This window comes from Pseudarthrobacter equi (assembly GCF_900105535.1).
Lineage (GTDB): Bacteria > Actinomycetota > Actinomycetes > Actinomycetales > Micrococcaceae > Arthrobacter > Arthrobacter equi.
On sequence record NZ_LT629779.1, the window covers coordinates 3,478,600 to 3,534,559 of the forward strand.

The 55,960-nt window shown below is 66.5% G+C and carries 51 protein-coding genes, 3 tRNA genes and 1 pseudogene (2 of these 55 running past the window's edge); 17 read left to right on the forward strand and 38 right to left on the reverse strand.

Features of this window, described 5'->3' with window-relative positions:
* From BLT71_RS15805 to BLT71_RS15830, 6 genes are all read right to left on the reverse strand, one after another.
* Positions 1-249, reverse strand: the 5' end (the start) of a protein-coding gene (locus BLT71_RS15805; RefSeq protein WP_091722104.1) for a carboxymuconolactone decarboxylase family protein. The gene continues 345 nt to the left of window position 1, outside the view; only the first 249 of its 594 coding nucleotides appear in the window; the start codon lies at positions 247-249; its stop codon lies off the left edge, out of view.
* Positions 250-323: 74 nt separating this feature from the next.
* Positions 324-1,112 (reverse strand): membrane protein insertase YidC, encoded by a 789-nt coding sequence (gene yidC / locus BLT71_RS15810; protein WP_172829990.1) that lies wholly within the window; start codon positions 1,110-1,112, stop codon positions 324-326.
* A gap of 94 nt (positions 1,113-1,206) precedes the next feature.
* Positions 1,207-1,280 (reverse strand) — tRNA-Met (locus BLT71_RS15815).
* A 61-nt stretch (positions 1,281-1,341) separates the two neighbouring features.
* Positions 1,342-1,413: transfer RNA gene (locus BLT71_RS15820), tRNA-Thr, on the reverse strand.
* A 367-nt stretch (positions 1,414-1,780) separates the two neighbouring features.
* Positions 1,781-3,868 (reverse strand): DEAD/DEAH box helicase, encoded by a 2,088-nt coding sequence (locus tag BLT71_RS15825; RefSeq protein WP_091722110.1) that lies wholly within the window; start codon positions 3,866-3,868, stop codon positions 1,781-1,783.
* Positions 3,869-4,270: 402 nt separating this feature from the next.
* Positions 4,271-4,927 (reverse strand): MOSC domain-containing protein, encoded by a 657-nt coding sequence (locus tag BLT71_RS15830; RefSeq protein ID WP_091722112.1) that lies wholly within the window; start codon positions 4,925-4,927, stop codon positions 4,271-4,273.
* Between the two features lie 140 nt (positions 4,928-5,067).
* Between BLT71_RS15830 and BLT71_RS20420 the strand changes: the two genes are divergently transcribed.
* From BLT71_RS20420 to BLT71_RS15850, 4 genes are read left to right on the forward strand one after another with little or no spacing between them, the layout of a single operon-like run.
* Entirely contained in the window at positions 5,068-5,718 is a 651-nt protein-coding gene (locus BLT71_RS20420) for a Tat pathway signal protein (RefSeq protein ID WP_172829991.1), read from the forward strand.
* Between the two features lie 2 nt (positions 5,719-5,720).
* On the forward strand, positions 5,721-6,932 hold the full coding sequence (locus tag BLT71_RS15840) for a glutathionylspermidine synthase family protein (RefSeq protein ID WP_091722115.1): 1,212 nt from the start codon (positions 5,721-5,723) through the stop codon (positions 6,930-6,932).
* Positions 6,929-8,422, forward strand: a complete 1,494-nt coding sequence (locus BLT71_RS15845) for an APC family permease (RefSeq protein WP_091722117.1) — start codon at positions 6,929-6,931, stop codon at positions 8,420-8,422. The genes BLT71_RS15840 and BLT71_RS15845 overlap by 4 nt, the downstream gene beginning before the upstream one ends.
* Positions 8,423-8,433: 11 nt before the next feature.
* Positions 8,434-9,609, forward strand: a complete 1,176-nt coding sequence (locus BLT71_RS15850) for an acyl-CoA dehydrogenase family protein (protein ID WP_231994312.1) — start codon at positions 8,434-8,436, stop codon at positions 9,607-9,609.
* A gap of 106 nt (positions 9,610-9,715) precedes the next feature.
* Here the strand turns inward: BLT71_RS15850 and BLT71_RS15855 are convergent, their stop codons facing one another.
* The 5 genes from BLT71_RS15855 to BLT71_RS15875 form a co-directional block, all read right to left on the reverse strand.
* Positions 9,716-10,486, reverse strand: a complete 771-nt coding sequence (locus BLT71_RS15855; RefSeq protein WP_091722123.1) for an SDR family oxidoreductase — start codon at positions 10,484-10,486, stop codon at positions 9,716-9,718.
* A 36-nt stretch (positions 10,487-10,522) separates the two neighbouring features.
* Positions 10,523-11,938 carry an MFS transporter gene (locus tag BLT71_RS15860; protein ID WP_091722126.1) on the reverse strand — a complete coding sequence of 472 codons (1,416 nt, stop codon included), beginning with the start codon at positions 11,936-11,938 and terminating at the stop codon, positions 10,523-10,525.
* Positions 11,935-12,441 carry a winged helix-turn-helix transcriptional regulator gene (locus BLT71_RS15865; RefSeq protein WP_091722129.1) on the reverse strand — a complete coding sequence of 169 codons (507 nt, stop codon included), beginning with the start codon at positions 12,439-12,441 and terminating at the stop codon, positions 11,935-11,937. Before BLT71_RS15865 ends, BLT71_RS15860 begins: the two co-directional genes overlap by 4 nt.
* Before the next feature lie 51 nt (positions 12,442-12,492).
* A complete protein-coding gene (locus BLT71_RS15870) occupies positions 12,493-13,656 on the reverse strand; it encodes a cystathionine gamma-synthase (protein ID WP_091722132.1) in 1,164 nt (387 codons plus the stop codon).
* Positions 13,657-13,723: 67 nt separating this feature from the next.
* Entirely contained in the window at positions 13,724-15,109 is a 1,386-nt protein-coding gene (locus BLT71_RS15875) for a cystathionine beta-synthase (protein WP_091722135.1), read from the reverse strand.
* A 59-nt stretch (positions 15,110-15,168) separates the two neighbouring features.
* On the opposite strand from BLT71_RS15875, the gene BLT71_RS15880 reads away from it, so the two are divergent.
* Positions 15,169-16,356 (forward strand): SLC13 family permease, encoded by a 1,188-nt coding sequence (locus BLT71_RS15880; RefSeq protein WP_091722138.1) that lies wholly within the window; start codon positions 15,169-15,171, stop codon positions 16,354-16,356.
* A 3-nt stretch (positions 16,357-16,359) separates the two neighbouring features.
* Here BLT71_RS15880 and BLT71_RS15885 read toward each other — a convergent pair whose 3' ends face one another.
* On the reverse strand, positions 16,360-16,788 hold the full coding sequence (locus BLT71_RS15885; RefSeq protein ID WP_091722140.1) for a VOC family protein: 429 nt from the start codon (positions 16,786-16,788) through the stop codon (positions 16,360-16,362).
* A gap of 120 nt (positions 16,789-16,908) precedes the next feature.
* Between BLT71_RS15885 and BLT71_RS15890 the strand changes: the two genes are divergently transcribed.
* On the forward strand, positions 16,909-17,919 hold the full coding sequence (locus BLT71_RS15890) for a DNA-3-methyladenine glycosylase family protein (RefSeq protein ID WP_091722143.1): 1,011 nt from the start codon (positions 16,909-16,911) through the stop codon (positions 17,917-17,919).
* Between the two features lie 49 nt (positions 17,920-17,968).
* The gene (locus BLT71_RS15895; RefSeq protein ID WP_091722146.1) at positions 17,969-18,523 is read left to right on the forward strand and encodes a hypothetical protein; all 555 of its coding nucleotides are present in this window, start codon (positions 17,969-17,971) and stop codon (positions 18,521-18,523) included.
* A gap of 47 nt (positions 18,524-18,570) precedes the next feature.
* Here the strand turns inward: BLT71_RS15895 and BLT71_RS15900 are convergent, their stop codons facing one another.
* Positions 18,571-20,265 (reverse strand): AMP-binding protein, encoded by a 1,695-nt coding sequence (locus tag BLT71_RS15900; protein WP_091722149.1) that lies wholly within the window; start codon positions 20,263-20,265, stop codon positions 18,571-18,573.
* Between the two features lie 102 nt (positions 20,266-20,367).
* Between BLT71_RS15900 and BLT71_RS15905 the strand changes: the two genes are divergently transcribed.
* On the forward strand, positions 20,368-20,646 hold the full coding sequence (locus BLT71_RS15905) for a putative quinol monooxygenase (protein WP_091722150.1): 279 nt from the start codon (positions 20,368-20,370) through the stop codon (positions 20,644-20,646).
* Between the two features lie 67 nt (positions 20,647-20,713).
* On the opposite strand, the gene BLT71_RS15910 is transcribed toward BLT71_RS15905, so the two are convergent.
* Positions 20,714-21,136, reverse strand: coding sequence for a thioredoxin family protein (locus tag BLT71_RS15910; RefSeq protein WP_091722154.1), 423 nt, complete (start codon positions 21,134-21,136; stop codon positions 20,714-20,716).
* Between the two features lie 147 nt (positions 21,137-21,283).
* Here BLT71_RS15910 and BLT71_RS15915 point away from each other — a divergent pair, with 147 nt between their 5' ends.
* On the forward strand, positions 21,284-22,207 hold the full coding sequence (locus BLT71_RS15915) for an ABC transporter ATP-binding protein (protein ID WP_091722157.1): 924 nt from the start codon (positions 21,284-21,286) through the stop codon (positions 22,205-22,207).
* Positions 22,207-23,016 carry an ABC transporter permease subunit gene (locus tag BLT71_RS15920; protein WP_091722159.1) on the forward strand — a complete coding sequence of 270 codons (810 nt, stop codon included), beginning with the start codon at positions 22,207-22,209 and terminating at the stop codon, positions 23,014-23,016. Before BLT71_RS15915 ends, BLT71_RS15920 begins: the two co-directional genes overlap by 1 nt.
* A gap of 77 nt (positions 23,017-23,093) precedes the next feature.
* Here BLT71_RS15920 and BLT71_RS15925 read toward each other — a convergent pair whose 3' ends face one another.
* Positions 23,094-23,639 carry an acyl-CoA thioesterase gene (locus BLT71_RS15925; protein ID WP_091722162.1) on the reverse strand — a complete coding sequence of 182 codons (546 nt, stop codon included), beginning with the start codon at positions 23,637-23,639 and terminating at the stop codon, positions 23,094-23,096.
* A gap of 85 nt (positions 23,640-23,724) precedes the next feature.
* On the opposite strand from BLT71_RS15925, the gene BLT71_RS15930 reads away from it, so the two are divergent.
* Both BLT71_RS15930 and BLT71_RS15935 read left to right on the forward strand, forming a co-directional pair.
* Positions 23,725-24,459 (forward strand): potassium channel family protein, encoded by a 735-nt coding sequence (locus BLT71_RS15930; RefSeq protein ID WP_091722164.1) that lies wholly within the window; start codon positions 23,725-23,727, stop codon positions 24,457-24,459.
* Positions 24,460-24,806: 347 nt separating this feature from the next.
* Positions 24,807-25,820 (forward strand): LysM peptidoglycan-binding domain-containing protein, encoded by a 1,014-nt coding sequence (locus tag BLT71_RS15935; protein WP_091722167.1) that lies wholly within the window; start codon positions 24,807-24,809, stop codon positions 25,818-25,820.
* Positions 25,821-25,921: 101 nt separating this feature from the next.
* Here the strand turns inward: BLT71_RS15935 and BLT71_RS15940 are convergent, their stop codons facing one another.
* The 3 genes from BLT71_RS15940 to BLT71_RS15950 all read right to left on the reverse strand — a co-directional run bounded on the left by BLT71_RS15940 (position 25,922) and on the right by BLT71_RS15950 (position 27,061).
* Positions 25,922-26,347, reverse strand: a complete 426-nt coding sequence (locus BLT71_RS15940) for a CBS domain-containing protein (protein ID WP_091722170.1) — start codon at positions 26,345-26,347, stop codon at positions 25,922-25,924.
* Positions 26,348-26,545: 198 nt separating this feature from the next.
* Positions 26,546-26,627, reverse strand: a tRNA-Tyr gene (locus BLT71_RS15945).
* Positions 26,628-26,806: 179 nt separating this feature from the next.
* Positions 26,807-27,061: a hypothetical protein gene (locus tag BLT71_RS15950; RefSeq protein WP_056075580.1), complete on the reverse strand. Its 255-nt coding sequence runs from the start codon at positions 27,059-27,061 to the stop codon at positions 26,807-26,809.
* Positions 27,062-27,246: 185 nt separating this feature from the next.
* On the opposite strand from BLT71_RS15950, the gene BLT71_RS15955 reads away from it, so the two are divergent.
* Positions 27,247-27,738 carry a YajQ family cyclic di-GMP-binding protein gene (locus BLT71_RS15955; RefSeq protein WP_056075583.1) on the forward strand — a complete coding sequence of 164 codons (492 nt, stop codon included), beginning with the start codon at positions 27,247-27,249 and terminating at the stop codon, positions 27,736-27,738.
* A 184-nt stretch (positions 27,739-27,922) separates the two neighbouring features.
* Here BLT71_RS15955 and htpX read toward each other — a convergent pair whose 3' ends face one another.
* The 5 genes and pseudogenes from htpX to BLT71_RS15980 all read right to left on the reverse strand — a co-directional run bounded on the left by htpX (position 27,923) and on the right by BLT71_RS15980 (position 32,940).
* On the reverse strand, positions 27,923-28,792 hold the full coding sequence (gene htpX, locus BLT71_RS15960; protein ID WP_045729513.1) for a zinc metalloprotease HtpX: 870 nt from the start codon (positions 28,790-28,792) through the stop codon (positions 27,923-27,925).
* A 31-nt stretch (positions 28,793-28,823) separates the two neighbouring features.
* Positions 28,824-29,009, reverse strand: a pseudogene (locus tag BLT71_RS20815) (MFS transporter); the annotation flags it as partial.
* An 86-nt stretch (positions 29,010-29,095) separates the two neighbouring features.
* Positions 29,096-30,409: a dicarboxylate/amino acid:cation symporter gene (locus BLT71_RS15970; RefSeq protein WP_091722173.1), complete on the reverse strand. Its 1,314-nt coding sequence runs from the start codon at positions 30,407-30,409 to the stop codon at positions 29,096-29,098.
* A 200-nt stretch (positions 30,410-30,609) separates the two neighbouring features.
* Positions 30,610-32,031 (reverse strand): aspartate ammonia-lyase, encoded by a 1,422-nt coding sequence (locus BLT71_RS15975; RefSeq protein WP_091722175.1) that lies wholly within the window; start codon positions 32,029-32,031, stop codon positions 30,610-30,612.
* A gap of 207 nt (positions 32,032-32,238) precedes the next feature.
* Positions 32,239-32,940: a FadR/GntR family transcriptional regulator gene (locus tag BLT71_RS15980; RefSeq protein WP_091722179.1), complete on the reverse strand. Its 702-nt coding sequence runs from the start codon at positions 32,938-32,940 to the stop codon at positions 32,239-32,241.
* Between the two features lie 160 nt (positions 32,941-33,100).
* Here BLT71_RS15980 and BLT71_RS15985 point away from each other — a divergent pair, with 160 nt between their 5' ends.
* The 3 genes from BLT71_RS15985 (at position 33,101) to BLT71_RS15995 (ending at position 35,883) form a co-directional block, all read left to right on the forward strand.
* Positions 33,101-33,586 carry a Fur family transcriptional regulator gene (locus BLT71_RS15985; protein ID WP_091724077.1) on the forward strand — a complete coding sequence of 162 codons (486 nt, stop codon included), beginning with the start codon at positions 33,101-33,103 and terminating at the stop codon, positions 33,584-33,586.
* 7 nt (positions 33,587-33,593) lie between these two features.
* Positions 33,594-35,075, forward strand: coding sequence for a catalase (locus tag BLT71_RS15990; RefSeq protein ID WP_091722181.1), 1,482 nt, complete (start codon positions 33,594-33,596; stop codon positions 35,073-35,075).
* Between the two features lie 172 nt (positions 35,076-35,247).
* A complete protein-coding gene (locus BLT71_RS15995) occupies positions 35,248-35,883 on the forward strand; it encodes a DUF2461 domain-containing protein (protein WP_091722184.1) in 636 nt (211 codons plus the stop codon).
* 3 nt (positions 35,884-35,886) lie between these two features.
* Here BLT71_RS15995 and BLT71_RS16000 read toward each other — a convergent pair whose 3' ends face one another.
* From BLT71_RS16000 to BLT71_RS16035, 8 genes are all read right to left on the reverse strand, one after another.
* Positions 35,887-36,486, reverse strand: a complete 600-nt coding sequence (locus tag BLT71_RS16000) for a TetR/AcrR family transcriptional regulator (protein WP_091722187.1) — start codon at positions 36,484-36,486, stop codon at positions 35,887-35,889.
* A gap of 89 nt (positions 36,487-36,575) precedes the next feature.
* Positions 36,576-38,123 carry an amino acid permease gene (locus tag BLT71_RS16005; RefSeq protein ID WP_091722189.1) on the reverse strand — a complete coding sequence of 516 codons (1,548 nt, stop codon included), beginning with the start codon at positions 38,121-38,123 and terminating at the stop codon, positions 36,576-36,578.
* A 192-nt stretch (positions 38,124-38,315) separates the two neighbouring features.
* A complete protein-coding gene (locus BLT71_RS16010) occupies positions 38,316-38,723 on the reverse strand; it encodes a DUF779 domain-containing protein (protein ID WP_091722192.1) in 408 nt (135 codons plus the stop codon).
* Positions 38,723-39,745: an alcohol dehydrogenase AdhP gene (gene adhP / locus BLT71_RS16015; RefSeq protein WP_172829992.1), complete on the reverse strand. Its 1,023-nt coding sequence runs from the start codon at positions 39,743-39,745 to the stop codon at positions 38,723-38,725. Before adhP ends, BLT71_RS16010 begins: the two co-directional genes overlap by 1 nt.
* Before the next feature lie 37 nt (positions 39,746-39,782).
* The gene (gene exaC / locus BLT71_RS16020) at positions 39,783-41,306 is read right to left on the reverse strand and encodes an acetaldehyde dehydrogenase ExaC (protein ID WP_091722197.1); all 1,524 of its coding nucleotides are present in this window, start codon (positions 41,304-41,306) and stop codon (positions 39,783-39,785) included.
* A 148-nt stretch (positions 41,307-41,454) separates the two neighbouring features.
* A complete protein-coding gene (locus tag BLT71_RS16025; protein WP_091722200.1) occupies positions 41,455-42,801 on the reverse strand; it encodes a GAF domain-containing protein in 1,347 nt (448 codons plus the stop codon).
* A gap of 111 nt (positions 42,802-42,912) precedes the next feature.
* On the reverse strand, positions 42,913-44,385 hold the full coding sequence (locus tag BLT71_RS16030; RefSeq protein ID WP_407681220.1) for an FAD-dependent oxidoreductase: 1,473 nt from the start codon (positions 44,383-44,385) through the stop codon (positions 42,913-42,915).
* Between the two features lie 52 nt (positions 44,386-44,437).
* Positions 44,438-45,436 carry a DNA topoisomerase IB gene (locus BLT71_RS16035; RefSeq protein WP_091722205.1) on the reverse strand — a complete coding sequence of 333 codons (999 nt, stop codon included), beginning with the start codon at positions 45,434-45,436 and terminating at the stop codon, positions 44,438-44,440.
* A gap of 104 nt (positions 45,437-45,540) precedes the next feature.
* Here BLT71_RS16035 and rarD point away from each other — a divergent pair, with 104 nt between their 5' ends.
* Positions 45,541-46,563, forward strand: a complete 1,023-nt coding sequence (gene rarD / locus BLT71_RS16040) for an EamA family transporter RarD (protein WP_091722207.1) — start codon at positions 45,541-45,543, stop codon at positions 46,561-46,563.
* Positions 46,564-46,573: 10 nt separating this feature from the next.
* Here rarD and BLT71_RS16045 read toward each other — a convergent pair whose 3' ends face one another.
* The 7 genes from BLT71_RS16045 to BLT71_RS16075 all read right to left on the reverse strand — a co-directional run.
* On the reverse strand, positions 46,574-48,259 hold the full coding sequence (locus BLT71_RS16045) for an endo-1,4-beta-xylanase (protein ID WP_091722210.1): 1,686 nt from the start codon (positions 48,257-48,259) through the stop codon (positions 46,574-46,576).
* A gap of 42 nt (positions 48,260-48,301) precedes the next feature.
* Positions 48,302-50,095, reverse strand: coding sequence for a polysaccharide deacetylase family protein (locus BLT71_RS16050; protein WP_157693484.1), 1,794 nt, complete (start codon positions 50,093-50,095; stop codon positions 48,302-48,304).
* 56 nt (positions 50,096-50,151) lie between these two features.
* A complete protein-coding gene (locus BLT71_RS16055) occupies positions 50,152-51,954 on the reverse strand; it encodes a polysaccharide deacetylase family protein (protein WP_091722215.1) in 1,803 nt (600 codons plus the stop codon).
* A complete protein-coding gene (locus BLT71_RS16060) occupies positions 51,944-53,281 on the reverse strand; it encodes a glycosyltransferase family 2 protein (protein ID WP_091722218.1) in 1,338 nt (445 codons plus the stop codon). Before BLT71_RS16060 ends, BLT71_RS16055 begins: the two co-directional genes overlap by 11 nt.
* 2 nt (positions 53,282-53,283) lie before the next feature.
* A complete protein-coding gene (locus BLT71_RS16065) occupies positions 53,284-53,709 on the reverse strand; it encodes a hypothetical protein (protein WP_091722221.1) in 426 nt (141 codons plus the stop codon).
* A gap of 539 nt (positions 53,710-54,248) precedes the next feature.
* Entirely contained in the window at positions 54,249-55,619 is a 1,371-nt protein-coding gene (gene gabT, locus BLT71_RS16070; protein WP_091722223.1) for a 4-aminobutyrate--2-oxoglutarate transaminase, read from the reverse strand.
* A 14-nt stretch (positions 55,620-55,633) separates the two neighbouring features.
* Positions 55,634-55,960 carry the end of an aminobutyraldehyde dehydrogenase gene (locus BLT71_RS16075; protein WP_091724078.1) on the reverse strand. The gene runs 1,104 nt beyond the window's last position, so only the last 327 of its 1,431 coding nucleotides appear in the window; the start codon falls outside the window, past its right edge; the stop codon is at positions 55,634-55,636.

Consider the following 55,960-nt stretch of genomic DNA (forward strand, 5'->3'; position numbering starts at 1 on the left):
GTGCGCCAGACGGCAGTGGGAGGACCCCAGGGCCTGGGCTGCGGCGAGCGTGACCAGTTCGTAGCGGCGCAGCCCCAGGGACGAGCTGATGGCCCGTGTGAGCGCCTCCCAGGCCAGGTAAGCCTCAGGGTTCAGGCTCATGGCCTTCGTGTGGCTGGGGACGTGCCCCAGCGTGCGGATGTCGTCGCTGTAAATCCCTGCCTGCAGACCGTCCGCTTCGGCTTCGGGGATCATGCGGAGGATGGTCATGGCTGGTCCTCGGGGGCAGGGCGATGGCTGACGCGCCCATTGTTGTCCGGGTGCGGGTTTTTGTAAACAGTCCGTCAGGCCTTGCGGTTCACTAAGTACTGCTGGCCGAGCGTCCAGAGGTTCGACACCGTCCAGTAGACCAGGACCCCGATGGGGAAGAACGCCCCGCCGAGGGCGAAAACGATGGGCAGGGCGTAGAGGAGGATCCGCTGCTGGCGGACCAGCGGGTTGTCGGCGTCCCCCGTGGTCATGGTGCGGGCGGACACGAGTTTCTGGGTCAGGAACTGGCATGCGGTCATCACCAGGATCATGGCGACGGCGAGCACGGCGACTGCCGCCGCGTCACCGCCGCCATGGAGGAGGGAGGCCGACAGCGGCGCACCGAAAATGGTGGACACGTTGAATTGCTCCGCCTGGGCGGCCTCCATGGCGCCAATGCCTGTCCCCCGCCCCACTGCGTCGGGGATGCCGGCGAGCACCTGGAAGAGGCCCAGGAAGAACGGCGCCTGGATCAGCAGCGGCAGGCAGGCGGAGAACGGGTTGGTGCCGTGCTTCTTATACAGGGCCATCTGTTCCTGGGCCATAGCCTGCCGCGACGGCTGGTCCGTCCTGCCTGCATATTTCTCCTGCAGCGCCTTGAGGTCAGGCTGCAGCTGGCGCATGCGCCGCTGGGCCCGCACCTGCGCCAGGAACACGGGGACCAGCGTGGCGCGGACCACCAGCACCAATCCGATGATGGCCAGCGTCCAGGTCCCTCCGCCGTCCGCGGGCAGGCCCAGGGCGGTCAATCCGTCGTGGAAGGCCACCAGGACTGCGGACATCAGCCACCTAAATGGCTCCATGACCTGTGCAAGAACATCCACCGATTCCCCCGTTCGACAGTTGCTGCAAAACTACTGCCCTTCGGAGAAACAGGAAAGCCCCCGGAATCTCGGGGGATTCCGGGGGCTTAGCCTGTAGCGGTGGGGAGGCTCGATCTCCCGACCTCACGATTATGAGTCGTGCGCTCTAACCAACTGAGCTACACCGCCACGAATGAGAAAAACCTGCGTCAAGCCGGTCAAAACCGCCCTGACGCAGGCCCTCATTCAGAGCCCCCCACCGGAATCGATCCGGTGACCTCGTTCTTACCAAGAACGCGCTCTACCACTGAGCTAGGGGGGCAACGAGTAAATACTCTACCGGAAGATTTACTCACCAACAAATCGGCCTGAACGGCCGTCCGGGCGGCCCGCAACAGTTGCGATTCCGGGCTGAAGCTCCTCAGATTTCCGCGTGTTTCCGGGGATCCTGAGCATGCCAGAGGCCGGATGTACGACGGCGGAAGGCGCCTTTGGGAGCCTCCCCGCCGCCGTTTGAGGTACCGAATGTGTCCAGCCCCACATGCGGGCGGAGATTTCGGACAGATAACGGGACTTGAGTTGGCCTGACGTCACGGTATCTGCCCAAGAACTCATGCGGGTTAAACGGCGATGGGCCGGCTCGAAAGCCGGCCCATCGCCGTCGTGCATGGATCTAACCTGCGGAAGGTTTACCACTTGCCCTTGCGGTTGAAGTCGCGGTGACCGCTGTCGCCGCCGCTGCGGGGCTTGCGGGAGCCGTCGCCGTGGCCGCCGAAGCGGGAGTCGCTGGACTGGCCGCGGTCACCGAAGCTGCGGTCGGAGCGCTCGCTGTAAGAGCGGCCGCCGCGGTCAGCCGAGGAACGCTCGCCGTCGTTCTTCCGGAATTCCTTCTTGAACCCGCCGTTGCCCTTGAAGTTGCCGCCGCGGTCGCCGCCACGGTTGCCCTGGTAGGCGCCACGGTCACCGGAAGGCTTGCGGCCGTTGTCCAGTTCGAGGTGGATCAGCTCGCCGCCGATCCGGGTGCGGGACAGTGCACGCAGCTGCTCGGGGCTCAGGTCCGCGGGCAGCTCCACGAGGGAGTGGTCCGAGCGGATGTCGATGCCGCCGATCTGTGCGGAGGAGATGCCACCCTCGTTGGCGATGGCGCCCACGATCGAACCGGGCATGACACGCTGGCGGCGGCCCACCGCAATGCGGTAGGTGGCGTTGCCTTCGGTCAGCTGGCGGGTGGGGCCACGGGAGCCGAAGCCGTCCTTGGAGCGCTCGCGCTTCTGGAAGTCCGGAGCTGCAGCCAGTTCCTTGACGAGCAGCGGCTGTCCGCCCTGGGCCATGACAGCCAGTGCAGCAGCAATCTCCGCAGCGGGAACGTTGTGCTCTTCTTCGTAGGAAGCGATGAGGTCGCGGAACGCAGAGATATCTTCCGAGGCAAGGGTCTCGGTGATCTTTTCGGCAAACTTGCCCAGGCGCAGCGTGTTGACCGTCTCGGCAGTCGGCAGGTGCATCTGTTCCACCGGCTGGCGGGTGGCCTTCTCGATGGAACGCAGCAGGTACTTCTCGCGGGGCGTCATGAACAGGATGGCTTCGCCGGAACGCCCGGCGCGGCCGGTGCGGCCGATCCGGTGCACGTAGGACTCGGTGTCGTGCGGGATATCGTAGTTGACCACGTGGCTGATGCGCTCCACGTCAAGGCCACGGGCCGCGACGTCGGTGGCCACGAGGATGTCGATCCGGCCTTCCTTCAGCGCGTCCACGGTGCGCTCGCGCTGCTGCTGCGGGATGTCGCCGTTGATGGCGGCAGCCTGGAAGCCGCGGGCGCGCAGCTTGTCAGCCAGGTCCTCGGTGGCCATCTTGGTGCGCACGAAGGCGATGACGCCGTCGAACTCTTCAACCTCGAGGATGCGGGTCATGGCGTCCAGCTTCTGCGGGCCCATGATCTGCAGGTAGCGCTGGCGGGTGTTGGCACCGGTGGTGGTCTTCGACTTGACCTGTACCTCGGCGGGGTCGTTCAGGTACTGCTTGGACATCCGGCGGATCTGGCCCGGCATGGTGGCCGAGAACAGGGCCACCTGGCGGTCCGAGGGGGTCTGCTGGAAGATCTGCTCCACGTCTTCGGCGAAGCCCATGCGGAGCATTTCGTCGGCCTCGTCCAGCACCAGGTACTGCAGCTCGGACAGGTCAAGGGAACCCTTGGAGATGTGGTCGATCACGCGGCCTGGGGTACCCACAACAACCTGGGCGCCGCGGCGCAGGCCGGCCAGCTGGGGGCCGTACGCGGAGCCGCCGTACACGGGCAGGACGGTGAAGTCGTCGATGTGCTTGGCGTAGGAGGTGAAGGCCTCGGCAACCTGGAGTGCCAGCTCACGGGTGGGGGCGAGGACGAGGGCCTGGGTCTTGCGGGACGGGCCGTTGAGGTCGTGGAGTTCCGCCAGGCGGGACAGTGCCGGCACTGCGAATGCTGCAGTCTTGCCGGTACCGGTCTGCGCCAGGCCAACAACGTCGCGGCCTTCGAGCAGCAGCGGGATGGTGGCGGCCTGGATGGGCGAGGGCTTCTCGTATCCAACATCCTGCAGGGCGGCCAGGACGCGGCCGTCGATGCCGAGATCGGCGAACTTCACGGTGTCGTCCTCGTCGGCGTCAGCCTTGGCGTCGTTTTCAACCTTAGCGTCGCCGTTCGTCTCGGCATCAGCTGCGGGGGCGGCAGCCGGGGCTGCTTCCTCAATCGCGGGGGTTGCTGCCTCGTCGATGGCTTCGGTGGTTTCGTTCTGGTTTTCGGGCATAGGGAAATATTCCTCATCCATAGGGGGCCAGGCGGCACTACCCGGGGGTGAGCGGAGCCGCAGTACGCGTGCCGTGGGTGCCGGGCAAACGCTGACCGGCCGGTCACAGAAGTCCGGCGCTTTCGCAATCCCGTGGCAGGACTTCGCGCTGCATCTCTTGGCTGCTATCCCAGCAGTCTGTACAGCGTTTACTTCAGCCGGCTCTCCCTATGAAAATGCCCGTTAGATGCGGGCCCCAACACTTGCCAGTCCTGCCTCAACAATTGGGCAGGAAAAAGGGATTTCCGGAGTGGGGGATGTTTCAAGTGTAAGGTATGCGCGCCCCGCGTTGGTAATTGAACCGGCGGCGACGGCGGTGAGGTTGCGCACATGGGCGCCGTGCCACGGTACTGCAGCCCGGCGTTACTGCCCAAGCCTGCGCAGCAAAGCCTCGAACTTCTTACCGAACTCGGGCTGCTGGAGCCTGATCTCGCCGTCGGCCTCGGCATCCCGGAGCGCTTCCATGGACTCCAGGTCAGGATCGCTGAACCATTTGCCCACGGTGACACCGTGCCGCGGAACGTACGTGCGGTGGATGTGGTCCCCCGCCTGGATACTGCCGGTCCTGATGACCCGCAGGTAGGCTCCCACCCGCCCTTCGTCGGTGAATCGCTTGACCCACTGGCGCTCCCCCAGCCGCCGCTGGAACGTGGCGCACGGCGTCCGGGGCGAGGTGACTTCCAGCTCCACGTCCAGCCCGATCCTCCACCGCTCACCAATCACCGCGGAGGTGGCATCGATGCCGGCCACGCGGAGGTTCTCGCCAAACTCCCCCGGCGGGACTTCCCGCTGCAGCATGTCGCCCCAATAGTCGGCGTCGGCCTGGGAGTACGCGTAAATGGCCTGGTCCGGGCCGCCGTGGTGGACCCGGTTGGCCTGGATGTCCCCCGTCAGTCCCAGCCGGTGCACCTTGACCGGACCCTCCGCCGGGCGCTTGTCAATGGCGGTCACGCCCACGTTTGAGGCATCCGGCAGGAGCTGGTGGACGCGGCAGACGGCAAGCAGTGAAGCGGTTTCCATGGCTCCAGTCTAGGGTCCGGCCCCTTGGCCCATAGTGTGGGCAGTTCTCCCCTGTTTCAGGCTCGCAGCGGGCACTGGCAGGGGCTACGCTGATGTGCAGATCACAACTTGGGGTGCAGCGCTGTGCCCAATTCACGTGGATGACTGAGGGGGACGCCGTGGATCCAGACGATAAAGGTCCAAAGAACGAGCCGGACAACCAACCGGGCAGCAACGCCGGCAACGGCCTGCCCGGCGGCGATGCACCGTCCCCAGGCGGGGGCAATATTCCCAAACCTCCCCCGTGGCAAGTGCCCAAGCCGGAGCTGCGCCCGGACCTCCTCAACGAACCCGTCACGCCGGTGGACCCGTTCGCCCGTGACCGGGAGAAGCAGCAGAACGAGGCAGTGGCCCGCAAGAAGCGCTCCCAGCGGCGCACCGTCGTCGTCGGCCTGGGCGTGACCGCCCTGCTCGCCGGCACCATCACCGCCGTCGTGGCCAGCAACCAGGACGATCCCGAATACGCCCAGGTGTGCTTCAACGACGAAACCGGCGAACGCGTAGAGGACGCCAGCTGCAACAGCTCGGCGGGGCGCAGCGGCGGCATCTACGCCTGGTACTTCTACTCGCGTGGCGCCTCCGTCCCGGCCGTGGGCCAGAACAGGTCCACGGCACCGAACTACACCCGGACCATGCCCAGCGGCGCCAAGGCCTCCACCGGCTACAGCAGCAAGGGCGGCACCGTCAGCCGCGGCGGATTCGGCACCAGCGCCAAGAGCGGCACCAGCGGCGGCAAGAGTTCGGGGGGCTGAGCGTGAAGCGGTTGCTGTCAAACCCACGCCCGGGCTGGAAACAGAAAATTGAAGAACAGGGCCTGGTCTTCTCCACCACCACCATGGATGACGGCCGGAAGATCGAATACTGGAACGAGTCCGCCTACTACGAGTTCACCGAAGATGAGGTGGAACGGCTCGAGGAAACGGCCGAGGAAATGCACCGCATGTGCCTCGAGGCCGCCAAGTTCCTGGCCACCGGCGCCATGGGCCCTATCGGTATTGGCCCGCAGGCCCTGGAGCTTGCCGCCGAGTCGCTCCAGGCCGGCGACGTTGATGTCTACGGCCGGTTCGACTTCATCTACGACGGGCAGGGCGGCCCGGCCAAGATGCTTGAATACAACGCGGACACCCCCACCGGCCTGATCGAGGCTGCGGTGGCCCAGTGGTTCTGGCTCCAGGACGTGTTCCCGGAAAAGGACCAGTGGAACGGCATCCATGAAGCGCTGATCCGGCAGTGGAAGAAGTTCCAGTACCGTACCGGCATGTCCACCCTGCATGTGGCCCACTCCGAGGTGGAGGAATCCGGCGAAGACTGGATGACCGCCGCCTACATGCGGGACGCCGCCAGCCAGGCCGGCTGGACCACCATCGGCATCAACATGTCCGACATCGGCTGGGACCCCAACCTGAACAGGTTCGTGGACATGGACAACTTTATGATCAGCACCATCTTCAAGCTCTACCCGTGGGAGCTGATGATGAAGGAACCGTTCGGACCCCGTCTGCTGGAGCGTGCCCACAACCCGCGCTGGGTGGAACCGGCGTGGAAGATGCTGCTCTCCAACAAGGCGCTCCTTGCCGCGCTCTGGCACCTCTACCCCAACCACCCCAACCTGCTGCCGGCCTACCTGGACAATCCCGGTCCGCTGAAGGAGTGGGTGGCCAAGCCGCTGCATGGCCGCGAGGGCGACAACATCAAGATCCATGCACCGGGAATCAGCCTGGAACAGCCCGGCGGGTACGGCCGGGAAGGCTGGTGCTACCAGCAGTACCGGCAGCTGCCCGACTTTGACGGCAACCATCCGGTGCTGGGCCTGTGGGTGGTGGACGGCGAATCCGTGGGCTGCGGCATCAGGGAATCGGACGGGCCCATCACGGACTACTTCTGCCGCTTCGTACCGAACACCATCGACGCGCCCGCACCGCTGGGCGCCGGAACTTCCTCCAGCAAGGCAGGTATCACCCTATGAGCACAGACATGACGACGGCGGGAGGCCCGGGCGGCCCGTCCGGCACCACCGTCCAGGCCAAGGGCCTGCGCGCCGGCATCCTGGACCTCGGCGACTCCGTCATGCTCGGCCTCGCCTCCACGGCACCGGTGTACTCCCTCGCCGCGACGCTGGGCCTGATCGTGGCGGTCAACGGCAACTACACCCCGTTCGTGCTGCTGCTCGGGTTCATCCCGGTCCTGTTCATCGCCTACGCCTTCCGGGAACTGAACAGTGCCATGCCGGACTGCGGCACCACCTTCACCTGGTCGCGGCGGGCCTTCGGTCCCTGGGCGGGCTGGATGGGTGGCTGGGGTGTTGCGCTCGCAGGGATTGTGGTGTTGGCGAACCTGGCCCAGGTGGCGGGGCAGTACCTGTGGCTGCTCATCGGTGACGGATCCCTGGCCCAGAACAAGCTGGTGGTCACGGGCACGGGTGTGCTCTTCATTGTGCTGATGACGCTCGTGAACTACCGGGGCATCCGGCTGGGCGAGCACGTCCAGCGGGTGCTGACCTACGTGCAGTACATCGCCCTGGGCATTTTTGCTTTGGCGATTGTGATCAGGATTGTGGGCGGCCCGCCAGAGGGGCAGGCCTTCGACTTTGAGTGGTTCAACCCGGTGGGCGCGTTCGCAGACCCCGGTGCCGTGGTGCATGGATCCCTGCTGGCGCTGTTCATCTACTGGGGCTGGGACACCTGCCTGGCCCTGAACGAGGAAACCGAAAACCCGTCCAAGACCCCCGGCCGCGGCGCCGTCATCTCGGCGTTCGTGCTGGTGGCCATCTACGTCTCCGTGGCGCTGCTGGTGATGATGTACGCCACCGTTGGCAGCGATGGCATTGGCCTGGGCAACGAGGCCAACCAGGCCGATGTCTTCCTGGCCATGAAGGACGTGGTGCTGGGCCCGTGGGGCTGGCTGATCGTCGTCGCGGTCCTTGCCTCGGTGCTGTCCTCCACGCAGACCACCATCCTGCCCACGGCCCGCGGCACCCTCTCGATGGGGACGCACGGCGCGCTGCCGCCCAAGTTCGGCGAGGTACACCCGCGGAACCAGACGCCCGGGTTCTCCACCAAGGTGATGGGCATTGCGGCCGGGGCCTACTACGTGGTGATGAGTTTCCTCAGCGAGAATCTGCTGGCCGATTCCATCAGCGCCATCAGCCTGTTCATCGCCTTCTACTACGCGCTGACCGGGTTCGCCTGCTTCTGGTACTTCAGGGGCACCCTCCGTGAATCGGCACGCAACCTGTGGTTCCGCGGCATCCTCCCGCTGCTGGGCGCACTGCTCCTCACCGCAGCGTTCTTCATCTCTGCCGTGCAGATGTGGGACCCGGCCTACGGCGATACGCAGATCTTCGGCGTCGGCGGCGCGTTCGTCAGCGGCGTGGTGCTGCTGGCCCTGGGCGTGGTGCTCGCCGCCGTCTGCCGGTTCCTGCCCTCCACCCGCGGCTACTTCCTGGCCAAGAAATGACCGGTGACGCCATGGCTGCCGGCCCCTCAGACGTCCTGGACCTCGACGCCCTGCTTAGCGGCGAAGAGCTGTCCCTGCGGCAGAAGGTACGCGACTTCACCGCCCAGCGGATCAGGCCGGACATCGCCCGCTGGTACGAGGACGGCGTCTTCCCCGTGGAACTGGCGCCGGAGCTCGGTGAGCTCGGCGTGCTGGGCATGCACCTGGAGGGTTATGGCTGCCCGGGCCGGACCGCCGTCGACTACGGGCTGGCGGCTATGGAACTGGAGGCCGGCGACTCCGGGATCCGCACCTTCGTGTCGGTCCAGGGCTCGCTGGCGATGACCGCCATCCACACCTGGGGCTCCGAAGAGCAGAAACAAGAATGGTTGCCGCGGATGGCCGCCGGCGAGGTAATCGGCTGTTTTGCGCTGACCGAGCCCAGTGCCGGTTCCGATCCGTCCTCCATGGCCACCACGGCCACGCGTGACGGCAGCGGAGACAACGCCGGGTGGATACTTAGCGGCGCCAAACGCTGGATCGGGCTCGCGTCCGTGGCCGGCGTGATGGTGGTGTGGGCCATGACAGTTGACGGTGTCCGCGGATTCCTGGTCCCCGCAGGCACCCCCGGCGTCACCGCCACGCCCATCGGACAGAAGCTGTCCATGCGCGCATCGATCCAGTGCGACATAACGTTCGACGGCGTCCGGCTGGGTCCCGAGGCGCTGCTCCCCGGAGCGTTCGGCCTGCGCGGCCCGTTCACCTGCCTGAACGAAGCCCGGTACGGCATCGCCTGGGGCGCCATGGGTGCAGCCCGTGACTCCTACGAAGCGGCGTTGGCCTACTCGCAGGACCGCCTGCAGTTCGGCAGGCCGCTGGCGGGCTACCAGCTCACCCAGGAGAAGCTGGTGAACATGCTGGTGGAAATCCAGAAGGGAACCATGCTGGCGCTGCACCTGGGCCGACTCAAGGACGCCGGCACCATCCGGCCCGAGCAGATCTCGCTGGGGAAGCTGAACAACGTCCGCGAGGCCATCAAGATCGCCCGCGAAGCCCGCACCATCCTGGGCGGGAACGGCATCACCCTGGACTACCCGCCGCTGCGGCACGCCGCCAACCTCGAGTCGGTGCGCACCTACGAGGGCACCGACGAGGTCCACACCCTGATCCTGGGCCAGCACATCACGGGCCTCCCCGCCTTCCGCTAACCCCTCCGCCAACTGACCCGCAGTTGTTGTCGTTTTCGCGGCTCAGAACGACAACAACTGCCAGTTAGTTGGGAAGGGGCGGGCAAAAGGGGACACCCCCGGGAACCTACGCCGAGAAGCCGCCGTCTGCCTTGATCAGCTGCCCCGACACCCAGCGGCCCGCCGGCGACAACAGGAACGCCACCGTCCCGGCGACATCGGCGGGGGTTCCCAACCGCCCCGTGGGCTGGCGCGCAACCACTGATTCCCGCACCTCGTCGGACATCCAGCCGGTATCCACCGGGCCGGGATTGAGGACATTAGCTGAAATGCCCCGGGGTCCCAGCTCGCGTGCAGCGGCGATCACGATCCGGTCCAGCGCCCCCTTGGACGCACCGTAGGGAAGGTTGAAGGCTGTGTGGTCGCTGGTCAGCGCAACGACCGCGCCGCCGTCGTCCGTTGCCTGCCGTGCGAACGCGGCGATCAGCTGCCAGCTGGCCCGGGTGTTGACGGCGAAATGCCGTTCGAAGGCTTCGAGGCTGGTATCGAGGATGCCGGAGTCCACGGACTCGGCGTGGCTGAGCACGAGGCCCTGCAGGGGCCCGGCGAGCTCGACGGCCTCCGCGACCAGGCGCTCCGGCACCGCCGGGTCCTGCAGGTCCGCCGACAGGACGTGGACCTGGGCGCCAATGGCTTCGAGCTCGGCGGTCAGCCGGACTTCATCCTCGGGATCACTCCCCCACGGCATCCGGCCGTCGTAGTCCTCCCAGCCTGCCAGCACCAGGTCCCAGCCGTCGGCCGCGAGCTGGCGCGCGATCCCGGCCCCGATTCCGGCCAGCCGGCCGGCACCCGTAACCAGGGCAACGTTGCGGGCAGGGACCGGAGCCGTGGATTCCATGCGTCCCAGCCTAGCCGCGCCGGGCAGGGACCCCGTTCACGCCGCTGCGTGCTCCGCCCCGGCCTGAGCTTCCCCGGCGCCGCGGTACTTCCGGATGGTGGCGCTGATGACGGCGGCGATGGTGCACATGGCGGCCGCACCCAGCCACGCGTAGGTGTAGTGCCCCGTGGCGTCCCGGAGCGCACCTGCGGCCAGCGCTGCGGCGGCGGCCCCCAGCTGGTGCGCCGCGAACACCCAGCCGAACACCACGCTGCCGTCCGCACCGAAGGTTTCGCGGCAGATGGCGGCCGTTGGGGGCACGGTGGCCACCCAGTCCAGGCCATAGATCACCACGAACACGATCATGCTGGGCTGGACCTCGGCGCTGAGCAGCAGCGGGAGCACCAGCAGGCCGATGCCGCGGAACTGGTAGTAGACGGCCAGCAGGACGCGCGGGTTGAACCTGTCCGTGAGCCACCCGGAGGCGATGGTTCCGAGGATGTCGAAGATCCCGACGACGGCCAGCAGCCCCGCGGCGGTGGTTTCCGGCATGCCGTGGTCGTGCGCAGAGGGGATGAAGTGGGTGCCGATCAGGCCATTGGTGGTGGCGCCGCAGATCGCGAAGCCGGCGGCCAGTGCCCAGAACGTACGCACCTTGCTGGCCCGGCGGAGCACCTGCAGGGCGCGGACGGCAGCGTTGGCGCGCGGACCGGCGTCGGTGGCAGGCTGCGCCGGTGCCGCTCCCCGTGACTGAATTGCAGCCGCTGACCGCGTTTCTTCCGGGTCAGCGCCGTAGGGCAGGACGCCGGCTTCAGCAGGCGAGTTCTTGAGGAACTTCAGCACCAGCGGGACCACGGCCAGGGCACCGGCAGCGATCAGCAGCGAAGCTTGCCGCCAGCCCGGGTCCTGCGCGAGCATGGCGATGAGGGGCAGGAAGACCAGCTGGCCCGCGGCGCTGCCGGCCGTCAGGATGCCGATCACCAGTCCGCGGCTCCTGGTGAACCAGGTGTTGGCGATGGTGGCGGCGAAGACCAGTGCCATGGAGCCGGTGCCCAGGCCGATCAGCAGGCCCCAGGTCAGCAGGATCTGCCAGGACTGGTTCACCAGGACGGTGAGGGCGCTTCCCATGCCGATCAGCACCAGTGCCGTGGCCGTCACGGCCCTGACACCGAAGCGCTCCATCAGGGCCGCGGCGAACGGTGCCGTCAGGCCGAACAGGACCAGGTTGATGCTGACCGCCGCGGACAGGACGGTGGTACTCCAGCCGAATTCCTGCTGCAGCGGGACCATGAGCACTCCCGGCGCTGCCCGGAAACCGGCTGCGCCCACCAGGGCGAGGAAGGCCACGGCCGCCACGATCCAGGCGGGGTGCAGCCGGCGGGGAGGACGTGCCTGCTCCGCGCCGTTGGGGCGTTCCGGGGCATCGGCCGCCTGCTCGTCGGGGACGGCCGTTTCGTCGGGCAGGGTGCTCATGCCGCGGTTCCGTTGTGGGTGGCGGTGGCAAGGGCCACGGGCGTTTCGGACCGCGTCTGGCTGTGCCAGCTGGTGTTGGCGGCGGTGAGCTGCTGGCCGCAGGACGTGCAGGTATCGGCGGACGTGGTGCGCTGCCCGCAGTCCGAATGGATCACGAACATGTGGGCCTTCTCCGAGGGCGCCGGTAGGTGCTTCTCCGACCAGATCGTCACAGCGTTCAGGACCGGGAGCACGTCCTCGCCTTTGACGGTGAGGACGTACTCCTGGCGGGTGCGGCCGCCGTCGTCGTAGGCCTGCTTCGCCAGCAGCCCGGCGTCGACCAGGCCTGCAAGGCGCTTGGTGAGCACCGAGTCCGCCGCCTCCAGCCGGGCCTTCATGGCGTCGAAGCGGCCGTTGCCGAAGAAGACCTCGCGGAGGACCAGGATGGTCCAGGGGTCACCCAGGACGTCCAGGCCGCGGGCCATGCTGCAGTTTCGGCGGGACCAGTCTGATCGAAGTGGCATACCGGAAACGCTAGCTGACTTCTTTCAAGAAAGCCAGCATCCGACCCACCGTTACGGGATCGCAGAGAACGCCTGTTCCAGGTCGGCCACCAGGTCCTCTTTGTCCTCAATGCCGCAGGAGAGGCGCAGCAGGTTCACCGGCACGGCAAGCTCGGTGCCCTTGACCGAAGCGTGGGTCATTTCGGACGGGTAGTTCATCAGCGATTCGATGCCGCCCAGGGATTCGGCCAGCGTGAACACCGAGGTGGATTCGGCCACCTTCCGGGCAGCCGCCTCGCCGCCCTTGAACTGCACGGACACCATGCCGCCGAAGCTCCGCATCTGCTTGCTGGCCAGCTCGTGCCCGGGGTGGGACGGCAGGCCCGGGTACAGGACGGCTTCCACCTCGGGGCGTTCCAGCAGCCATTCGGCCACGGCCTGGCCGTTCTCGCTGTGGCGGTCCATCCGCACGCCCAGGGTCTTCAGGCCGCGGGTGGTGAGGAAAGCGTCCATCGGCCCGGACACCGCACCCACGGCGAACTGCACGAAGCCGATCTTTTCCGCCAGCTCAGCATCCTTGACCACCACGGCGCCGCCCACTACGTCCGAGTGGCCGCCGATGTACTTCGTGGTGGAGTGGACCACGACGTCGGCGCCCAGGGCGAGCGGGTTCTGCAGGTAGGGAGACGCGAAGGTGTTGTCGACCACCAGGAGGGCACCGGCGTCGTGCGCTATGTCCGCGAGCGCGGCGATGTCCGTGATCTTCATCAAGGGGTTGGACGGGGTCTCCACCCACACGAAGCGGGTCTTGTTGGCGGCGACGGCGCTGCGGACGGTGTCCAGGTTGGCCATGTCCACCGGGGTATTGCCGATGCCCCAGTCGCCCAGCACGCGGCTGATCAGCCGGTACGTGCCGCCGTAGGCATCGTTGCCGAGCACGATGTGGTCACCGGGCCGGGTGAGGGCCCGGATCAGGGCGTCCTCAGCCGCCAGGCCCGAGCTGAAGCTGTAGGCGTGGGTTCCCAATTCCAGTGCGGCCAGCTGTTCCTGCAGGGCGTCCCGGGTGGGATTTCCGCCGCGGCCGTACTCGTAGCCGCCACGGAGATTGCCGATGCCGTCTTGCGCGTACGTCGAGCTGAAGTGCAGCGGGGGCACCACCGCGCCCGTGCGGGGCTCGAAGGCCTGGCCGGCGTGGACGGCGCGGGTGTTGAAACCTTGGTTTTCCTGCAGGGACATGGTGCTCCTTCGTGTGTCTGGTTTCGACGGGCCCAGCCACCGCCGGCGGCCGGGCCAACTGCCGGGATTAGTTGCTGAGGTACGCCAGAAGGTCGTGCCGGGTGAGGATGCCGATGGGGGCGCCCACGAACGTGACCATCACGGTGTCCACGTCGGAGAGCAGCTCGCGGGCCGCCGAGATGCTTTCCAGCGATCCGATGACGGGCAGCTTGGGGCCCATGTGTTCGGCGATCTTGTCCGTCAGCTTGGCTTCGCCGCGGAAGAGCTTGGCCGTCAGGGTGCGTTCGTCCACGGCGCCGAGGACCTCGCCCATCACCACCGGGGGTTCCTGCGAGAGCACCGGGATGTGGCTGACGCCGAACTCGTTCATGATGTTGATGACGTCGCGGACCGACTCGTTGGGGTGGATGTGCACCAGGTCCGGCAGTTCACCGTTCTTGGACTTGATGACCTCGCCCACGGACGTTTCCTCGCCGCCGGCCAGGAAGCCGTAGGAGCGCATCCACTGGTCGTTGAAGATCTTGGCGAGGTAACCGCGCCCGGAGTCAGGCAGGATCACGACGACGACGGCTGATTCGGGGAGGTCCTTCGCCGCCTGCAGGGCGGCCACCACGGCCATCCCCGACGAGCCGCCCACCAGGAGCCCTTCTTCGCGGGCAAGCCGGCGGGTCATGGCGAAGGAGTCTGCGTCGGTGACGGCGATGACCTGGTCCGGGACGGACTTGTCGTAGTTCGCCGGCCACATGTCCTCGCCCACGCCCTCGACGAAGTACGGCCGGCCGGTACCGCCCGAGTAGACCGAACCCGACGGATCCGCTCCGATGATCCGGACCACGCCGCCGTCGGACTCGGGACGGTCCGCCGAAACCTCCTTGAGGTAGCGGCCGGTGCCGGTGATGGTGCCCCCGGTGCCTGCCCCGATGACCACATGGGTGACCTTGCCGTCGGTGTCCTGCCATATCTCCGGACCGGTAGTTTTGTAGTGGCTGCCCGGCGCTGCCGGGTTGGAGAACTGGTCCGGCTTGTAGGCGCCCGGCGTTTCGCGGACCAGCCGGTCCGAGACGCCGTAGTAGCTCTGTGGGCTGTCCGGCGGCACGGCGGTGGGTGTGACCACAACCTCGGCGCCGTACGCCTGCAGGACCGCCCGTTTGTCCTCGCCCACCTTGTCCGGGACGACGAAGATGCACTTGTAGCCCTTTTGCTGTGCCACGAGTGCCAGGCCCACTCCGGTGTTGCCGGAGGTGGGTTCGATGATGGTGCCGCCGGGCTGCAGTTTGCCTTCCCGTTCGGCGTCCTCAACCATCTGCGCCGCGATGCGGTCTTTGATGGACCCGCCAGGGTTCAGGTACTCAACTTTCACAAGAACGGTGGCCCTGATGCCCTCGGTCACGTGGTTGAGTTTGATGAGCGGGGTGTTGCCGATGAGGTCCAGGATGGACTGGGCGTACTTCATAGGTATAAAGCTACCGCTTCCTGCACGCGCCACCCGGCCCGGGGTGCGACGATAAGGCGGTGAAGCAGTTCGCATGGGCCAAGGCTGCCCGCAGTTACCTGCTGCCCGGTGCCGCGCTGGCGGCAGGCCTGGCAGCACTGGCCACAGGCATACTCCCCCTGCCGGCGTTCAGTGAGCTGGCCGGACGGACGGTGCCCATCCTGGGCTTTGTCCTGGCCATGTCCATGGTCACCGAACTGGTGGACGAGGCCGGGCTCTTCCGCGCGGTGACGGGAAGGCTCGCAGCCCTGGGCCGGGGCAGGGTGTTCACGCTGTGGCTGCTGGTGATCGCACTGGCCACCGTGTCCACGGTCTTCCTATCCCTGGACACCACCGCTGTACTGGTGACGCCGGTGGTGGTCCTCCTGGCCATGCACGCCGGAATTCCGCCGCTGCCGTTCGCCCTGACCAGCATCTGGCTGGCCAACACGGCCTCGCTGCTGCTGCCCGTCTCCAACCTGACCAACCTGCTGGCCCAGGAGCGGCTGGGGCTGAGCCCGGTGCAGTTCGCCGGGCTGGTGTGGGCGCCTGCAGCGGTGGGCTTGTTGGTCCCCCTTGTCCTGCTGTGGCTGGCGTTCCGGCGCGACCTCCGCGGGCAGTACCGGCCACGGCCCGTCCGCCCGGCCCGGGACCGGCCCCTTCTGGCGATAGCCGCGGCCACGCTGCTGGTCCTGCTGCCGGCGCTGGTGTCCGGCCTGCCGGTCCAGTACCCCGCACTTGCCGCGGCCGCTTTCCTCATGGCTGTGTTCGCCTGGCGCCGGCCGGCGGCCTTGAAGTGGTCCATGGTGCCGTGGCGGCCCCTGATGCTGACGGCCGGACTGTTCATGCTGATGGAAGCCCTGCATGCCAACGGCCTCACCGCCCTGCTCGATGGCGTGGCAGGTTCCGGCGAGGACCTTCGCGCACTCCTTCAGCTGGCCGGGGTGGGGGCGGGCGCTGCGAACGTGGCCAACAACCTGCCGGCCTACCTCGCCTTGGAACCCGTGGCGGACTCCCCCGCCCGGCTTGCCGCGCTCCTGATCGGGGTCAACCTTGGGCCGCTGGTGAGCCCGTGGGCATCCCTGGCCACGCTGCTGTGGCACGAGCGGCTCCGCGTTCTGAACGTCCCCGTCAGGTGGGGCGGCTTCGCGCTGGCCGGGCTGGTGGCGGCGCTGCTGACGCTCCCCCTCGCCGTCCTGGCCCTGTGGTCCGTGTCAGGAATGCACTAAGGCTCAGGCGCCTGCCGGTTGGTTGGCCCCGCCAGTTTCGCCGGCCTCGCTGGCGGGAAGGTTCTCCCACAGCCCCAGCACGTTGCCTTCGGTGTCCTTGAAATAAGCGAAGTGGCCCATGCCAGGGATGGTTTCCTTGGCCCGCACCACCGCTCCACCCAGGGATTCGACAGCTTTGAGAGTGGCGTCGATGTCCGGCACATCCACGGTGATGACGGGTGAGGCCAGGTCCGCCTCCCGGTCCATCATGCCCCCGTTGATCGCGCCCGGTTCCGTGGGCCTGCCCGAGGAGTCCATCGGCGTGGTGGTGACGTTGGTGTAGTAATCCATTCCCGGCACCGGTTCCAGTGTCCAGCCCAGGGCCTGCCGGTAGAACTCTGCTGCCCGTCCGCGGTCGTCCGCGGGGATTTCGAAATGCACTACTCCGCCCATGGCGTCTTCCTGCCCTTCCCGGCCGGGCGCGGCGGCTCCGCGCCTCACGCTGGATTCTAGTCCGGCCCGTCTCCGCTGATAAGGGCCCGCCATGTCGCAGGGCCGTGGGACGATTAAGGCATGACCATCGCAGCAGCACCTCCCCGGCTTGCCGCCGGCGCGGACGTGTCCCTGTGCTGGTACCCGGAGGGCTCCTACAGCCTGGCCCGCACCCTTGGCCCGCTGCTGCGGGGCCACAGTGACCCCTCCTTCAGTGTCCAGGGAGACGTCATCTGGAACGCGTTCACCACGGCGGACGGTCCGGCCACGCTGCGACTCAGCCCGGTGGGAGGTACTGCTGCCGGAGCGCACGACGACGGCCCCGGGGTCCCTGCCCGGGTGGACGTCCAAGCGTGGGGACCGGGCGCCGAACTGGCGGCACGGGCAGCTCCCCGGCTGATGGGCGCAGATGACGACTGGTCCGGCTTCGACGAGCCGGAATTCCATGCCACGCTGCCCCGGATGGTCCGCGAAGCCCGGCGCCGGAGCCAGGCGCTGCGGCTCCCCGCCAGCGGCCGGATGGTCGACCAGCTGGTGCCCATCATCCTGGAGCAGAAGGTCACGGTCATCGAGGCCCGGCGGGGGTACCGGTACCTGGTGCAGCGGTACGGAACCCCTGCCCCGCCGGCCGGCACGTCAACACCCAAGGGCCTGCTGGTGCCGCCCACGGCCACCCAATGGCTGCAGGTTCCCAGTTGGGAGTGGCACAAGGCCGGTGTGGGACCCCAGCGTTCGGCCACGGTCATGCGGGCGCTGCGCTCCGCCGCCGCGCTTGAACGGCTGGCCGGGCTGCCGGCGGCCGAGGCTGGGCTGAAGATGCAGACCATCCCGGGCATCGGGATCTGGACGGCGGCTGAAGTGGTGCAGCGGACCCACGGCTGCCCGGACTCCATCGCCGTGGGTGACTACCACCTCGCGGCCTACGTGGGGGCGGCCCTGACCGGACGCCGGACCGACGACGCCGGGATGCTCCGCCTGCTCGAACCCTGGAACGGTCAGCGGCAGCGGGTAGTACGGATGATCCAGAGCACCGGCTTCCGCAAGCCGACTTTTGGCCCCCGGATGACCATCCAGGACCACCGCGGGCACTAACCGCCGGACTGAACGCGTAAGGCGGCCCGCAGGTGGGTAAGGTATCCGGATGGATGCGGCAACGAATGCGACCCCCGGTACCAATGAGCCCGAAGAGGACAGCCATGTCCAGCTTCAACTGGCCATCTTCAACGTCACCCGCGAGGCGGAGGGCAACGACCTGGAGGAGATCAAGGCGAGGCTCCGGGCGGAATTCGCCCGCCGCGGCGTCCAGTCGCCGCCGGCCACCTGGCTGGACTCGGTGGCGTCCGCCGCGTTCTACGGGAAGCCGTATCTCGTGGACCTCCCCTCCGCGCTGGCCGCTGATGATGCAGTGCCCGCGCCCACCGAGGAGGTGAGGGAACAGCTCGAACTGCGGCGGGAGCTCCGGAACGAAAAGCTGCCCGCGGGCATCCTCCCCGCCGCGTCCGAATGGAAGCTGTCGCGGGACGAGGTGACCACGGCCGGACCCGCCCCATCGCCGGGCGGGCGTCCCGCCCACAGCGCGGAAGGGAGTGCCGCCGGCTTCCGCCCGCTGCTCGTGGCAGCCGCGCTCGCCGCCGCCGTCGTCCTGGCGTTTGCCGCTGCGCGGTCAACCCGCCGAGGCGCCCGCCGGACAAAATAGGCCGCCTCTGCCAAAGGTAGGGCTGCGCCGCAGGAACGAAGGAAGGGTTACAGGCCCAGCCGGGCCACCGCTTCCTGCCGCATCTCCACCTTGCGGATCTTCCCCGAGACCGTCATGGGAAAGCTGCTGCGGATCTCGACGTAGCGGGGCACCTTGTAGTGGGCCAGCTGCCCGCGGCAGAAGTCGGCCACAGCCGCAGCATCCAGCGGTTCGGCGCCAGGCTTGAGGATGATGCAGGCCATCAGTTCCTCACCGTACTTTTCGTCCGGCACCCCGATCACCTGGACGTCCTGGACCGCCGGGTGGGTGTAGAGGAACTCCTCGATTTCACGGGGGTAGATGTTCTCGCCGCCGCGGATCACCATGTCCTTGATCCGGCCCTCCACCAGCACGTAGCCGTCGGCGTCCATCCGGGCGAGGTCTCCCGTGTGCATCCAGCCCTCGGCATCGATGGCCTCCGCGGTCTTGTCCGGCTGGTTCCAGTATCCGTCCATCACCGCGTAGCCGCGCGTGCAGAGTTCGCCGATCTCCCCGTGCTCCACCACGGCGCCGGACACGGGGTCCACGATCTTGCTCTCCAGGTGCGGCATGGTCCGGCCCACCGTTTCGGTGCGGTGCTGGAGGGTGTCGCCCTTGCGCGTCATGGTGGACACCGGCGACGTCTCGGTCATGCCGTAGCAAATGGCCACGTCCGTCATGTTCATGTCCGCGATGACGTGGTTCATCACCTCGATGGGGCACAGCGAACCCGCCATCACCCCGGTGCGCAGCGTGGAGAGGTCGTACGAGGCGAAGTCGGGCAGGGCGAGCTCGGCGATGAACATGGTGGGCACACCGTACAGGGAGGTGCCGCCGAAATCCTGAACCGCCTCCAGCGCCGCCGCCGGCGAGAACCCGCGGCCGGGGATGATGGTGGCGGCGCCGTGGCTCAGGGCGTTGAGGTTGCCGATCACCATCCCGAAGCAGTGATAGAACGGCACCGGGATCACCACACGGTCGTGCTCGGTGTAGCCCAGCAGTTCCCCGATGGCGAAGCCGTTGTTCAGGATGTTGTGGTGCGTGAGGGTGGCGCCCTTGGGGAAACCCGTGGTGCCGGAGGTGTACTGCAGGTTGATGGGATCGTGAGGGTCCAGTTCCGCCATCCGCGCCTTCAAGGCGGAGTGCCCGACGGCGTCAGCCCGCTTGAGCAGCTCGGCGTACGTCTGCTCCGCGTCGCTGAGCGGGGACACGGCGTCGTCCACGTCCCCTCCCGGGACTGCGCTTCCTCCCGGGACCGGGAGGAACACCAGTTCCCGCAGCTCCGGACAGCCGGCGAGCGCCTGCCGGGCCATGCCCACGTAATCGCTGTTGGTGTCCGAGGGCGCGGTCACGAGGGTGCGCATCCCGTTCTGCTTCACCACGAATTCAAGCTCGTGGCTGCGGTACGCCGGGTTCACGTTGACCAGGACGGCTCCCACCTTCGCGGTGGCGTACTGCAGCAGCGTCCATTCGGCGCAGTTGGGGCTCCAGATGCCCACCCGCTCCCCCTTGGCCACGCCCAGGGCGAGGAGCGCGCGGGCCAGCCGGTCGACGTCGTCGTTCATCTTGCTGTAGCTCCAGCGGCGCGCGTCGGCGCCCGGCACCGGCGCCGCCTCGATCAGGGCGTCGTGGTACGGGAACCTGGCGGCCACCCGCTCGAAGTTCGCACCAATGGTCTCCTCGAGCAGCGGAACGTCAGTGTCCCCGGCTGTGTAAGCACGCATGCAGGCACGCTACCAACAGGGAGGCGCCAATGACAGCATCCGGATCGCATGTCCGCCGCAACACGGCGGGAAGCGGCGCCGTCTCCCGGTATTGTGAAATCCATGAGTGCACCGATCGACCTGCAGGCAACGTTCATCCCCAACGAGGGCGAGTTCTTCCGCGTGAAGCTGGCCCTGGAAATAGCCATCGACGAGGTGGTGAACGAGCCGGGCTGCATCCGCTACGAGCTGACGGAAGCCACCGAGGAAAAGCTGGTGCTGACCGAACAGTGGGCCTCCGAGGAGGACCTGGCCAAGCATTCGAAGGGCACCGCGGTGCAGGACCTCAACGAATCGCTGAGCGCGCTGCTGGCTGAGCCCGTCAAGGTGGAACGCGTCTAGCAGGCCTCTGAAACCAAAAGAGCGGGACCTCCCTGTAGGAGGTCCCGCTCTTTGGTTTTGGAATTCTTTACAGGTCCGGGATCTGCGAGCCGTCCTGGGGGCCTGAGGGCTTGGCCGCAGCTGTTGCCTCTTCACGCTGCTTGGCCACGTGGGCGTGGACTTCCTCCATGTCCAGGGCCTTCACGGCGTCCACCACTTGCTCCAGCTGCTGGGCGTTCAGCGCACCGGGCTGGGAGAACACCAGCACCTTTTCGCGGAAGGCCATCAGGGTGGGGATAGAGGAAATGCCTGCCTCCGCCGCGAGCTGCTGCTCGGCTTCGGTGTCCACCTTGGTGAAGAGGACGTCCGGGTGCTTCTCGGAAACGGCCGAGTACGTGGGCCCGAACTGCTTGCAGGGGCCGCACCATTCTGCCCAGAAGTCGACCAGGACAATGTCGTTGCCTTCGATCGTCGATGCGAACTGTTCACCTGTGATGTCAAGGGTAGCCATGGAACAACGGTACGCGTGATGCCGCCGCCATGCGTGGCTGTTCGCTGCACGCGTCATCGGGAATAACCCGGCCCTGCACATGTACACGGACGCTCCGTGGGCTTAGCCTGTGGTCATCAGCCCCGCAGCGGCACCCGGGAGGGCACCATGGACATCGCGGTTTCCGCGCGTTCCCTGACCAAGAGCTTTGGCCGCCGCGAAGTCCTGCACGGCGTCGACTTTGAGGTGCAGGCGGGCAGTGTTTTCGGTGTGATCGGCCCCAACGGCGCAGGCAAGACCACCACCATGCGTTGCCTCCTGGACATCATCCGGCCCAACGGCGGTGAGGTGCGGGTCCTGAGCCAGGACCCCCGGGCGGGCGGGCCGGACCTGCGCCGCCGCATCGGCTACCTCCCGGGCGAGCTCTTCCTCGAAGGCAGGGTGACGGGGCGGAAGCTGCTGTCCCACTACGAGGCGGTCAGCGGACCGGTGCCGCCCGGCAGGATTGATGAACTCGCGGAGCGGCTGGACCTCGACCTGGACCGGCACACCCGCAAGCTGTCCAAGGGCAACAAGCAAAAACTGGGCCTGGTGCAGGCCTTCATGCACCAGCCCGAACTGCTGGTGCTGGACGAACCCACCAGCGGGCTGGACCCCCTGATCCAGCAGGAGTTCCACGCCATGCTGCGCGAGGCCCGCCACAACGGCCAGACCATTTTCCTCAGCTCCCACGTCCTCAGCGAGATCCAGCAGACCGCTGACACGGTGGCCATCCTCCGCGACGGCCGCATCATCGCCGTCGAATCCGTGACGGGGCTGCGGGAGAGCGCGGTGCGGCACCTCCGCTTCACGGCCTCCCACGCGGCGGCGTCCGACGCCGTTGCGCTGCTCACAGCGGTACCAGGCATCGGAAACATCGAGGTGCTGGAGTCCAACGGCGGGGTCACCCTGTCCGCGGTCCTCGAGGGCGCCATCCAGCCACTGCTCCATGCGTTGGGACGGCTTGAACTGACCGACCTTGTGCTGGAGGAGCCAGACCTTGAGGAGTCCGTGCTGAAGATGTACGCCATGCCACGGAAGGAAGTCCGGTGATGCATCCCGCGGGTACCAGGCTTCCGCTGTTCCGGCGGGCCTTCTTCGACTCGTGGCGCTCCACGCTTGCCTGGGCGGCCGGACTCGCTGCGGCGGCGTTCCTGTACCTCCCGCTGTACCCCTCCATCGGCGGCAGCGACCAGATGCAGGAAATGATCAACGCCCTGCCGGCGGAGATGACCCGCGCACTGAACTACGACCAGATCGCCTCCGGACCCGGCTACACGCAGGCCACTTTGTTCGGGCTGATCGGTTTCCTCCTCATGAGCATCGCCACCGTGGCCTGGGGCGCTGCTGCCGTGGGCGGCGATGAGGAGTCAGGACAGCTTGAACTGACGCTGGCCCATGGCGTGCGGCGGGTGCAGGTAGTCCTGGAACGCGCACTGGCGCTGCTGTTGCGGGTGCTGGTGCTGGCCGGCCTGGCTTTCGTCATCGTCACCCTGCTGAACGGCCCATCGCAACTGGATATCGACCCCGCCAACCTATTCGGCGCCGTGGTGCTGTTCGCCGGGCTTGGCCTGCTCACGGGGACCTCGGCGCTGTTCGTGGGCGCAGCGACCGGACGCCGCACGTACGGGCTCGCGGCAGGAGCGGCGGTGGCGGTGCTCGGCTACGTCTTCAACGCCGTCGGCCGGCAAAGCCCGGACGTGGAGTGGCTGCTCAAGGTCAGCCCCTACCACTGGGCCTACGGCAACTCCCCCATGGTCAACGGGGCCGACTGGGCTGCTGCCGGATGGCTCTGGGGCATCTCCGCGGCACTGGTGGTGCTGGCCGCCGTCGCGCTTGAACAACGCGACGTCGGCGCGTAGCCGGCACCGCTGGTTCAGAAGCCGTCACGGGTAGCGCTCAGGGCAGGCATTTGGAACCCGGCGTTTGGGGCTACGCGTTACGGCCAGGTGTGCGGAGCCGGCGTGCGGCTTCCGGGCAACTGGCTGGATTCACGCCATTCATGAATCCACTCGGGCAGAACCAGGTCCGCGGGCGGCTGGCCGAACTCGCGGAGAATCTCCTCCTGGCTGACCGGACCGGACCTGCTGACCAGGCGGGTGGCGATGTAGGCACGCGCGTAGATTTCGCCGTCGGCCACCATCCGCTGTTCGAAGAAGATGGCCTTGGTGTCCAGCCCGATAATCCGGGTCTCGATGGTGTACTGCTGCCAGAGCTGCAGGGACTTGCGGAAGGCGATGGTCTCGGCCGCCACCACAGGGCTCCAGCCACGCCGCCGCATCCGCGTCCACACGCCGCTCCGCACCATCAGGTCGAACCGGCCCAGGTCCATTAGGGACAGGTACATGCCGTTGTTGACGTGCATGGCGATATCGATGTCCGTGGGCAGGACCCGCAGCGGCAGGGAAGCACTGTCCCATACGGTGAGCGGACGGCGGCGGGCTGAACGGAACAGCAGGAGCAGGGTCCTCAGGAGAAGGTGCATGACTCGATGTTACCCGCTGGTAACTTTGCGGTGGCGGGCCAGTGTGGAGGTCCCTGACGCCGGCTGTCCACGTAGGATTTCCAGCATGACGCACCAACGCTACCGGGACCTGGCCGAATGGCCGCTGATGGGCACGGCGCTCATCTTCCTGGCAGCCTACGCGTGGCAGGTGATCGGACGCCTTGAAGACAGCGGCGCGAGCTGGCTGGAAGCTGTCATGTGGGCCACCTGGATAGTGTTTGCCGTCGACTATGCGGCCAACCTGTGGCTGGCACCCCGCCGGTGGGACTGGTTCGTCCGCAACCTCCACGAACTGCTCATCGTGGCCCTTCCGTTCTTCCGCCCCCTGCGCCTGCTCCGGCTGGTTACGCTGCTGTCCGTGCTCCACCGGACCGTGGGCGAGACCCTGCGAGGACGCGTAGTTACTTACGTGGCCGGTTCCGCGGGAATGCTCATCTTCGTGGGTGCGCTCGCCGTCCTGGATGTGGAGCAGTCCGCACCGGACGCCAAGATTGTCACCTTCGGAGACGCCCTCTGGTGGGCCATCACCACCATCACCACCGTGGGCTACGGCGACCTCTACCCGGTGACACCGATCGGCCGGATGGTGGCGGCAGCACTGATGATGAGTGGGATTGCAGTGCTCGGCGTGGTCACCGCATCGATTGCTTCGTGGCTGGTGCAGCGGGTGGAGGACACGGCGGAGTCAGTGGCCGAGGCCGTCGAAGAACCCGTCCGCGCCGAGGTTGCGGAGCTGGTGGCCGAGATCTCCGCACTCCGCCGCGAGATCGCTGAACTGAAGGAAAACCGGACCCTCTGAACGGTGCCCGCAGGTATGCGGCAGCCGGTTCCTGAGTACGCGGGCCGGCGGCGGCCAAGTAGCGGGCTGGAAAAGTCGGGTAATTCCTACTGATGCCGGGCTGTTCCCCGGCTTCCTAGACTCGGGATTCCAAGGACAGCACCACGCACCGGCAGTTCCCCGGGTTTGCTCCCCGGGCCCTCCGCCGCCATAAGGAGCCCCCCGCATTTTCTGGGTATGCGGCCGGCCTCATCGCACGCACCGCGCGGCCCCCGCTATGGGCGGCCACGCCGCGTCAGATCTTAATTCTTCCTGCCGAAGCCGGCTTTTTGTGCCCGGGCGGCGGGAGCGCACCCGGATGGGCCACCATGAACCAGCCATACGTCACCACCGATCCCAGCAGCAGAAGCTTCGCCACCGACGAACCCCGCGACACCATCACGCCCGGCCGCCCGGCTATCAGCAACAGGCTCTGGGCCGGGATGGCAACTGCGGCAGTAGTGGCGGCCGTGGGGGTAGGAGCCTTAGCAGGCCCGTCCACCCCGATCGCAAGTTCGCCAAACCAGGGCACGACGACGGCAGGCCAGGTTGCCAATGCCGCACCTGCAGCGCAACCCGCCGCTGCCGGGGACGCCCCGCCCGCTTCAGCCGCTTCTGCGGGGCAGGTTTCCGCGGCTCCGGCGCCGGCACCCCCGGCCGAGGCTGCCGCGGCACCGGCCACCGCACCCGATCCGGCCCCCCCGCCGGCTCCGCAGCCCGCACCTGCCCCTGCACCGGCACCTGCGGCCGATTCCAACCGGTACACGGTGGTGGCGGGCGATACCGTCGGCGCCATTGCCGGCAGGTACGGCGTCGACATGAACGCCATGCTGGCGGCCAACGGGCTGGGTGCCTACAGCATCATCGTTCCCGGGCAGGTCCTCGTGTTGACCGGTCCTGCGGTAAACGTGCCCGCGGCTGCTCCCGCGGCCATCCCTGCAGCAGCCCCGGCACCCGTCGCCGCTGCACCGGCGCCAGCACCCGTGGCCGCACCCGTTGCGCCGGCTGCCCCTGCCGTACGCACCATCTATGTTGCCGGCGCCGGCGGCCAGTCGATGGTGGATGCCTGCATCGGCCCCATTCACTACACCCCGAACGACGGCTACTCGCTCTTTATCACCGAGCACGACTTCTGCGGCGGCTGGGCCCGGTTCTCCGGCATCGGCGTCGGCGAGACCGTGAGCATCCCGGGCTACGGGACGTACAAGGTGACCGGCCGGGGCCAGGTCCCCAACCCCGGTACAACCAATGACGTCATCGCCGTATTCGGCGGCTTCCCCCGGGCCATCCTGCAGACCTGCATTCCGGGGACCACCCAGATGTTGGTGATCGCGCTGAACTGACGGACTGTCAGCCCACCCGAACCCGTTTCTCAGAAGCTTGTCCGCGGGTCCGAACCTTGAGGGTAAGGATCCGCGGACAAGGCCATGACCTGGGACGCCGGCTACACCCCGTGGCGCTCCGAAATGTGTTCCACCAGTTCGCCTACGCGGTGTTCGGAGTAGTTGCGGGCAATGTCGCCCTGGCTGATGATGCCGACGAGTTTATGGTCGGCGATCACGGGAAGCCTGCGGATCTGGTGCTTTTCCATCATGTCGATGGCAGCATCAACGTTGGCGTCGGCGTCGATCCAGTGCGGCGTACCGGAGGCGAGCTCGCGGGCCATCACCCGCCCCGGGTCGCGGCCGGCGGCAACGCACTTGAGCACGATATCGCGGTCGGTGATCATGCCTTTCAGCTTGCCGTCGTCTCCACAGATGGGCAGCGAACCGCAGTCCATGTCCCGCATTGTCCGGGCAGCTTCCACGAGGGACTCATTTTCCTTGATACATCGCGCATCAGTGGTCATGAATTCGCGTACAGCACTCATTGAATCCTCCTTCATCGATGGAATATCGACGCAGGGCATCGGGGCACGTGCGCCGATGGTGCCAGATTACGCCCGGTCCAACACGGATGTCGACGGCGGGCTGCCGCGGCGGATCAGGCGGGAGCTGAAGCGGGGGAAGGTGCCCCGGGGAACGAAAAAACCTCCGGAACCTGTTGGTTCCGGAGGTTTCCCCTTGGGTGGCAGATGAGGGATTCGAACCCCCGTAGGCGTTGCCAGCTGATTTACAGTCAGCCCCCTTTGGCCGCTCGGGTAATCTGCCGAACTTCATAAGAAGACCCTGGCTACAGTCTGTGAAACACACCTTTTCTGTTTCCAGTCCGGTCCGTTCCGCTTCCAGTAACCGCGGGCAAGACAACTTTACAGAACTTCCGCCCAAGAATCGAATCGGGTGGCCCGATGCCCTGAAAAGCCCGGAACGGCGGGGGAAAGGGGGTCGCTTCAGGCCTCGCCAGCAATCCTTCCGGCCAGCCTGGCCTCAAACTTGATGGCCTGCTCCTCGGTGATCTGGTTCAGCTGCACGGCCCGCAACAGGTCCTCGCTGACTCCTGCCATGCGGGAGGATGCGTCAGCCACCGGACTGAAGACGATGGACGCCGCAACAGCTGCTGCCGCCACGGACGTTGCTGCCGTTGCCACTGCTCCTGCAGCCGCCGAAGTGGTCCGGGTGACGTAACTGACGGCCTTGCGGTGCATGGTGGTTCCCTTCGCGACTTTCCAACACGTACAACTGTTCCCACCCCGCCTTCGTTCCCTCCGGGTGTCCGCTGAGAGGGAACTGTGAATCTTCGGCCCTCCGGTGGGAAGCAACCGTACTAGTCTGGAATGCAGTGAATAGTGCCCTGTCCGCGGACGGGGCTCCAGCCGGAATAAGGAGAGTCATGGCAGGCGAGTCAACGTTCGACGTCGTAAGCAAAGTGGACAAGCAGGAAGTGGCCAACGCCCTGAACCAGGCCCAGAAGGAACTGGCCCAGCGCTACGACTTCAAGGGTGTAGGGGCCGAGGTGGACTTCAGCGGTGAAAAGATCCTGATGAAGGCCAACTCGGAAGAGCGCGTCCTTGCCGTGCTGGATGTCCTCCAGTCCAAGCTGATCCGCCGCGGCATTTCGCTGAAGTCCCTGGACACCGGTGAGCCCTACCCCTCGGGCAAGGAGTTCCGCCTGGAGTCCACCATCAAGGAGGGCATCGCGCAGGACCTGGCCAAGAAGATCAACAAGATCATCCGCGACGAAGCGCCCAAGTCCGTCAAGTCCCAGATCCAGGGCGACGAGCTGCGCGTGACGTCCAAGTCCCGCGACGACCTTCAGGCCACCATGGCGCTGCTGAAGGACTTCGACGAGGCCGACCTGCAGTTCGTGAACTTCCGCAGCTGACCGGACTGCGGCCCATGTGGCCGCCGCCGTTATCGAGGCGCAGATGTTCTGCCGCTGCGCAAAAAGGTCGGCGCTCCCCGTTTTCCCGGGGGTGCCGGCCTTTTGCCCGTTATGGCGGATTCACGTGTCACCTGCCTGCCGACCAGTCAACTGCAGGAGACAGGCGACCGACGGCGGGCGCCGGCTACTGCAGCGGCCGGCCCGCCATGCGTTCCAGCCGGGCGATCCGGTCCCGCATGGGCGGGTGGGTGGCGAACAGCTTGTTCATGGCACCGCCGCGGAACGGGTTGGCGATCATCAGGTGGGAGGCGTTGACCAGCCTCTGGTCCGGCGGCAGCGGAACCATGGTGACGCCTCGCTCGATCTTGGCCAGGGCTGAGGCAAGCGCCAGCGGATCTCCGGTCAGCTGCGAACCGTCCTCGTCGGCGTCGTACTCCCTGGTCCGACTGATGGCCATCTGGATCAGCGACGCCGCAAAGGGCGCCAGCAGGGCCATGGCGATCATGGCCAGCGGGTTGGTGTTGCGCCGGTCGCCGCCGCCGAAGAAGAGCAGCATTTGGCCCACCGAGGTGATGACGCCCGCGACGGCGGCGGCTACCGATGAGGTGAGGATGTCGCGGTTGTAGACGTGCATGAGTTCGTGGCCCAGGACGCCGCGGAGTTCGCGGGCGTCCAGGAGCTGCAGGATGCCTTCGGTGCAGCAGACGGCGGCGTTCTGCGGATTGCGGCCGGTGGCGAAGGCGTTGGGGTTCATGGTGGGCGAGACGTAGATCCGCGGCATGGGCTGGTTCGCCCGGGCGGACAGTTCCCGCACTATCTGGTACAGCTGCGGCGCCTGGGCTTCGGAGACTTCGAAGGCCTGCATGGAACGGATGGCGATCTTGTCGCTGTTCCAGTAGCCGTAGAACGTGGTGCCGACGCCCACGAGTGCCATGATCCAGATGGGCGCCGAGCTGCGCGTCCCCGCCCCGATCAGTGCGCCCAGGGCAAGCAGGACCGCCCAGAGCACGCCGAACAGCGCCGCGGTCTTGAGCCCGTTGTGATGTTTGTGCACGATTCCTCCTTACTAAGGGAACGGACCGCCAAGGAGCCGGGTTCCGCGCGTGGTAGCGGCGGAAACCCGGCTGCAGCTTCGCCGCGGTCCAAGCCCCCACGTTGCAGGGCAGGCCGCCGAAAAGCAGGACCCAGCCCTCATTGAGGATCTTAGTGGCGCCACCAGCCAGGAGCTCGCCAACCCGCGGCCCGCGGGCCACCACCACGACGAAGGCACCCGTTGGAGATCAGCCGCGCCCGGTTTGGATGCCAGAGAGGGAACCGGGCCAAACCGGACGGGCATGACCGTCCAACCAGAACTGCCTCAGTGCATCGAGAGGGTCTCGCGCTGCCTGCCGTCAGCGTCCAATTCGTCGTCCGTTTCTGCCGGGGCCTGCGTGTCCCCGGCGACGGACGGCGACAGGCTGGACGCCTTGTCGTGGCTCCGTCCGATGACAGCGGTGGCAATGGCATTTCCCAGGATGTTGGTGGCGGTTCGTCCCATGTCCAGGATTTGGTCGATCACCAGCAGGACGCCGATTCCGGCCGCGGGGATGCCGAAGGCGGGGACGACGGCGGCCACGACCACCAGCGAACCGCGCGGGACGCCGGCCATGCCTTTGCTGCTGAGCAACAGCATCCCGGTCATGGCGATCTGCTGGCCGAGGTCCATGTCGATGCCGTAGGCGTTGATGAGGAAGACGGAGGCGAACGTCATGTACATCATGGAGCCGTCGACATTGAAGGAGTAGCCCAGGGGAAGGACGAAACCGGTGGTTCGTTTTTCGATGCCGAACTTGGTCAAACCCTCGATGAGCTTCGGCAGCGCGGCTTCGCTGCTGGAGGTGGCGAAGGCTATGAGCATGGGCTCACGCACGATCCGGACCAGGCGGAACGCTGCCCGTCCGAGGCAGGCAACGGCGACGGCGATCATGAGGACCCACAGAACCGAGAGGGAAGCATAGAATCCGCCGATGAACGAGGCATAGGTGGCAAAGGCATCGAGCCCTTTGGCCGTGAAGGCGGACGCGATGCCGGCAAATACACCCACCGGAGCCGCAAGCATCACATATCCGGTGACCTTGAGCATGACGCCCATGAGTTCATCGACAGCGTCAGCGATGGAGGAACGGCCCTTCTTGCGAAGGTTCAGCAAGGCTATGCCGAAGAGCGCCCCGAAAACGAGGATCTGAAGGGGGTTATTGGCAGTCAGGGCAGCGAAAACGCTGGTGGGGATGATGTGGGTAATGAATTCCGCGTAATCAAGGGGCTTCGACTCAATCCCTGCATCTCCACCTGGGAGCAGATGCAGGCCCGCGCCCACATTGAGCAGATGCGCGCTGATGAAGCCGAAGGCACCCACCAGGACGGAGGCGGACAGGAACCAGATCATGGAACGGCCGAAGAGTTTGCCCACCCCGGCCGATTTGGCGGCACCTGCGATGCCCGAGACAAGGGTGGCGAAGATCAGTGGAGCGATGATCATCTTGATCAGGTTCAGGAACATGTGTGTAACGGTGTCCAGAACCGTCACGACCGATCCGCGGGCGTCCGCGGGGAGCAGCCAGTGGAACAGCAGACCGCCGACTATTCCGAAAATCAGTGCGGCGAGGATCCACATGGTTGATTTATTTTTCATATCCATCCTTGGGTAAATGCCGGGAAGTCGGTCCCGGGGCCGGGACGGTCCTCGTCGCTGAGGTCCGCTTCTGTGTCATCGGCTCTGGAAAATGCAGGCACGTTCATTTGCCCCCTGATACAGAAGCCCAGGGGACGATTCGGGCGGGTGGTGGGCCCACGCCCGCCGGGTTCCCTGGCCGAGCTTGCGAGGCTAGGGGGCTATTTGCTGAGGTTGGCGAGCCGTTCGGGGCTCAGGAGTTCCTGGAGTTGGGTGGCGGTGAGGAGTCCGTGTTCCAGGACCAGTTCGGCCACGCCCTTGCCGGTGGCGAGGGCTTCCTGCGCGATGGCGGTGGCGGTGGCGTAGCCCAGGTGGGGGTTCAGGGCGGTGACCAGGCCGATGGATTGTTCCACCGTGAGCCGCAGGTGTTCGGTGTTGGCGGTGATGCCGCGGATGCAGCGGGCCGTGAGGGTGCGGCAGGCTGCTTCGAGGTGGGAGATGCTCTTGTGGAGGCTGTGGACAATGACGGGTTCGAACGCGTTGAGCTGAAGCTGCCCGGCTTCGGCGGCCATGGTGATGGTGACGTCGTTGCCGATCACTTCGTAGGCCACCTGGGAGACCACTTCCGGGATCACCGGGTTGATCTTGCCGGGCATGATGGAGGAGCCGGACTGGACGGCCGGGAGGTTGATTTCGCCCAGGCCGGCGCGTGGGCCGGAGGAGAGCAGGCGGAGGTCGTTGCAGATCTTGGAGAGCTTGACGGCCACCCGCTTGAGCACGCCGGAGAGGTGCACGAACGCGCCCACGTCCTGGGTGGCTTCGATGAGGTCGGCGGCGGTGACCAGCGGCAGGCCGGTGACCTCGGCCAGGTGCCGGCAGGCAGCGTCGGCGTAACCGGCCGGGGCGTTCAGGCCGGTGCCGATGGCGGTGGCACCGAGGTTGATTTCGTGGATCAGGAGTTCGGCTTCGGCCAGCCGCAGCCGGTCCTCGCCGATGGTGACGGCGTAGGTGCCGAATTCCTGGCCCAGGGTCATGGGGACGGCGTCCTGGAGCTGGGTGCGGCCCATCTTCACCACGGTGCGGAACTCCTGGGCCTTGGCGGCACAGGCCTCTTCCAGTTCGGCCAGGGCGTCCAGGAGTTCCCGGGCGGCGAAGATGGTGCCGAGCTTCACCGCGGTGGGGTAGACGTCATTGGTGGACTGGCTGAGGTTGACGTGGTCGTTGGGGTGCAGCCGTGCGTAGTCGCCCTTGGGGTGGCCAAGGATTTCCAGGGCGCGGTTGGCGATGACCTCGTTGGCGTTCATGTTCGACGACGTTCCGGCGCCGCCCTGGATGACGTCCACCACGAACTGGTCGGCAAGCTTGCCGTCCAGGATGTCCTGGCAGGCCTGCTCGATGGCTGCGGTGCGTTCGGCATCCAGCAGGCCAAGGTCCCGGTTGGTGCGGGCGGCGGCGAGCTTGACCGCTGCCAGGCCGCGGACCAGGTGCATGTTGGTGGAGAGCGGCTGCCCGGTGATGGGGAAGTTCTCCACAGCGCGCAGGGTATGCACGCCCCAGTATGCCTCCGCGGGGACGTCGCGGTCACCCAGCAAATCATGCTCTGACCGGACGTGGATGGAGACGGCGGTTTCAATGGTAGTCAAGGGGGTCCTCACAAGGCTTCGTTGTCGGGCGTGGACGAAAAAGATGGACTGAAAAAGGGCAGGGTTGAAAAAGGGCAGGGTTCAAAAAGGGCAGGGTGAACCAGCGTGTGGAGCGAAGGACATGCAGGGATGGCGCTCAGATTGTCCGGTGGACTACGGACTGTGGCAGATCCGGTTGGCTGCCGCAGGGAAATCTGTTCTGGCCGGTCAGCCTCCCGGGACGATGGTGCCGAGGGCACACTCCACGCCATGCAGATGCATGGTCATGGCTTGGGACGCGTCGTCGGCCGAGCCCCGCTCGATGGCAGCGAAAATCCGGGCATGTTCGTCGCCTGATTCCTTCCGCCGGTCGGCCACCAGGTTGAGGGTGCTTGACTGGTTTGCCATGGCCTCACAGATGTCCGACAGGAATGATTCAAAGACGCCGTTCCTGCTGCACCGGGCGATGGTCATGTGAAACTCCGTATTCAGGAGCACCCATTGCTGGATATCGTCCTCCTCCGCCATTTCACGGAGGATTTCCCGAAGGGCTTCCAGGTCCTCGTTGGTGCGCCGCTGGGCGGCCAGGCCTGCAGCGGGTACCTCGACATGGGGCCGGGCTTCCACGAGGGCGCTGGCAGAGTACTTTCCGAGCTTAAGGTCCCGGGCGACCTTGTCTGCTATGACAAAGGTCCCCTTGCCGGTGTGGGTGGCTGTCAGCCCCAAGGCGGTGCATGAACGCAGCGCCTCCCTGACCATGGTCCGGCTCACGCCGTACTGCCGGGCGAGCGCCGCTTCCGAGTCGAGGCGGGTGCCGACAGGGATCTGTCCGGCTTCTATGGCACCGCGAAGCGAGGCAAAAACCTGCTCTGCCGCACCAACGCGCACCACCGGTTCTTGTCTAGCTGTCCAGCTGTCCAACAGGTCCATAATATCGACTATGGCAGTAGTCACAGGGCCTGTCAAAAGGCGCCGACATACTGGACGCTGACCACGCCCCGAGCGCGCGGGCCCGCGGGTGCGGAGGACGGCTACAAGGTTAGCCACGCCTTATTGTGAGATAGTCAAAATAAGTGGTCTAATGGGTTTCATGACGGAACACTTTGATGGCCAGGACGCTTGGGCCGCAGCCCTGCGTGCCCACGGCCGCAGGGTGACCAAGCAGCGGCTCGCTGTACTCGCCGCCGTCGAAAGCCACCCCCACTCCCCTGCCGAAAGCATCCTGGCTGCAGCCCGCGCCGAGCTTCCGGAACTGACGGCACAGTCCGTCTACGTGGTGCTTGGAGACCTGACGGACCTGCACATGCTCCGCCGGTTTGAGCCTCCCCACTCCCCCGCACTGTATGAAACCCGCGTGGGCGACAACCACCACCACGCCATCTGCATCAGCTGCGGACGCGTGGAAGATGTGGACTGCGCCGTCGGCCACGCCCCTTGCCTTACCCCGCACTGGGACCCGGACGCCAAGCCGATGACCATCCAGATCGCCGATGTCATGTACCAGGGCATCTGCCAGGACTGCCAGCAGTCCCAGAAACAGACTTTCAATCCTCCCCTGCAGATAAACGAGAAATAGGAGAACAATGACTGCCATTTCGACCACACAGTCAGGTGCACCGGTTACGTCCGATGCCCACTCGAAGTCAGTTGGTGCCGACGGTGCCATCATCCTGACTGACCACTACCTGGTGGAAAAGCTTGCCCAGTTCAACCGCGAGCGGGTCCCGGAGCGCGTAGTGCACGCCAAGGGCGGCGGCGCATTCGGTACGTTCAAGGCCACCGAGGATATCTCGAAGTACACGAAGGCCGCGTTCCTGCAGCCGGGCGCCGAGACCGAGATGCTGATCCGCTTCTCCTCCGTTGCCGGCGAGAACGGCTCCCCCGACACCTGGCGTGACCCGCGCGGCTTCGCCGTGAAGTTCTACACCAGCGAGGGCAACTACGACCTCGTTGGCAACAACACCCCGGTGTTCTTCATCCGCGACGGCATCAAGTTCCCGGACTTCATCCACTCCCAGAAGCGCCTGCCGGGCACCCACCTGCGCGACGCTGACATGCAGTGGGACTTCTGGACCCTGTCCCCCGAGTCCGCCCACCAGGTCACCTGGCTGATGGGTGACCGCGGCCTCCCGGCCTCCTGGCGTGAAATGCAGGGCTACGGCTCGCACACCTACCAGTGGATCAACGCCGAGGGCGAGCGTTTCTGGGTCAAGTACCACTTCAAGTCCAACCAGGGCGTGAAGAACATGACGTCCGACCAGGCTGAAGCATTGGCCGGCTCGGATGCGGACTTCTACATCCGCGACCTGCACGAGAACATCGAAGCCGGCAACCTCCCCTCCTGGGACCTGCACGTCCAGGTCATGCCGTACGAGGATGCCAAGACCTACCGCTTCAACCCGTTCGACCTGACCAAGGTCTGGCCGCACGGTGACTACCCGCTGATCAAGGTGGGCACCATGGAGCTGAACCGGAACCCGGAGAACTACTTCGCGCAGATCGAGCAGGCCACCTTTGCGCCGTCGAACTTCGTGCCGGGCATCGCCGCGTCCCCGGACAAGATGCTGCAGGCCCGCATCTTCTCCTACGCTGACGCCCACCGCTACCGCGTTGGCACCAACCACGCCCAGATCCCCGTGAACCAGCCGAAGAACGAGGTCAACAACTACAGCCAGGACGGCCAGGGGCGGTTCCAGTTCAACGCGCCTTCCGTTCCGGTCTACGCCCCGAACACCTTCGGCGGCCCGGCTGCAGTTGAGCCGCAGAACACGGCCGGCGGCTGGGAGAACGACGGCGAGCTGACCCTTGCCGCGCACTCCCTCCACGCTGAGGACGGCGACTTCGTCCAGGCCGGCGCGCTGTACCGCGAGGTCTACGACGAAGCCACCAAGGCCCGCTTCCTCGAAACCATCACCGGTGCCGTGGGCGGCGTGAAGCGCTCCGACATCAAGGAACGCGCCATCCAGTACTGGACCAACGTTGACGCCGAGCTCGGCGCCAAGCTGCGCGCCAACCTTGGTGCCGCACCGGTTTCCGACGCCGAAGCAGCCAACAAGATCGGCTAACAGCCGGTACCGGGACAAGTCCCCGGATCTTGCATGAAAGGAACACCCCGCCACGGATTTTTCCGGGCGGGGTGTTCTGCGTTTGTCCACATATGCGCCGCACCTTCTGCGTTGTGCACATACGGCTGCCGGTCCACTGTTCCCCGGTGCCTGCCGGTTCTAGGCTCCGTACATGGACACTTTCGCAGGGATTCCGCCGGAGGCCTTCCGCTTCTACGAGGAACTCGAAGACAACAACAACCGTGAGTGGTGGCTGGAGCACAAGTCCACCTATGATTCCGCGGTCCGGGAGCCGCTGGAACTGCTCCTGGCCGGACTCGAGCCGGAATTCGGGCCGGCCAAACTGTTCCGGCCTTACCGGGACGTCCGGTTCTCACAGGACAAATCCCCGTACAAGACGGCCCAGGGTGCCTTCGCCACCCGGCAGGAAGGGGTGGGCTTCTACCTCCAGGTCAGCGCCGACGGGCTGCTGGTGGGCGGCGGCTACCACTCGCACACTCCTGCCCAGCTGGCCCGGTTTCGGGCTGCTGCGGATGCCTCTGCCAGCGGGGCCGGGCTGCAGGACATCGTGGATTCACTGGCCGGCGCCGGGTTCGCCATTGAGGGCGAGAAGCTCAAGACGGTCCCCCGGGGTTTCACCAAGGACCATCCGCGTGCGGAGCTGCTCAAGCATAAGTCGCTGTCCGCGGGGGTTGAGCTGGGGCAGCCCGGGTGGGCGTCCACGACGGCGGCCAGCGAAGAGATTGCCCGCAGGTGGCGGGAGCTGCGTCCCCTTGTAGAGTGGGTGGGCCGGTACGCCGCCCCGTGACAGCTACTGCCCGGCCGCCGCCAGCCGGGCCTCGAGGTTGTTGAAGAAGACCGTCAGCATCAGTTCGAACGCTTGGGTGGCGGCCTCGGGCTCGTTCATCACCACGAAGTCGAATTGCAGCCCGTAGAACGTGGACGTGAAAAGCCGGGCGTCGGTATCCGCGAACTCTTCCTCGATGCCCTGCACCATCAGCCAGTCACGCGTCTGGTGGTGCAGCATGCGGAAATGCTCCCGGGAGGTCCCGCGGGGTTCCGCCGCCACAATGTCCTGGGCTGCGGCCTCGAACTCCAGGCGGGTCAGGTGCCGGTTGCGCTGGGCCATGGTCCACTGCCAGGAATCGAGGAGGAAAGCGCGCCATGCTGCCCGGTCAATCTCACGGACGTCGGTGCTGCGCAGCCGGTCCAGCCGGGACTCGATGGACACCACGATGTCGTTGATCAGCTGGTCCCTGCTGCCGAAGTGGTACACCAGCACGTAGGAACTCATGCCCAGGCCCTCGGCCAGGCTGCGGAACGTCAGCTGGGTGAGGGTCTTGTCCATGAGGTAGTCCTGGATGGCGCCCAGCAGTTCGGCTTTGCGTTCGGGTCGTGTGGGGCGTGCCATGCATCCATCCTATGAGCGGGCTCCATCCCGGAGCGGGACATGCGAATGCCCGCCCGGACGGCAGCCGGGCGGGCATTGGCAGGAACAGGTCAGGCGCGGGTGAATTCGTCCTCGTCGCCGGACTTGGACTCGGCGGCACTGCCGTTGACTGCGGCGTTGGCGGCGCTGAACCGTTCGTTCAGGCGTGAGTGCCGCTGGCCATAGGCGAAGTAGATTGCCAGGCCGATGACAAGCCAGATGACGAAGAAGATCCAGGTCTCCACTGCCAGGTTGGTCATCAGGTAGAGGCACAGCACGGCAGAGACCACCGGGAGCACCTTGCCGAACGGAACCCGGAAGGCCGGCTTCAGGTCGGGGCGCTTGCGGCGCAGCACCAGGATGCCCAGGCTCACCACCACAAAGGCCGAGAGGGTGCCGATGTTGATCATTTCCTCGAGCAGGTCAACGTTGGTCAGGCCGGCCACCAAGGCAACTGCCGCACCGCAGATGATCTGCAGCCGTACCGGGGTGGAGCGCTTGTCGCTGGTTTTGGACAAGGAGCGCGGCAGGAGGCCGTCGCGGCTCATGGCCAGGACCACGCGGGACAGCCCCATGAGGAGCACCATGATCACGGTGGTCAGGCCGATCAGCGATCCGAAAGCGATGACCTTGGCGGCAGACGTATCACCCACGGCCTCGAAGGCGGTGGTGAGGGTGGGGTTGTCCGCTTCGGCCAGCTGGGTGTAGGACACCATGCCGGTCAGGGCCAGGGAGACGAGGATGTAGAGCAGCGTCACCACGGCCAGGCCGCCGAAGATTCCGCGGGGAAGGGTCTTCTGCGGGTTCTTGACTTCCTCGGCGGAGGTGGCCACCACGTCGAAGCCGATGAAGGCGAAGAACACCAGCGCGGCGCCGGCGAAGATGCCAAGGGTGCCGTACTGCGCCGGCGCCGCACCGGTCAGGAAGCCGAAGAAGGACTGCTTCAGGACATCTGCGGCACCGGTGCCGCCGGTGGGTTCAGCTGCCGGGACGAAGGGGGCGTAGTTTTCGACCTTGACGTAGGTGAAGCCCACGACGATCACGAAGAGGACGACGCCGATCTTGATCAGGGTGAAGATGTTGCCCACCCGGGCGGAGAGCTTGGTTCCCAGTACCAGCAGCACGGTGAAGATGGCCACGATCAGGAAGGCGCCCCAGTACAGGTCCACGCCGCCGATGGTCAGCGCCGGCGGAACGTCGGCGCCCATCAGGGCGAACACCTTGCTGAGGTAGATGCCCCAGTATTTGGCGATCACTGCCGCAGCCGTGAAGAGCTCAAGGATCAGGTTCCAGCCGATGATCCAGGCGAGGAGTTCACCCATGGTGGCGTAGGTGAACACGTAGGCTGAGCCGGCCACCGGAATGGCAGTGGCGAACTCGGCGTAGCACATGATGGCCAGCGCGCAGGTTACGGCAGCGATGGCGAAGGACACGGTCACCGCCGGGCCGGCGAAGTTGGCGGCGGCCTTGGCACCCACGGAGAAGATGCCGGCGCCGACGGCAACAGCGACGCCCATGATCATCAGGTCCCACGTGCTGAGGGAGCGCTTGAGCTTGCGTCCGGGTTCATCGGCGTCGGCGATCGACTGCTCGATGGGTTTGGTCCGGAGAAGGTTCATAGGGATCACAATCCTGATTTGTGAAGGAAACAGACCTATCAACCGTAGTGTCCATCCAGTGGACGGTCACAATCGTCCCGAATAGTGAGACGACCAAAGTGCAGAACTTTGTTCTGCCAAAAGCGCTTGGGACCCTCGAAATGAGGGGCCCAAACGCTTTTGAACCGAATCAATGGATTCGCCGGTTTCTGCCTAGGCCGGCCAGTCCATCAGGGTTGAGCGGATGAGGAAGCGCTTGCCTTCCGGCGCCTCCACGGAGAAGCCGCTGCCCCTGCCGGGTACCACGTCCACCGTCAGGTGGGTGTGGCTCCAGTAGTTGAACTGCTCCCGGGACATCCAGAATTCGAGGGGCTGCGGCTCCAGCCCGTCGGACAGGTCGAACAGCCCCAGCAGGACATCCGCGTCGCCGGTCAGGAAGTCCCCGGCCGGATAGCACATCGGCGAGGATCCATCGCAGCAACCGCCGGACTGGTGGAACATCAGCGGCCCGTGCTGCACCCACAGCAGGCGCAGCAGGTCTGCAGCGTCCGGCGTAAGCGCCACCCGGGAGAAGTCCTCCCCGGGCATCGTCACGGCGGCCTGCAGGCTGTCCGGGGACATCAGAACCTCAGGACCACGCGGCCGTCGATCTTTGCGTGCTTCATCTCATCGAAGACCGCGTTGACCTCGGACAATTCCCGGACTGAGACGGTGGGGTGGATCTTTCCCTGGGCGTAGAAGTCCAGGGCCTCCTCCAGGTCCTGCCGGGTACCCACGATGGAGCCGCGGACGGTCAGGCCCTTGAGCACAATCTCGAAGATCGGCGCCGGGAAATCGCCCGGCGGCAGCCCGTTGAACACAATGGTGCCGCCACGGCGGGCCATGCCGATGGCCTGCCCGAACGCTGAAGGGTGCACCGCGGTAACCAGCACCCCATGGCAACCTCCTGTCTCGCGCTGGATCACCTCCGCCGGGTCCTCATGCAGGGCATTGACCGTCAGGGCCGCCCCGTGGGCCTTCGCCAGGGCGAGCTTGTCATCGGCGATGTCGACGGCGGCCACCCGAAGGCCCATGGCCACGGCGTACTGCACGGCAATATGGCCCAGCCCGCCGATCCCGGAGATGGTGACCCACTGTCCGGGCTGCGCCTCCGTCATCTTCAGGCCCTTGTAGACGGTGACGCCGGCGCAGAGCACCGGCGCCACCTCGACGGGGTCGGATCCCGCCGGTATGCGGGCGGCGTACCGGGTGTTGACGAGCATGTACTCGCCAAAGGACCCGTCCACGCTGTAGCCACCGTTCTTTTGTGCCTCGCACAGGGTCTCCCAGCCAGTGCGGCAGTACTGGCAGTCACCGCAGGCGGACCACAGCCAGGCGTTGCCCACCATGTCGCCGACGGCGAGGTCGGTGACGCCTGCGCCGAGGGCCACCACTTCACCGACGCCTTCGTGGCCGGGCACGAACGGCGGCGTGGGCTTGACGGGCCAGTCGCCTTCCGCTGCATGGAGATCGGTGTGGCACACACCGGTGGTGAGGACCTTCACCAGGGCCTCCCCCGGACCCGGGGTGGGGATGGGCAGTTCCTGGACCTGGAGCTCGGTACCGAAGGTGTTGACCACTGCTGCTTGCATTGTCGTCGTCATTGGCGATCCTTGCGTTGATGGAGGTGTGGATCCGGGCTTAGAAGAAGCCCAGCTTGTTCTCGTTGTAGCTGACCAGCAGGTTCTTGGTCTGCTGGTAGTGGTCCAGCATCATCGCGTGGTTCTCGCGGCCGATGCCTGAGGACTTGTAGCCGCCGAACGCGGCACCCGCCGGGTAGGCGTGGTAGTTGTTGACCCAGACGCGGCCGGCCTGGATTTCGCGGCCCGCCCGGTAGGCGATGTTGCCGTTGCGGGACCAGACGCCGGCACCGAGCCCGTAGAGGGTGTCGTTGGCGATGCCCATGGCGTCGTTGTAGTCGCTGAACTTCGTCACTGCCACCACGGGTCCGAAGATCTCCTCCTGGAAGATCCGCATCCGGTTGTGGCCTTCGAAGACGGTGGGCTGGACGTAGAAGCCGCCGGCCAGGTCGCCGGGCAGGTCGGCGCGGGCGCCGCCGGTGAGGATCTTTGCGCCCTCCTGCTTTCCGATGTCGATGTAGGAGAGGATCTTCTCCAGCTGGTCGTTCGAGGCCTGCGCGCCCACCTGGGTCTCGGTGTCCAACGGGTTGCCCTGCACCATTTTCTCGACGCGGGCCACGGCGTCGGCCATGAAGGAGTCGTAAATGTCTTCCTGCACCAGGGCGCGGGACGGGCAGGTGCAGACTTCGCCCTGGTTGAAGGCGAACAGGGCGAACCCTTCCTGGGCCTTGTCGTAGAAGGCGTCGTTTGCCTGGGCGACGTCGCCGAAGAAGATGTTCGGGCTCTTGCCGCCGAGCTCCAGGGTGACCGGGATCAGGTTCTGGCTGGCGTACTGGCTGATCAGGCGGCCGGTAGTGGTTTCGCCGGTGAAGGCGATCTTGCGGATCCGGGAGCTGGAGGCGAGGGGTTTGCCGGCCTCCACGCCGAAGCCGTTGACCACGTTGACCACGCCGGCGGGCAGCAGGTCGCCGATGAGCTCCATGAGGACCAGGATGGACGACGGCGTCTGCTCGGCGGGCTTGAGCACCACGGCATTGCCGGCGGCCAGCGCGGGAGCCAGCTTCCAGACGGCCATCAGGATGGGGAAGTTCCAGGGGATGATCTGGCCCACCACACCCAGCGGCTCGTGGAAGTGGTACGCGGTGGTGTCGTCGTCGAGCTGTGAAAGTGAGCCTTCCTGGGCCCGGACCGCCGAGGCGAAGTAGCGGAAGTGGTCGGCGGCGAGCGGGAGGTCGGCGTTGAGGGTTTCGCGGACGGGCTTGCCGTTGTCCCAGGATTCGGCGACGGCCAGCATTTCGAGGTTTTCGTCGATGCGGTCCGCGATCCTGTTCAGGATGGCGGCGCGCTCGGCCACGGACGTCTTGCCCCAGGACGGTGCAACCTTGTGTGCGGCGTCGAGCGCGAGTTCGATGTCCTCTGCGGTGCCGCGGGCCACTTCGCAGAACGCCTTGCCCGTCACCGGGGTGATGTTTTCGAAGTACTGGCCCTTGACCGGGGCCACCCATTCGCCGCCGATCCAGTTCTCGTAACGGTCCTTGAAGGTGACCTTCGAGCCCTCGGTACCCGGCTGTGCGTAAACGGTCATTGCGTAGCTCCTTTGCTGTGCAGAAGGCTTTCCCGTACGGGATGAGCCGATGCAGCCAGCGTAGGAGCAGGGGGGTTGCAGCAACGTTGCAACAAGGTGACGCAGGTCACCGCAACCTTTTGGGGCGCGTACGACGGCGCGCCACGCCTTAGGCGCTGAGTTCGGCTTCCAGCCGTTCCAGTTCGGCGACGACGGCGGCGCGCTTGGGTGAGCGCGGCGGCAGGAGGCGGAGCGCAGCACGGCGGATCCCGACGTCGTCCCTTGCCTCGGGGAGCGCGGCGTAGCGGAGCAGCGAATCGGCACTGCCATCGGTAAGGACAGCCTCGCGCAGGAGTGACGAGACCTTGTTCCGGAGATCGGCGATGCCCGGCGCCTCGGACCTGGGCAGCACTGCGCCCCGGTAGATTTCCAGCGCAATGCGGTGGGCGCCGCGCTGCAGGCAGCTGAGCACCTGGCCGCTGTCCGGCACCAGGTCCAGCGGGAGCCGGTAGGGCCGGGATTCGGGCACGGCGCCGGGGTCGAGCTGTTGCAGGACCTTCCGCAGGCGCACCATTTCGGCCCGCAGGGTGATGCTGGAACCCTCGGCCGGGTAGAGCAGGACGCACAGTTCCTCGGCGCTCAGCCCGTCCGGGTGCGTGCTCAGCAGGGCCAGGATCTCGCTGTGCCGGGCGGACAACGCAACTGTCTTGCCGTCGATGCTCAGCAGTGCCTGGTCACGTCCCAGCAACTGGAGGCTGTTACGGTACAGGCTCCCTTCCCGGGCACCGGCGCCCGGTGCGCGGGCCTCGGATGCCGTGGAACGGCGTCGTACGGGCGTGGCCGCCAGCTGCGCCGCGGCCTGGAGCCGCTCCACCCGCAGCTGCGCCTGGGCTGCCGCCACGGTGGCCTCCACCAGGGACAGGGTGTGCGGGGCCACCGCGGCCGCCGTTCCGGTGATGTCCACAACCCCCAGCAGCGCGCCGGAATCGGGGTCGTGGAAGGGGACGGCAGTGCAGCTCCAGGGATGGACGGCCCGCTGGTAGTGCTCGGCGCCGGCGATCTGGATCCCGCGGCCCAGCGCCAGGGCAGTGCCCGGGGCGCTGGTGCCGACCGTAGCTTCGGACCAGTCGGCGCCGGCAACGAACATCATGCCTTCCGCGCGGCGCTGCAGGGACGGATCCCCGTCCACCCACAGCAGCCGGCCCACCTCGTCGCCCACCGCCACCAGGAGCCCGGTGTCGTGGCTGGGCTGGACCAGCAGCTTGTTGATGACCGGCATGATGGTGGCCAGCGGATGCCGGCTCCGGTAGTCCTCAAGCTCGTCGTGGTCCATGGCCAGCGGCGCGGCGGGGTTGTCCGGGTTGGCCTTGAACCCGGCCGAGCGCAGCCAGGACTCCCTGATCAGCGAGCGCAGGCCGGGAATGTCGGGAGCATCAGGAAAGCGGCCGCCATCGAGTTTCTCGTGGGCGGCGAGGGCACTGCGCTGCAGCGGCTCCGGCTGGGTGAGGTTCTTCATCGAACTCCTGTGCTGCTGTGCTGCTGTGCTGTCTTAGGACACGGCGTCAGCACGCCGGCCAAGGGATGCTCGCCATTGTAGCGGGCACCGGTCCCCGGCGGGAGCGGGGCCTCAGCCGCGGGAAATGCGGATCATGTCCTCGCGCGGAACCACCTTGATGCGCTCGCGGACCACGTGATCCAGGCCTTCCGGTCCGGTCCAGGCGGCGCCGAGGCCTGCCTCGTGGGCATCGAGCCTGTTCCAGCCCTCCCACGTGGTGTACTCGATGCCGCGTTCCTCCAGCAGGTCGATGATGGCCTGCGGGTCGGGGTTGCTGGCCGCCGGCAGCGTGAGGCGGTCTTCCAGCAGGAAGCCGATGGTTTCCAGGGCATCGCCCTTGGTGTGGCCGATGAGCCCTACCGGGCCGCGTTTGATCCAGCCGGTGGCGTAGATGCCCGGGACGGGGTTGCCTGCGGCGTCCAGCACCCGGCCGCCCTCGTTGGGGATGACGCCGCGTTTGGCGTCGTATTCCAGTTCGTCCAGCGCCGAGCCGTGGTAGCCGATGGCGCGGTAGACGGCCTGGACCGGGTACTCCACGTACTCCCCCGTGCCCTTGGCATTGCCGGTGCCATCGAGCTGCATGCGCTCGAATTTGATGCCCGCCACCTTGCCGCCGGCGGAGTCCCCGCCCTCCGGAAGTATCTCCACGGGGCTGTGCAGGAAGTGCAGGTGCAGCCTGCGGGAGGAGGGATTCTCGGATTCCGCGTGCTCCTCCACCAGCCAGTTGGTGAGCGTGTTCACCATGGTCTTGATCTGGTTGTTGCTGCGGATGGCCTCGTCCGAGGCTTCGTCGAACTCGAAGTCCTCGGGGTACAGGACGATGTCCACATCATTCATATGGCTGAGTTCGCGCAGTTCCAGCGGGGTGAACTTCACCTGTGCCGGGCCGCGGCGGCCGAAGACGTGCACGTCCGTGACCGGTGAAGATTTCAGTCCCTGGTAGACGTTGTCCGGGATTTCCGTGGTGAGGAGCTCCTCCGGGTGCTTGACCAGCATGCGGGCCACATCCAGGGCCACGTTGCCGTTGCCGATGACGGCGATTTCCTTGGCCTCCAGCGGCCAGTCACGCGGAACGTCCGGGTGGCCGTCGTACCAGGAGACGAAGTCCGCGCCGCCGAAGGATCCCTGGAGGGTGATGCCCGGAATGTCCAGGTCCGCGTCCTTGATGGCCCCCGTGGAGAAGATCACGGCGTCATAGAAGGCGCGGAAATCGTGGAGGGTGAGGTCGCGGCCGTACGTCACGTTGCCCAGGAAGCGGATGTCGCCGCGGTCCAGGACCTTGTGCAGGGCGTTGACGATGCCCTTGATGCGGGGGTGGTCCGGGGCCACGCCGTAGCGGATCAGGCCGTAGGGTGCGGGATAGGCCTCGAACAGGTCGATGCTGACCTCGAAGTCTCCGTCCTTCACGCCGCTGGACTTGGTGAGGATGTCCGCAGCATAGACGCCCGCCGGTCCTGCGCCCACAATGGCGACGCGGAGGGGACGGGTGGAGCTGGTAGCGCTGGGAGTGGACACCGGGAGCCCTTCTGGCCTGATCACATGCATGATTCGCGGGGTGCGCCTCGTTGGGTGGCGCAACAGCTTCCCATTCTAGGCCTCAGCCGCTTTTCGCCAGCGGTACAACGTCACCTTCGCGGTACAGCAGGGCGCGGAGCTCAGCTTCGGCGGACTCGATCCGGTGGGGGTCGATGGTTTCGCCGTCGTTGAAGTGGTCCACGACGCGCGGGTCCACGTAGCTCTTGCGGGCAATCGACGGCGTGTTCCCCAGTACCTCGGCCGCGTCCATCATGGCCCGGCTGACAGCCCGCTTCCGCTTGGCCACGGTTGGTTGCGTTCCGGTCCGGGCCAGGCTGGCCGCCGCTGCCAGGGTGCCGCGCAGGGTGCGGAAGTCCTTCGCCGTGAAGTCGGAGCCGGTGCGTTCCTTGACGTAGGCGTTGATGTCCGCGCTGGTGACCGGCCGCCAGCTCCGGCCGTCTTTGTAGGCCAGCAGCCGGGCGTTGCCACCGCGCCGTTTGAGCAGCCGCACCAGGGCGGCGAGGTCGGCGTCGCGGATTTCGGACTCCCAGTCCTTGCCGCTTTTGGCCGGGAAGCTGAGCAGGATCCGGTCCTTGCGCACCTGGACGTGGGCGCACAGCAGTGTGGCCAGTCCGCGGCTGCCGTTCTCGTTGGTGTACCGCTCCGATCCCACCCGCAGGGACCCGCTGTCCAGCATCCGGAAGGCTCCGGCCAGCACGCGTTCGCGCGTGAACCCTTCGCTGCGCAGGTCCATGGTGACCCGGCGGCGGGCTACCGGCAGCGACTCGGCGAGCTGCAGCGAACGGTCGAACTTGAGCCGGTCCTTCCGCTCCCGCCATTGCGGGTGGTAGATGTACTGCCGGCGGCCCACAGCGTCCACGCCCGTGGCCTGGATGTGCCCGTTTTCGAACGGGGCAATCCACACGTCGGTCCACGCCGGCGGAATACCGATGCTTTCCAGCCGCTCCCGCACCGGGCCTGGCGGCAGCGTTGATCCGTCAAGGTCCCGGTAGCTGAAACCTTTTCCGGCGGCAATCCGGCGGTAGCCACGGCCCGAGGCGTTGCTGCGCCGGAGCCTCATGGGGCCACGTCCGGCAGGTAGGCACAATCCATGAAAGCAAGCGTACTGACTAATTGCCGGATTTCGGACCCGCCGCTTGGAATACCGTGCCCGCTGCTGATGTTATGGGTTCCGTGCCGAACCCCGATGCTTCCTCCTCCCCCGCCTCTCATCCCCCTGCTACTGCCCCGGCCCGTTCGGACGCGGCGGCCACCAAGGCCGCGGACAAGGACACGACGGCGGGAATCCTCTTCGGCATCGGAGCGTACGGGCTGTGGGGGCTGCTCCCGCTGTACTTCTTCGTGCTCAAGCCCGCCGGCGCCGTCGAAATCGTGGCCAACCGCGTGGTGTGGTCCCTGCTGTTCTGCGCCCTGCTGGTCACGGTGACCAGGGCGTGGCCCGCCCTGATCGCCGCACTCCGCAACCGGGCAGTCTTCGGTTCCCTGGCGCTGGCGGCCTTCCTGATCGCCGTCAACTGGCTCACGTATACGTACGGTGTGACCACCAACCAGGCGGTGGAAACCTCGCTGGGCTACTTCATCAACCCGCTGGTCTCCGTGCTGCTCGGCGTGTTCGTCCTCAAGGAGAAGCTGCGGCCTCTGCAGTGGGCCGCCGTCGTCATCGGTTTCATTGCGGTGGGGGTGCTCACCTACTCCTACGGCAAGCTGCCCTGGATTGCGCTGACGCTGGCGTTCAGTTTTGGCCTGTACGGCTTCGTGAAGAAGCGGGTGGGCCCCCGGGTGGACGCAGTGACAAGCCTCAGCGTGGAAACCGTGGTGCTGGCACCGTTCGCGGCCGCCGCCATGGTGGCCCTCGGCGTTTCGGGTGCCGCCACCCTGACCACCCAGGGTGCCGGGCACTTCTGGCTTCTGCTGGCCTCCGGGGTGATCACCGCGGTTCCCCTGATCTTCTTCGGCGCTTCCGCGCGCCGGCTGCCGATGACCACCATCGGCCTGCTGCAGTATTTCGCCCCGGTCCTGCAGTTCATCGTGGCGCTCGTGGTGTTCCGTGAAGCCATGACCACGGAGCGCTGGATCGGCTTTGGCGTGGTGTGGGTGGCGCTGCTGCTGCTCACCGTGGACATGCTTCGAACCGCCCGGACTAACGCGCTGTCCAAACGTCGGACTCCGGTGCGGGCCGCCGGCTGAACGGCCAGGGTCAGCCGCCCAGCGCTTTCCGCATCGCGTCATAGGGCGGGGTCGGCTTCCCGTTTTCGAACAGGTAGTCGTGGCCTTGCTGCAGGCTGCCGTCGTCGTCGATCAGCCAGTCGTACCGGTTGTCCACGCCCCAGGTGGTGTAAGAGACGCAGGCGCTGGAGCGCAGGCAGGTGGCCAGGACGGTGGCGTACTGCTCGGCCTGGACGTCCGTGCCGTCGTCGTCGGCCACGTCGTTTTCCGAGATGCGGACGTGCAGCCCGGCGTCCTTGAAGTTCCGCAGTGTCTTGGTGAGCTCGCCGGCCGGGATGGCATCGGTTTCGAGGTTGTAGACGTGGGCCTGGAGGCCCACGCCGTAAATGTGCCCGCCCACCGCATTCGTGTCCAGGGCGAGTTTGAGCAGCGCGTCCTGGCGGCGCCCCGGAACGTCCGCCCCGTTCTCGTTGATGTACTGCTTCACCTGCGGATCGGCCGCGTAGACGGCCTGGGATACGACGGCCGGGTAGGCCGGTCCGAAGACGCGATACCAGATGTTCTGCTGCAAGCCCGTGCCTTGGTCGACGTCAAAGGGTTCATTGACGACGTCCAGCGAATCGAGCCGGCCCCTGAAATGCGTCACGACGGCGGTGACGTAGTCGAGCAGGGCCTGTGCACTGACGCTGCGCTCCGCTTCGGTGCCCGCGGGAAGTTCCTGCATCCAGCGGGGCATTGCCTCCGTGAAGGCAATGGTGTGGCCGTGCACGGCCATGCCCTTGCTTTCGGCGACCGCAAGGATCGCGTCCGCCTCTTCGAAGGTGTAGGTTCCCTGCTGCGGGGAAAGATTCTGCGCCTTCATGGCGTTCTCCGGGGTGATGGCGCCGAAATTCCCTACGAGCACCCGCCCGTAGTCGGCGTCCGAGGCCAGCGGGCCGAGTGCCACCGCGGCACCGATCCTGAAGTCCGGACGAATCCGTGCGGCCAGCGCCTGCAGGCCATCGGGCAGCTGGCTTGCCTGCTCGACGGCGGGGCCCGCGGTGCTGAGTGAGGCGCCGCCGGGAGCGGTGGCGGTGAGGGAGCTGACCTGGAACGAGCCGCCGTCGCTCGCGAGTCCCAGCCACAGCTGCCCGGAGCCGAAGATGCCGCGAAGGGACTGCGACAGCACAGTGTCCCCTCCGCTGGCCACCTCGAGCTTGTCCCCTGACCGGCGCACCGTAAGTTCGGCCCCGGGGTCCTGGAGCTTGACGCGCTCATCGTGTGCCGGCTGGGGATTTGTGACGGACTTCTGGCGTGAGCCGTCAAACACCGCGATGTCCAGGTCATCGCCGCGCAGGGTGAGCCGAAGGCCGGCGGGTTCAATCCGGAATTCGTCGGCGATCACCGGAGGGCTGTCGTAGACGGTCAGGGAAGCATCGGCCGTCACGTCGGTGAACGCTGCGCTGAGGCTGAAGTCGCCTGTGGCCACGAGGTGGGTTCCGGCCAGGTTGACCGGCGGGTTGGGCTGGCCTCCCCCGCCGTCCTGTTCCACGATGCTCCGTGAGGTGGCCGCCACCCGCAACCCGCCGCCGTCGGGCGTCACCCCGGGCGTGTGCTGCCAGTCCTGCTGAAGCAGGTCCACCACCATGTCAGGCTCCGGGTTGTCCGGCGTGCAGCCGGCAAGGGCGAGCAGGATGCCGGACGCCAGCACGATCACTGCGCGCGGGCGCCAGGCCATCCTGTTTCCTCCCATATGGTGACCTCAATCCTGGAGCGGGCGTCAGGGCCTGGTCCAGCGGACGTCGTCGAAATATGCCTGCAGTCCGGAGTTGGCCTGGACGATGACCTGCAAGCTTGCCTTCGCCACCGCGGTGGTGCTTGGCGAGTAGGTCAGGTCCACGTTGGTCACTCCTGAGGCCGCCACGCCGAGTTTGTACTGCCCGGAGATCCATTGTCCGGCCGCGTTGTACTCGTCGATGTAGAAGCCCACCTCACCGCTGGTGCGGGCTGTGACGTTCAGGTACCCGGCAATGTTGTAGGCCCCTGCAGTCACCGCCACCTGGGGTGAGAACAGGTGCTTGTTCGCCGTTGTGGCCGTCAGTTTGACGGAGTTGACCGGGTTGGCGGGGCTCCCGTGGTTGGCTGCGTCCGCCACGATGGTGGGCGCGGAGTCGGTGGTCCAGCCCGAGCCGATGCCGGCGTCGAAGGTGCCGTTGGCCACCAGGTTGGTGGACGTTGGCGGCGGCGGGGTGGTCCCTGCGGTCAGTGCGAGCAGCTGCACGTTATCCAGGTAGGCCGTGATGCCGGTGCCTGTCACCCACACTTGGAGGCTCGCCTTGGCCACATTGGTGGAGCTGGGCGTGTAGGTGAAGTTCATGGCCTCCACCCACCTGGTGTTCTCGCGCTTGCGGAACTGTCCGGAGATCCACTGCCCGGCCGCGTTGTATTCGTCCACGTAGAAGCCCACTTCGCCGGTGGTGATGGCGGCGACGTTCAGGTAGGACTTGAACAGGTAGTTCGTGGTCGGTGACACCGCCACGGCCGGTGAGAACAGGTGCCCCGTGGCCGTCCCGGAAACCATCTTGATGGACCGGGCCGCGTCCGGGAAGCTGCCGTTGGTCGCGGCGTCGGCAGTGATGGCGGCGGGTGCATCGGTGCGCCATCCGTCGGCGATTCCGGTGTTGAACGTCGGGTTGGGCATCAGGTTCGGTGAACCGGTGACAAGGCCTTTGCTGACGTTGACGTTGCGGATTTGCCCGGCCGACACCTTGGTCTTCACGTAGGCGGCGAGCTGGTCCAGTTCCGCGGTGCCGTACTGGTAGTCATCGGGGACCTGGCTCGGGTTGGGCCGGATGTCATGGAACGTGAAGACCACCCATTGCTTGTTGGCGATGGCCGCGTCCACCTGGGCCTTCAGCGCGGCCACCGGTGTGGTGACCTCCTGGACCGGGACGTTGCGGAGCAGGTAGTCGCCGAGGGGCCAGATGTTGTTGCCCGTGTCAGCGAAGCCGCGCATGGAGCTGTAGTACTTGGCTACGCGCGCAATGGTCGGCATGTCGTAGTCGCCGTAGGGCGGCGCAAAGGCCGTGGCGTTGATGCCTTGGGCGGCCAGTGCCGACTTGCTGTTTGCCAGCTGGGCCTCCACCTGGGCTGCAGTCAGCTTGTTCGCCTGGCAGTCATTGCCAACGCTGACGAGGCACTGGTGGTTGACGGTGTGTGATCCGATTTCCCAGCCGTAGGTGTTCTGCAGCTGCAGGATCTGGCTCCACGTCATGTAGGGCACATCGGTGTCGGCGCGGCAGGTGTTGGGTACGGTTGTCATTCCGACGCAGCCGGTGATGACGTAGTTCGTGCCTGTCAGCCCGTACTTCTGGAGGGTCGGCGCTGCCTGCGTCAGTGCGCTTTGGGCACCGTCATCGAAGGTGAAGGACACCAGGGGGCCTGGTGCGGGGTTGTCCACGGCCGCGTTGGCCGCCCCGGGCGTCAGCAGCGCGGCGGCCATGGCCACCACCGCCACCACGGTGCTCATGAGCTTGACGCGCCAGGGCGCCAAGCTGGATCTGGTTCCGGTCATGTGCTGTTCCGTTCTTTTTGTGGCCGGCGGCGCCGGGTTACACCGCCGAAGTCTGGTCAGGGTCCCTGTAGCTTTTCGAAGGCCTGCATGACCGGCTGGACCTCGATGTTGCTGTCGTCTACGAGCTGAAGCTGGGCGGCGAGGACGTCGCTGGTGATGGTGCTCCGGTCCGCCGCGATGCTGTGCTCCTGGGTTCCGGTGGACTGTGGAGTGGCGATCTGGTGGTAGACGAGGATGAGCCATCCGTTCATCCGGGCTGTCTCGGCGAGCGCTTCAGACAGGGTGGCCATGGTGGTCTGGTCGGTCACGTAGAAGACCTTCAGGTCCTGCTTGTCCAGGCTTTGCCGGGTATTGATGCCGTCGTCCGTGCCGCGGACGATGTCGAAGTATTTGTTGGCGTACCAGTCCACCTGCGGGTCGTGGCGGCCGTACGGGGGTGCCAGGTCCCTGGTTTCAAAGCCGGCCGCTGCCAGCGCCTCTTCGCTCTTGCGGACCTGGTCGTCCAGGCGGTCCGTCCCGATGGAGGTCAGGTCCACGTGTTCGTAGCTGTGCGCGGCGATTTCGTGTCCGGCCTGGTGCAGTTGCTGCACTTCGGCTGCAGTCATGAAGTTGGGCGTCTCGATGGAACTGGCGTTGATGTACTGGGTGGACCGGAAACCGTGCTGGTCCAGCAGCGGAAGTGCGCGGTCGTACACCGATTGCCAGCCGTCGTCGAAGGTGATCGAGACCATGGGCTGGCTCCAGCGGAGGGGGCCGGGCTTCGTGGTGTCGGTGAGCGAGTAGTTGCGGACGCTGGTGGTGCCGTCCCCGTGGGCCACCAGCGTGACCATTGCCGAGGTGGCTCCGGCGGGCGCCTGGAACGCCTCGCTGACGGTTGTCCATTCTCCGGCCGGCAGCACGGTCTCAAGGCTTTGGAACGCGCGGCCCCCGTTGGCGAGCTCGAACTCGGCCACCACATCCACCTCGCGGTCGGACCGGTAGGTGGCGCCGAATTCGAAGGACCTGTCACCGGTCACCGGGACGGGCTGGTACTGCCACTTGGCCTCGCCGGACTTGTAGTTTGAGATGCGGGTCCAGAGGTAACTGCCGCCTGGGTCCTGGCTCCGGCCGGACTCCGCCGTCAGTGCCCCGGAGGCATAGGGGGACCATGCATCAGGTCCGGCCGGCTGGATTCCCGTGAGGCCAGGGTTCGGGATCAGGTTCGGCCCGGGCGGCGGGGAGGGCAGGAGCAGGACGTCGCTGGCCGGCTCCAGATAGGCTCCTTCGATCTTGAGTGCGCCGTCCGATGCCAGCCGAAAGACGTACTCGACGGCGATTGTCGCCTCGCCGCTGTCGAAGGCATCGCTCACCGTGTAAGGGGTGTTCCCGGGCCGCTCCAGCGGGTTCCGGAGCTGTTCCAGGACGGTGCTGCCATCGGCCAGAAACCGGCGGGCCAGAAGGGTGAAGTCGGTGTCGCTGGAGGCAAAGGCCTTGAAAAGGTAGGTCTGGTGGGGCTTGACGTCCACGCGGGGGGTTGTCAGCGTGACGTCGCCCGCGGTGTAGCCGGTGATGTCCAGCCGGAGTGCCTGGCTTTGCAGCTCTCCGGCGGCCAGCTCCAGCGAGGTCTCTGCGGTACCGCTGCGCCGGACGGTCCAGCCGCCCACTTGCCCGGCCGGGTCCGGCTGGCCGGACGCTGCGGGGGTGACCCCGGCCGACGGGTCGAAGGCGGGGAGCAGGTTGGCGCCGGGCCGTGCCTGGGCCATGCTGGCGTTGTCCCGCGTGTACACCAGCCAGCCGGCGGTGATCAGTGCCACCACAGCCATGATGACCACGAGCGGGTTCAACAGCACACGCAGGAACCACCGGCGCTTACGTGGCATTGGCCACCACCAGGCTGCCGGCCCGTTGCGGTGACTTCCACGTGTTGATTTCGGGACGCCGGAAGAGGCCGCGTGAGCGCAGGATGCAGCGAAGCGCCGCCGTCAGCTGCACCAGGTCCATGATGTAGAAAAGGAAGTAGGCCGTGGGGGCGTAGACGGAAAGCCGGCTTCGTTCCCGCACTGTCAGGTTCTCGTCCATCCACACGGTGAGCAGGGTGTAGGCCGTGATGGTGGCGTAGGCCCCGAGGATCAACGCAGGGGTGTGCGTGGCCAGCGACCAGTAGACGGCGTACGTCCAGGCCAGTGGCGAGACCAGCAGCGTGAATTCGCTCAGCAGGGCCATGGGCATCCGGTAGTACGTCAGGGTGGGCGTGTACCTTCGGCTCGGGTTCAGCATCATGCCGCGGTACTTGATGAGGTTCTGGATGCTGCCGTACTTCCAGCGGTAACGCTGCTTGGCCAGGGCGCGCAGCGAGAGCACGCCCTCGGTCTTGGCCACCACGTCGGCACCGTAGAGCATCCGGAAACGCCGGTTGCCAAGGTTGGTGATCTTCGCGCTCAGCCCGATGTCCTCGGTCACGGTGTCGGTGTCGTAGAAGTCCACTTTCCGCAGCACCCGCATCCGGTAGGTGGAGGCCACGCCGCCCACCACGAATTCGGCGTTCAGGAGGGAAAAGAACTTCTTGGAGCGGTAGCCGATCATGTGCTCGAAACGCTGCAGGATGCCGAGCACGGTGGTCTCCTCCAGGATCTGCACGTTGGCGGCGACTCCGGCCACGCACGGATCGTCGAAGTAGGACAGCGCGTTGGTGATGGCTTCCGGACCGATGATCGAATCGGCGTCGAGGGTCATGGCGAACTGGCCGCGGGCGTGCCGGCGGAGCACCGAGTTGAGCGCAGCGCCTTTGCCAATGTTGCGGCGCATCCGGACCAGGTGCAGATCCATGGTGGGGTGCCGCAGCTGATAGTCGCGGACCAGCCTGCCGGTCAGGTCCGTCGACGCGTCATCGGCGACGAAGACCTCAAAGGACCGGTAGCTGCTTTTGCCGATGGACTCGAGGGTCCTGACGATCACCGCTTCCTCGTTGTGGGCTGCGATGACGATGGATACCAGCCCGGGCACCTCGGGGCGGGCCCGGCGGGTCCAGGTGGCCGATGCAGCGCATTCCGGCTGGAATTCACCGGGTGCCCGCACGCCCCGCATTCCCTTGCGGCGCTGCTGCCAGATGTCGTAGAAGTTGGCGCCCGCCAGGTAGAGGCCGAAGTGCACGACGTAGAGGATGCTGACGCCGGCGAACAGCCAGAAGATGACGAGTGCGAAATCCACGCTCACCCCTCCGTGGAGCTGGCGAGAGCGGGCATCTGCCGGCGCCGGCTGCGGAAGATGCGGCGGTGCACCTGGACGGGCGCGGCCACGGTGGCAGGAACCTCGGCGGGCTGCAGGCCTTCCCGGAAGGCGGCGTCCGCCGCCATGACCTCGATGAGTCCGGCTGGGGAACGCTCAGTCCGGGTTTCCATGGCGGCCACCGGACCGGGCGTCAGAACAGGCGCCGCCAGCGCAGCAGCAAGTGCCCTGCGGGTGGCACCCCTGCGATACATGCCCACGCCAACGAAGCGGATCACCACAGTGAGGACCACCAGCCCCCACAGCACCAGGCTCAGCTGGGCTACGAAATCGAGCAGGCCTTCGAACATGGCCCCGTCCCGGCCGAAGGTGGCCTGTGCGGGCACTGCAAAGCTTTCGATGTCCCTCATCGGAGGCCCTCCCTTGCTGTGTACGACAACTGCATCGCGTCGTTTCCCCTCTGTGTTGTGCAGGATGTCCTTTGCCGGTTTGGGGTGATGCCGCTGCCGCCGCTGGAACCCTGTGCCGCCGTCCGGATGTTGGTAGGCGCTTACTCGCTTCGCTGTGAGGCGTTCGTCATTGTGGAGGGGCTTCGCCGTCCGGAAACTCCTCAAAGATGCACTCCAGGGGCCGCTTTCCGGGGTCCCGGTGTGTCCAAGTTACGAGTAGCTGAGGATGGTTAACACGAGTACCAAGTACTCCAAAAAATTCTTGGGGATACTTACCGCAACCTGCCTTAACTACCGGGTGGTTAGGTGTTTGCCGGGCAGGCAAGTAGGGGGCATTAGGTAGTCCGCCTTCCCCGGCGCGGGGAGTGGGTAGTTACCCCGGTAGAAGGGCACCGAAAACGCGAAAACACTTGTTAACCAAAAAGCAGCACCCCCGCAGTGCGGGGGTGCTGCCGTGGTGCTTGGCGGCCTGCTGTTGAGGCGTTGGCCGTGGTGCCTGCCTAGGCGTTGGCCTTGATGGCGGCGGCCAGGACATCGAGGCCGTCGTTCAGCAACTCATCGGTGATGACCAGCGGCGGGAGCAGCCGGATGACGTTGCCGTAGGTGCCGCAGGTGAGGATGATGACGCCTTCCTTCAGGCAGGCGGCGGCAACGGCCTTGGTCAGTTCCGGGTTGGGCTCCTTGGAGCCTGCCTGGACCAGTTCGATGGCGAGCATTGCGCCGCGGCCGCGGATGTCACCGATCACTGCGGAGCCGGCGCCGGCCAGTTCCTCCTGCAGGGCGCTGAGCCTGGTGGTGGCCAGTTCCTCGATGTGCTTGGCGCGGGCATTGAGGATGTACTCCTCCATGGAGCCGATGGACGCCAGCGCAGCAGCGCAGGCCACCGGGTTGCCGCCGTAGGTGCCGCCGAGGCCGCCCGGGTGGACGGCGTCGAGCAGGTCTGCCCGGCCGGTGATGGCGGACAGCGGCATGCCGCCGGCGATGCCCTTGGCCATGGTGATGATGTCCGGGACGACGCCTTCGTGGTTGACGGCGAACCATTCACCGGTGCGGCAGAAGCCGGACTGGACCTCGTCGGCGATGAAGACGATGCCCTTGTCCTTGGCCCAGGCCGCCAGTGCCGGCAGGAAGCCGTCGGCCGGGACGATGAACCCGCCTTCGCCCTGGATGGGTTCGATGATGATCGCGGCCACCTGGTCGCCGCCGATCTGCTTCTCGATGGCAGTGATGGCGCGCTTGGCTGCCTCGGCACCGGTGATCGAGGGGTTTTCCTCGCGGTACGGGTAGCTCATGGGCATCCGGTAGACCTCGGGGGCGAAGGGGCCGAAGTTGGTCTTGTACGGCATGGCCTTGGCGGTCAGCGCCATGGTGAGGTTGGTGCGGCCGTGGTAGGCGTGGTCGAAGGCCACGACGGCGTCGCGCCCGGTGGCCAGGCGGGCCACCTTGACCGCGTTTTCCACGGCCTCGGCGCCGGAGTTGAAGAGCACGGTGCGCTTCTCGTGGTCGCCCGGGGTGAGCCTGTTCAGCTGCTCGGCCACAGCCACGTAGCCTTCGTAGGGCGTGACCATGAAGCACGTGTGGGTGAAGTGCTCCACGGCTTCCTTGACGGCACCGACGACGGCGGGATCGGACGCTCCCACGCTGGTCACCGCGATGCCCGAGCCGAGGTCGATGAAGGAGTTGCCGTCGACGTCCTGGATGATGCCGCCGTCAGCGTCCGCCACGTAGACCGGGACGCTGGAGGCGACGCCGGCCGCGACGACCGACTTGCGGCGCTCGGTCAATGCCACGGACTTGGGGCCGGGGAAGTCGGCCTGGACGCGGCGCTTCTGCTCCAGGCGGTAAGTGATGTCTGCTGCAGTGGTGGTCATGAGGGGTTTTCCTTCTAGGAGTCGAGGGCGGACATGACGTGCTTGATGCGCGTGTAGTCCTCCACGCCGTACATGGAGAGGTCCTTGCCGTAGCCGGACTGTTTGAAGCCGCCGTGGGGCATTTCGGCGGTGAGGAGGATGTGGGTGTTGATCCAGACAGCCCCGAAGTCGAGGTCCCGGCTGAGGCGCATGGCAGTGCCGTGGTCGGTGGTCCAGACGCTGGAGGCGAGGGCGTATTCAACCCCGTTGGCCAGCTCCACGGCTTCCTCCTCAGTGCTGAACTTCTGGACGGTGATAACGGGGCCGAAGGTCTCCTGCTGCACCACGTCATCGGTCTGCTT

Coding starts and splice junctions, on each gene's coding strand:
- BLT71_RS15920 (WP_091722159.1), top strand. CDS start 22,207: ATGCATCCCGCGGGTACCAGGCTTCCGCTGTTCCGGCGGGCCTTCTTC.
- BLT71_RS16005 (WP_091722189.1), bottom strand. CDS start 38,123: ATGAACCTTCTCCGGACCAAACCCATCGAGCAGTCGATCGCCGACGCC.
- BLT71_RS15850 (WP_231994312.1), top strand. CDS start 8,434: ATGGCTGCCGGCCCCTCAGACGTCCTGGACCTCGACGCCCTGCTTAGC.
- BLT71_RS16030 (WP_407681220.1), bottom strand. CDS start 44,385: ATGCATGTGATCAGGCCAGAAGGGCTCCCGGTGTCCACTCCCAGCGCT.
- BLT71_RS15870 (WP_091722132.1), bottom strand. CDS start 13,656: ATGTCCCTGCAGGAAAACCAAGGTTTCAACACCCGCGCCGTCCACGCC.
- BLT71_RS16000 (WP_091722187.1), bottom strand. CDS start 36,486: ATGGCACGCCCCACACGACCCGAACGCAAAGCCGAACTGCTGGGCGCC.
- BLT71_RS16035 (WP_091722205.1), bottom strand. CDS start 45,436: ATGAGGCTCCGGCGCAGCAACGCCTCGGGCCGTGGCTACCGCCGGATT.
- BLT71_RS15935 (WP_091722167.1), top strand. CDS start 24,807: ATGAACCAGCCATACGTCACCACCGATCCCAGCAGCAGAAGCTTCGCC.
- BLT71_RS15940 (WP_091722170.1), bottom strand. CDS start 26,347: ATGAGTGCTGTACGCGAATTCATGACCACTGATGCGCGATGTATCAAG.
- BLT71_RS15860 (WP_091722126.1), bottom strand. CDS start 11,938: ATGAGCACCCTGCCCGACGAAACGGCCGTCCCCGACGAGCAGGCGGCC.
- BLT71_RS15970 (WP_091722173.1), bottom strand. CDS start 30,409: ATGAAAAATAAATCAACCATGTGGATCCTCGCCGCACTGATTTTCGGA.
- BLT71_RS16065 (WP_091722221.1), bottom strand. CDS start 53,709: ATGAGGGACATCGAAAGCTTTGCAGTGCCCGCACAGGCCACCTTCGGC.
- BLT71_RS15830 (WP_091722112.1), bottom strand. CDS start 4,927: ATGGAAACCGCTTCACTGCTTGCCGTCTGCCGCGTCCACCAGCTCCTG.
- BLT71_RS15950 (WP_056075580.1), bottom strand. CDS start 27,061: ATGCACCGCAAGGCCGTCAGTTACGTCACCCGGACCACTTCGGCGGCT.
- BLT71_RS16010 (WP_091722192.1), bottom strand. CDS start 38,723: ATGTCCCCGGACAGCCTGCAGGCCGCCGTGACGATGCCCGGGGAGGAC.
- BLT71_RS15845 (WP_091722117.1), top strand. CDS start 6,929: ATGAGCACAGACATGACGACGGCGGGAGGCCCGGGCGGCCCGTCCGGC.
- BLT71_RS15990 (WP_091722181.1), top strand. CDS start 33,594: ATGACTGCCATTTCGACCACACAGTCAGGTGCACCGGTTACGTCCGAT.
- BLT71_RS15895 (WP_091722146.1), top strand. CDS start 17,969: ATGGATGCGGCAACGAATGCGACCCCCGGTACCAATGAGCCCGAAGAG.
- BLT71_RS15915 (WP_091722157.1), top strand. CDS start 21,284: ATGGACATCGCGGTTTCCGCGCGTTCCCTGACCAAGAGCTTTGGCCGC.
- BLT71_RS15890 (WP_091722143.1), top strand. CDS start 16,909: ATGACCATCGCAGCAGCACCTCCCCGGCTTGCCGCCGGCGCGGACGTG.
- BLT71_RS15925 (WP_091722162.1), bottom strand. CDS start 23,639: ATGCACCTTCTCCTGAGGACCCTGCTCCTGCTGTTCCGTTCAGCCCGC.
- BLT71_RS15910 (WP_091722154.1), bottom strand. CDS start 21,136: ATGGCTACCCTTGACATCACAGGTGAACAGTTCGCATCGACGATCGAA.
- BLT71_RS16045 (WP_091722210.1), bottom strand. CDS start 48,259: ATGGCCTGGCGCCCGCGCGCAGTGATCGTGCTGGCGTCCGGCATCCTG.
- BLT71_RS20420 (WP_172829991.1), top strand. CDS start 5,068: ATGACTGAGGGGGACGCCGTGGATCCAGACGATAAAGGTCCAAAGAAC.
- BLT71_RS16055 (WP_091722215.1), bottom strand. CDS start 51,954: ATGCCACGTAAGCGCCGGTGGTTCCTGCGTGTGCTGTTGAACCCGCTC.
- BLT71_RS15900 (WP_091722149.1), bottom strand. CDS start 20,265: ATGCGTGCTTACACAGCCGGGGACACTGACGTTCCGCTGCTCGAGGAG.
- BLT71_RS15955 (WP_056075583.1), top strand. CDS start 27,247: ATGGCAGGCGAGTCAACGTTCGACGTCGTAAGCAAAGTGGACAAGCAG.
- BLT71_RS16025 (WP_091722200.1), bottom strand. CDS start 42,801: ATGAAGAACCTCACCCAGCCGGAGCCGCTGCAGCGCAGTGCCCTCGCC.
- BLT71_RS15825 (WP_091722110.1), bottom strand. CDS start 3,868: ATGCCCGAAAACCAGAACGAAACCACCGAAGCCATCGACGAGGCAGCA.
- BLT71_RS16050 (WP_157693484.1), bottom strand. CDS start 50,095: ATGACCGGAACCAGATCCAGCTTGGCGCCCTGGCGCGTCAAGCTCATG.
- gabT (WP_091722223.1), bottom strand. CDS start 55,619: ATGACCACCACTGCAGCAGACATCACTTACCGCCTGGAGCAGAAGCGC.
- BLT71_RS15995 (WP_091722184.1), top strand. CDS start 35,248: ATGGACACTTTCGCAGGGATTCCGCCGGAGGCCTTCCGCTTCTACGAG.
- exaC (WP_091722197.1), bottom strand. CDS start 41,306: ATGACCGTTTACGCACAGCCGGGTACCGAGGGCTCGAAGGTCACCTTC.
- BLT71_RS15905 (WP_091722150.1), top strand. CDS start 20,368: ATGAGTGCACCGATCGACCTGCAGGCAACGTTCATCCCCAACGAGGGC.
- rarD (WP_091722207.1), top strand. CDS start 45,541: ATGGGTTCCGTGCCGAACCCCGATGCTTCCTCCTCCCCCGCCTCTCAT.
- BLT71_RS15985 (WP_091724077.1), top strand. CDS start 33,101: ATGACGGAACACTTTGATGGCCAGGACGCTTGGGCCGCAGCCCTGCGT.
- BLT71_RS15980 (WP_091722179.1), bottom strand. CDS start 32,940: ATGGACCTGTTGGACAGCTGGACAGCTAGACAAGAACCGGTGGTGCGC.
- BLT71_RS15930 (WP_091722164.1), top strand. CDS start 23,725: ATGACGCACCAACGCTACCGGGACCTGGCCGAATGGCCGCTGATGGGC.
- BLT71_RS15865 (WP_091722129.1), bottom strand. CDS start 12,441: ATGCCACTTCGATCAGACTGGTCCCGCCGAAACTGCAGCATGGCCCGC.
- BLT71_RS15875 (WP_091722135.1), bottom strand. CDS start 15,109: ATGAAGTACGCCCAGTCCATCCTGGACCTCATCGGCAACACCCCGCTC.
- BLT71_RS15885 (WP_091722140.1), bottom strand. CDS start 16,788: ATGGGCGGAGTAGTGCATTTCGAAATCCCCGCGGACGACCGCGGACGG.
- BLT71_RS15855 (WP_091722123.1), bottom strand. CDS start 10,486: ATGGAATCCACGGCTCCGGTCCCTGCCCGCAACGTTGCCCTGGTTACG.
- adhP (WP_172829992.1), bottom strand. CDS start 39,745: ATGACGACGACAATGCAAGCAGCAGTGGTCAACACCTTCGGTACCGAG.